Origin of the sequence: Paraburkholderia steynii (genome assembly GCF_900100565.1) — a bacterium.
GTDB classification, from domain to species: domain Bacteria; phylum Pseudomonadota; class Gammaproteobacteria; order Burkholderiales; family Burkholderiaceae; genus Paraburkholderia; species Paraburkholderia terrae.
This window is the reverse complement of the sequence record NZ_FNDI01000027.1, coordinates 55,608-113,278: the sequence shown is the minus strand read 5'-3', so window position 1 is coordinate 113,278 and position 57,671 is coordinate 55,608. Positions and strand designations below refer to the sequence as shown.

Annotated in this window: 53 protein-coding genes and 3 pseudogenes (2 of these 56 cut by a window edge); 42 read left to right on the top strand and 14 right to left on the bottom strand. The window is 60.0% G+C overall.

The window, feature by feature from the left end:
• The 6 genes from BLT65_RS35735 to BLT65_RS35710 all read left to right on the top strand — a co-directional run.
• Positions 1-999: the 3' portion of a polysaccharide biosynthesis tyrosine autokinase gene (locus BLT65_RS35735; RefSeq protein WP_091787146.1), read on the top strand. The gene continues 1,242 nt to the left of window position 1, outside the view; 999 of the gene's 2,241 nt are visible here — the last part of the coding sequence; its start codon lies beyond the left edge, outside the window; the stop codon is at positions 997-999.
• Positions 977-2,029 carry a LamG domain-containing protein gene (locus BLT65_RS35730; protein WP_244186876.1) on the top strand — a complete coding sequence of 351 codons (1,053 nt, stop codon included), beginning with the start codon at positions 977-979 and terminating at the stop codon, positions 2,027-2,029. The genes BLT65_RS35735 and BLT65_RS35730 overlap by 23 nt, the downstream gene beginning before the upstream one ends.
• A gap of 66 nt (positions 2,030-2,095) precedes the next feature.
• A complete protein-coding gene (gene kdsA, locus BLT65_RS35725) occupies positions 2,096-2,965 on the top strand; it encodes a 3-deoxy-8-phosphooctulonate synthase (protein ID WP_244186874.1) in 870 nt (289 codons plus the stop codon).
• Positions 2,962-3,510, top strand: coding sequence for a KdsC family phosphatase (locus tag BLT65_RS35720; protein WP_091787143.1), 549 nt, complete (start codon positions 2,962-2,964; stop codon positions 3,508-3,510). The genes kdsA and BLT65_RS35720 overlap by 4 nt, the downstream gene beginning before the upstream one ends.
• Positions 3,494-4,285 carry a 3-deoxy-manno-octulosonate cytidylyltransferase gene (kdsB, locus tag BLT65_RS35715; RefSeq protein WP_091787140.1) on the top strand — a complete coding sequence of 264 codons (792 nt, stop codon included), beginning with the start codon at positions 3,494-3,496 and terminating at the stop codon, positions 4,283-4,285. Before BLT65_RS35720 ends, kdsB begins: the two co-directional genes overlap by 17 nt.
• Positions 4,282-5,217: a KpsF/GutQ family sugar-phosphate isomerase gene (locus tag BLT65_RS35710; RefSeq protein WP_091787136.1), complete on the top strand. Its 936-nt coding sequence runs from the start codon at positions 4,282-4,284 to the stop codon at positions 5,215-5,217. Before kdsB ends, BLT65_RS35710 begins: the two co-directional genes overlap by 4 nt.
• A gap of 46 nt (positions 5,218-5,263) precedes the next feature.
• Here the strand turns inward: BLT65_RS35710 and BLT65_RS35705 are convergent, their stop codons facing one another.
• A complete protein-coding gene (locus BLT65_RS35705; protein WP_091787132.1) occupies positions 5,264-6,289 on the bottom strand; it encodes a GlxA family transcriptional regulator in 1,026 nt (341 codons plus the stop codon).
• Positions 6,290-6,757: 468 nt separating this feature from the next.
• Between BLT65_RS35705 and BLT65_RS35700 the strand changes: the two genes are divergently transcribed.
• The 5 genes and pseudogenes from BLT65_RS35700 to BLT65_RS47415 all read left to right on the top strand — a co-directional run bounded on the left by BLT65_RS35700 (position 6,758) and on the right by BLT65_RS47415 (position 10,478).
• Positions 6,758-7,819 carry a hypothetical protein gene (locus tag BLT65_RS35700; RefSeq protein WP_244186872.1) on the top strand — a complete coding sequence of 354 codons (1,062 nt, stop codon included), beginning with the start codon at positions 6,758-6,760 and terminating at the stop codon, positions 7,817-7,819.
• 672 nt (positions 7,820-8,491) lie between these two features.
• Positions 8,492-8,767, top strand: a complete 276-nt coding sequence (locus BLT65_RS46750; RefSeq protein WP_143036619.1) for a hypothetical protein — start codon at positions 8,492-8,494, stop codon at positions 8,765-8,767.
• Positions 8,768-9,308: 541 nt separating this feature from the next.
• Positions 9,309-9,567: pseudogene (locus BLT65_RS48830) on the top strand (formimidoylglutamate deiminase); the annotation flags it as partial.
• A 50-nt stretch (positions 9,568-9,617) separates the two neighbouring features.
• The gene (locus tag BLT65_RS46745; protein ID WP_143036618.1) at positions 9,618-9,878 is read left to right on the top strand and encodes a hypothetical protein; all 261 of its coding nucleotides are present in this window, start codon (positions 9,618-9,620) and stop codon (positions 9,876-9,878) included.
• A gap of 192 nt (positions 9,879-10,070) precedes the next feature.
• Positions 10,071-10,478 (top strand): hypothetical protein, encoded by a 408-nt coding sequence (locus BLT65_RS47415; RefSeq protein ID WP_167306602.1) that lies wholly within the window; start codon positions 10,071-10,073, stop codon positions 10,476-10,478.
• Positions 10,479-12,145: 1,667 nt separating this feature from the next.
• Here the strand turns inward: BLT65_RS47415 and BLT65_RS35680 are convergent.
• The 5 genes from BLT65_RS35680 to BLT65_RS35660 form a co-directional block, all read right to left on the bottom strand.
• The gene (locus BLT65_RS35680; protein ID WP_091787117.1) at positions 12,146-12,793 is read right to left on the bottom strand and encodes an RES family NAD+ phosphorylase; all 648 of its coding nucleotides are present in this window, start codon (positions 12,791-12,793) and stop codon (positions 12,146-12,148) included.
• The gene (locus BLT65_RS35675) at positions 12,790-13,440 is read right to left on the bottom strand and encodes a hypothetical protein (protein WP_143036617.1); all 651 of its coding nucleotides are present in this window, start codon (positions 13,438-13,440) and stop codon (positions 12,790-12,792) included. Before BLT65_RS35675 ends, BLT65_RS35680 begins: the two co-directional genes overlap by 4 nt.
• Before the next feature lie 104 nt (positions 13,441-13,544).
• Positions 13,545-13,871, bottom strand: coding sequence for a hypothetical protein (locus BLT65_RS35670; protein ID WP_091787111.1), 327 nt, complete (start codon positions 13,869-13,871; stop codon positions 13,545-13,547).
• Positions 13,872-14,149: 278 nt separating this feature from the next.
• Entirely contained in the window at positions 14,150-15,238 is a 1,089-nt protein-coding gene (locus tag BLT65_RS35665; RefSeq protein WP_091787109.1) for a phospholipase D family protein, read from the bottom strand.
• A 37-nt stretch (positions 15,239-15,275) separates the two neighbouring features.
• Entirely contained in the window at positions 15,276-15,890 is a 615-nt protein-coding gene (locus BLT65_RS35660; protein ID WP_091787106.1) for a hypothetical protein, read from the bottom strand.
• A gap of 164 nt (positions 15,891-16,054) precedes the next feature.
• Between BLT65_RS35660 and imuA the strand changes: the two genes are divergently transcribed.
• Both imuA and BLT65_RS35650 read left to right on the top strand, forming a co-directional pair.
• Entirely contained in the window at positions 16,055-16,762 is a 708-nt protein-coding gene (imuA, locus tag BLT65_RS35655) for a translesion DNA synthesis-associated protein ImuA (RefSeq protein WP_091787103.1), read from the top strand.
• Between the two features lie 25 nt (positions 16,763-16,787).
• The gene (locus tag BLT65_RS35650; protein WP_167306601.1) at positions 16,788-17,051 is read left to right on the top strand and encodes a Y-family DNA polymerase; all 264 of its coding nucleotides are present in this window, start codon (positions 16,788-16,790) and stop codon (positions 17,049-17,051) included.
• A gap of 158 nt (positions 17,052-17,209) precedes the next feature.
• Here the strand turns inward: BLT65_RS35650 and BLT65_RS35645 are convergent, their stop codons facing one another.
• Positions 17,210-17,515, bottom strand: a complete 306-nt coding sequence (locus BLT65_RS35645; protein WP_091787097.1) for a hypothetical protein — start codon at positions 17,513-17,515, stop codon at positions 17,210-17,212.
• A gap of 160 nt (positions 17,516-17,675) precedes the next feature.
• Here BLT65_RS35645 and BLT65_RS48130 point away from each other — a divergent pair.
• Positions 17,676-18,033: pseudogene (locus BLT65_RS48130) on the top strand (FMN-binding negative transcriptional regulator); the annotation flags it as partial.
• 64 nt (positions 18,034-18,097) lie between these two features.
• On the opposite strand, the gene BLT65_RS35640 reads toward BLT65_RS48130, so the two are convergent.
• Positions 18,098-18,697, bottom strand: coding sequence for a lytic transglycosylase domain-containing protein (locus BLT65_RS35640; RefSeq protein WP_042305832.1), 600 nt, complete (start codon positions 18,695-18,697; stop codon positions 18,098-18,100).
• A 1,339-nt stretch (positions 18,698-20,036) separates the two neighbouring features.
• On the opposite strand from BLT65_RS35640, the gene BLT65_RS35635 reads away from it, so the two are divergent.
• From BLT65_RS35635 to BLT65_RS35505, 27 genes are all read left to right on the top strand, one after another.
• Positions 20,037-20,870 carry a phytanoyl-CoA dioxygenase family protein gene (locus BLT65_RS35635; RefSeq protein ID WP_042305831.1) on the top strand — a complete coding sequence of 278 codons (834 nt, stop codon included), beginning with the start codon at positions 20,037-20,039 and terminating at the stop codon, positions 20,868-20,870.
• Between the two features lie 17 nt (positions 20,871-20,887).
• The gene (locus tag BLT65_RS35630; RefSeq protein ID WP_091787094.1) at positions 20,888-21,301 is read left to right on the top strand and encodes a RidA family protein; all 414 of its coding nucleotides are present in this window, start codon (positions 20,888-20,890) and stop codon (positions 21,299-21,301) included.
• 79 nt (positions 21,302-21,380) lie between these two features.
• The gene (locus tag BLT65_RS35625) at positions 21,381-22,739 is read left to right on the top strand and encodes a DUF1329 domain-containing protein (RefSeq protein ID WP_042305829.1); all 1,359 of its coding nucleotides are present in this window, start codon (positions 21,381-21,383) and stop codon (positions 22,737-22,739) included.
• Between the two features lie 75 nt (positions 22,740-22,814).
• Positions 22,815-24,644 carry a DUF1302 domain-containing protein gene (locus BLT65_RS35620; protein ID WP_091787091.1) on the top strand — a complete coding sequence of 610 codons (1,830 nt, stop codon included), beginning with the start codon at positions 22,815-22,817 and terminating at the stop codon, positions 24,642-24,644.
• Between the two features lie 45 nt (positions 24,645-24,689).
• A complete protein-coding gene (locus BLT65_RS35615; protein WP_091787087.1) occupies positions 24,690-27,050 on the top strand; it encodes an efflux RND transporter permease subunit in 2,361 nt (786 codons plus the stop codon).
• Positions 27,051-27,083: 33 nt separating this feature from the next.
• Positions 27,084-28,049 carry a WD40/YVTN/BNR-like repeat-containing protein gene (locus BLT65_RS35610; protein ID WP_091787084.1) on the top strand — a complete coding sequence of 322 codons (966 nt, stop codon included), beginning with the start codon at positions 27,084-27,086 and terminating at the stop codon, positions 28,047-28,049.
• Positions 28,050-28,137: 88 nt separating this feature from the next.
• Entirely contained in the window at positions 28,138-29,625 is a 1,488-nt protein-coding gene (locus tag BLT65_RS35605; RefSeq protein WP_091787235.1) for a flavin monoamine oxidase family protein, read from the top strand.
• Positions 29,626-30,306, top strand: coding sequence for a c-type cytochrome (locus BLT65_RS35600; protein WP_091787081.1), 681 nt, complete (start codon positions 29,626-29,628; stop codon positions 30,304-30,306).
• Between the two features lie 220 nt (positions 30,307-30,526).
• Complete coding sequence (locus BLT65_RS35595) at positions 30,527-31,660, top strand: saccharopine dehydrogenase family protein (protein WP_042305823.1); 1,134 nt, start codon at positions 30,527-30,529, stop codon at positions 31,658-31,660.
• Between the two features lie 58 nt (positions 31,661-31,718).
• Positions 31,719-33,272: an AMP-binding protein gene (locus BLT65_RS35590; RefSeq protein WP_091787078.1), complete on the top strand. Its 1,554-nt coding sequence runs from the start codon at positions 31,719-31,721 to the stop codon at positions 33,270-33,272.
• A 25-nt stretch (positions 33,273-33,297) separates the two neighbouring features.
• Positions 33,298-34,539: a thiolase family protein gene (locus BLT65_RS35585; RefSeq protein WP_091787075.1), complete on the top strand. Its 1,242-nt coding sequence runs from the start codon at positions 33,298-33,300 to the stop codon at positions 34,537-34,539.
• Positions 34,540-34,549: 10 nt separating this feature from the next.
• Entirely contained in the window at positions 34,550-36,061 is a 1,512-nt protein-coding gene (locus BLT65_RS35580) for an NAD(P)/FAD-dependent oxidoreductase (protein ID WP_425273187.1), read from the top strand.
• Between the two features lie 255 nt (positions 36,062-36,316).
• On the top strand, positions 36,317-37,003 hold the full coding sequence (locus tag BLT65_RS35575) for a TetR/AcrR family transcriptional regulator (RefSeq protein WP_042305820.1): 687 nt from the start codon (positions 36,317-36,319) through the stop codon (positions 37,001-37,003).
• Positions 37,004-37,171: 168 nt separating this feature from the next.
• Positions 37,172-38,461 (top strand): acyl-CoA dehydrogenase family protein, encoded by a 1,290-nt coding sequence (locus tag BLT65_RS35570; RefSeq protein WP_042305819.1) that lies wholly within the window; start codon positions 37,172-37,174, stop codon positions 38,459-38,461.
• Between the two features lie 135 nt (positions 38,462-38,596).
• Positions 38,597-39,190 carry a DUF4148 domain-containing protein gene (locus BLT65_RS48125; protein ID WP_244186870.1) on the top strand — a complete coding sequence of 198 codons (594 nt, stop codon included), beginning with the start codon at positions 38,597-38,599 and terminating at the stop codon, positions 39,188-39,190.
• Positions 39,075-39,770, top strand: coding sequence for an electron transfer flavoprotein subunit beta/FixA family protein (locus BLT65_RS35560; RefSeq protein ID WP_244186891.1), 696 nt, complete (start codon positions 39,075-39,077; stop codon positions 39,768-39,770). Before BLT65_RS48125 ends, BLT65_RS35560 begins: the two co-directional genes overlap by 116 nt.
• Before the next feature lie 14 nt (positions 39,771-39,784).
• Positions 39,785-40,726, top strand: coding sequence for an electron transfer flavoprotein subunit alpha/FixB family protein (locus BLT65_RS35555; RefSeq protein WP_091787069.1), 942 nt, complete (start codon positions 39,785-39,787; stop codon positions 40,724-40,726).
• A gap of 404 nt (positions 40,727-41,130) precedes the next feature.
• Positions 41,131-42,618, top strand: a complete 1,488-nt coding sequence (locus tag BLT65_RS35550) for a flavin monoamine oxidase family protein (RefSeq protein ID WP_091787066.1) — start codon at positions 41,131-41,133, stop codon at positions 42,616-42,618.
• A gap of 10 nt (positions 42,619-42,628) precedes the next feature.
• A complete protein-coding gene (locus tag BLT65_RS35545) occupies positions 42,629-43,285 on the top strand; it encodes a c-type cytochrome (RefSeq protein ID WP_091787063.1) in 657 nt (218 codons plus the stop codon).
• Positions 43,286-43,319: 34 nt separating this feature from the next.
• The gene (locus BLT65_RS35540; RefSeq protein ID WP_091787060.1) at positions 43,320-43,997 is read left to right on the top strand and encodes a hypothetical protein; all 678 of its coding nucleotides are present in this window, start codon (positions 43,320-43,322) and stop codon (positions 43,995-43,997) included.
• A 15-nt stretch (positions 43,998-44,012) separates the two neighbouring features.
• On the top strand, positions 44,013-44,747 hold the full coding sequence (locus BLT65_RS35535; RefSeq protein ID WP_042305814.1) for a hypothetical protein: 735 nt from the start codon (positions 44,013-44,015) through the stop codon (positions 44,745-44,747).
• A 36-nt stretch (positions 44,748-44,783) separates the two neighbouring features.
• Positions 44,784-45,080, top strand: a complete 297-nt coding sequence (locus BLT65_RS35530) for an EthD family reductase (protein ID WP_042305813.1) — start codon at positions 44,784-44,786, stop codon at positions 45,078-45,080.
• 90 nt (positions 45,081-45,170) lie between these two features.
• Positions 45,171-46,763, top strand: coding sequence for a Re/Si-specific NAD(P)(+) transhydrogenase subunit alpha (locus BLT65_RS35525; protein WP_091787057.1), 1,593 nt, complete (start codon positions 45,171-45,173; stop codon positions 46,761-46,763).
• A gap of 13 nt (positions 46,764-46,776) precedes the next feature.
• Positions 46,777-48,189 carry a Re/Si-specific NAD(P)(+) transhydrogenase subunit beta gene (gene pntB, locus BLT65_RS35520; protein ID WP_042305811.1) on the top strand — a complete coding sequence of 471 codons (1,413 nt, stop codon included), beginning with the start codon at positions 46,777-46,779 and terminating at the stop codon, positions 48,187-48,189.
• Positions 48,190-48,291: 102 nt separating this feature from the next.
• Positions 48,292-48,603: a high-potential iron-sulfur protein gene (locus BLT65_RS35515; protein ID WP_091787054.1), complete on the top strand. Its 312-nt coding sequence runs from the start codon at positions 48,292-48,294 to the stop codon at positions 48,601-48,603.
• 112 nt (positions 48,604-48,715) lie between these two features.
• Entirely contained in the window at positions 48,716-50,284 is a 1,569-nt protein-coding gene (locus BLT65_RS35510) for a methyl-accepting chemotaxis protein (protein WP_091787051.1), read from the top strand.
• A gap of 61 nt (positions 50,285-50,345) precedes the next feature.
• Entirely contained in the window at positions 50,346-50,642 is a 297-nt protein-coding gene (locus BLT65_RS35505) for a hypothetical protein (protein ID WP_208545856.1), read from the top strand.
• Between the two features lie 264 nt (positions 50,643-50,906).
• Here BLT65_RS35505 and BLT65_RS35500 read toward each other — a convergent pair whose 3' ends face one another.
• From BLT65_RS35500 to BLT65_RS35490, 3 genes are all read right to left on the bottom strand, one after another.
• A complete protein-coding gene (locus tag BLT65_RS35500) occupies positions 50,907-51,857 on the bottom strand; it encodes a nucleotidyl transferase AbiEii/AbiGii toxin family protein (RefSeq protein ID WP_091787048.1) in 951 nt (316 codons plus the stop codon).
• Positions 51,854-52,342, bottom strand: coding sequence for a helix-turn-helix transcriptional regulator (locus BLT65_RS35495; protein WP_086909097.1), 489 nt, complete (start codon positions 52,340-52,342; stop codon positions 51,854-51,856). The genes BLT65_RS35500 and BLT65_RS35495 overlap by 4 nt, the downstream gene beginning before the upstream one ends.
• Before the next feature lie 448 nt (positions 52,343-52,790).
• Positions 52,791-53,261: a universal stress protein gene (locus BLT65_RS35490; protein ID WP_091787045.1), complete on the bottom strand. Its 471-nt coding sequence runs from the start codon at positions 53,259-53,261 to the stop codon at positions 52,791-52,793.
• A 230-nt stretch (positions 53,262-53,491) separates the two neighbouring features.
• Here BLT65_RS35490 and BLT65_RS35485 point away from each other — a divergent pair, with 230 nt between their 5' ends.
• Positions 53,492-53,677 (top strand): hypothetical protein, encoded by a 186-nt coding sequence (locus tag BLT65_RS35485; protein ID WP_091787042.1) that lies wholly within the window; start codon positions 53,492-53,494, stop codon positions 53,675-53,677.
• A gap of 230 nt (positions 53,678-53,907) precedes the next feature.
• Here BLT65_RS35485 and BLT65_RS35480 read toward each other — a convergent pair.
• The 3 genes and pseudogenes from BLT65_RS35480 to ligD all read right to left on the bottom strand — a co-directional run.
• Positions 53,908-54,713, bottom strand: a pseudogene (locus BLT65_RS35480) (tetratricopeptide repeat protein).
• A gap of 53 nt (positions 54,714-54,766) precedes the next feature.
• The gene (ku, locus tag BLT65_RS35475; RefSeq protein WP_091787039.1) at positions 54,767-55,702 is read right to left on the bottom strand and encodes a non-homologous end joining protein Ku; all 936 of its coding nucleotides are present in this window, start codon (positions 55,700-55,702) and stop codon (positions 54,767-54,769) included.
• 91 nt (positions 55,703-55,793) lie between these two features.
• On the bottom strand, positions 55,794-57,671 hold the 3' portion of the coding sequence (gene ligD / locus BLT65_RS35470) for a DNA ligase D (protein WP_091787036.1). 642 nt of this gene lie beyond the right edge of the window; only the last 1,878 of its 2,520 coding nucleotides appear in the window; the start codon falls outside the window, past its right edge; the stop codon is at positions 55,794-55,796.

The following is a 57,671-nucleotide window of genomic DNA, read 5'->3' as shown; positions in this document are numbered from 1 at the left end:
TTCCAGCAGTTGCAACTGGTGAAGGCGGGCAAGACCGGCAATGTGCGGCTCGTGGATCAGGCGGACATCCCTGAAGACCCTGTCAAGCCGAAGCGGGTACTCGTCATTGCTGGGGCAGCGCTGGTCGGCCTGTTTCTCGGCGTGGTCGTTGCCTTCGTGAGGAACATGCTGTTTCGCGGCATCAGCGATCCCAACGAAATCGAGCGACGCAGCGGACTTCACGTCTATTCGACCATCCCGCTCAGCGAATTGCAGGCCGATCTCTATCGGCGTATACGGGCCAAGGAAGCCGGCGTTAAGCTGCTGGCAGTTGATGCACCCGACGACCCGACCATCGAGAGCTTCAGAAGCCTGCGCACCGCGCTTCAGTTCACGATGTTCAATGCAAGGAACAACGTCGTGCTGATTACGGGGCCCGCGCCGTCGGTGGGCAAGTCGTTCGTCTCGGCGAACTTTTCGGCCGTGCTGACGACGGCAGGCAAGCGGGTTCTTCTAATCGACGCCGACTTGCGCAAAGGTTACCTGCACCAATATTTCGGCTTCGAGCGGGGCGTTGGTCTCTCCGAGATCATCTCGGGGCAACATACGCTCGAAGCGGCACTGCATAGAGATGTCGTGCCGAATCTGGACCTCATCACGACGGGCGCGCAGCCGCGCAACCCCGCCGAACTCTTGCTTAGCGAGCGCCTGACGACGCTGATCCGCGAGGTGTCCGCTACGTACGACATCGTCGTGATCGATACGGCGCCCGTGCTTGCTGCCGCGGACGCCGGCATCCTCGCACCGGCCGCGGGAACGGTGTTCTTCGTCGCGCGAGCGACGGTGACGAAGATGGGCGAATTGACGGAATCGATGAAACGTCTCAGCCAGAATGGCGTTGCAGTGACTGGCGTGCTCTTCAACGGCCTGAATCTGAAGCATGCGAAATATGGATATGGCTCGAAGTACGGGGCCTATCGTTACGCGGCCTATGCGTATGAAAGCGACACGAAAAAGTAACGGCGAGCGCTCCGCGATGGCGCGCAGCTGGGTGACGCGCATTGTGCTGGCATGCTTGCTCGCGTTGCCCGGGGTTGGCGCTGCGCAATCGGCCAACGTCCGTGAAGACGTCGTACCCACGCCTGCAAGAAGCGCAGGCTACGTGGTCCACACGTTTGGCAGCCGCTTCATGGCGGGAGCCGTGGACTGGCAGGACGAGCGTACCGCGAATTTTCAATGGTTTCGCGGGCGCTTCTTCGGTTATCCACCCCTTGACCGCTCGGCCGTATCACAGGCAGAGCGGGAAGAGGGTGTCGTGCTGGGCGACAGCCGCCGCGCCAATTACGGCATCGCGACAGCTGCCCCGGCAAAGGACGGCGAAGGTTGGGTCGGGGTTGCGTTTGGTGGAGGCGCGTATATCGAAGCGCAACTCAGGTTCGATCCCGCTGCTTCGCGCGACGCGCCGCAGAAAGGCTGGCCGGCGTTCTGGGGAATGGCGATCGAGCATCTGGCCGCGCTCCCGGCCGAGCAATGGCCCGGCCAGCCGCAGGGCTATCAACGCTTTATCGAAGTGGACATTTTCGAGTACGACCTCACTCGCTTTGGTCTTCCGGAGGCGTGGTATGGCAGTGCGCTGCACGACTGGTACGGACACTATCAGCACACGTGTACGACGGGCTATTGCCATCACTCGACTGCGATGCCGGACGTGCGCATGAAACCGGCACCAGCAACCGACTTTAACCGCTTTCACAAATACGGCTTCCTGTGGATTCCGGCGACGGCGCACACACCGGGCCGTGCGCAGTTCTTCTTTGACGGCAAGCCCATCGGCAAGCCAGCCAGTTGGGACCATCTCACCGATCGCATGCCTGAACTCGAGATGCGGTCCGCGGGGTTTAGCGTGCTGGACAGAAATCATCTCGTGCTGATTCTCGGCAGCGGCCGCGCTCAGCCGATGACTGTGCGCGCTGTCGACGTATGGCAGGCATCGGACGCGGCCAATCTGGTTTGCGGCGCGGCTGCCTCTAAGGGCTGCGGGAAAAACTGAATCATCCGTCCGGGCTTCCATGTGGGGGAGCGGACTGAATCACGCGTTTGATACGGGAGATACAACATGACGACTGCTAGTCAGGCAAAGATCGTAATCGCGAACACCGTGACGGTGTCCAATCAGGACCCATTCGTACTGTTCGGGGGCATCAACGTCCTCGAAGACCTGGATTCGACCCTCGCCGCGTGCGCGCAGTATGTGGATGTCACGCGGCGTCTGAACATCCCGTTTGTGTTCAAGGCTTCATTTGACAAGGCCAATCGCTCATCGATTCACTCTTATCGTGGAGTCGGGCTTGACGAAGGGCTTCGGATCTTCGAGGCACTTAAGCGCGAATTCGGTGTTCCCGTGCTGACGGACGTTCATGAGATCGGACAGGCAAAGCCTGTCGCAGAGATTGTCGATGTATTGCAGGTGCCCGCGTTTCTCGCGCGCCAGACCGACCTCGTTGTTGCAATTGCGCAGACGGGGCGAGTCGTCAACATCAAGAAGCCGCAGTTCATGAGTCCCGCGCAGATCAGGAACGTGGTGAACAAGTGTCACGAAGCGGGCAACGGGAACGTAATTCTTTGCGAGCGTGGCAGCTCGTTCGGCTATGACAATCTCGTCGTCGACATGCTGGGTTTTCGGACCATGCGTGAAGTGTCCGACAACTGCCCCGTGATTTTCGACGTCACGCACAGCCTGCAATGCCGCGATCCATTCGGCGACGCATCCGGGGGACGTCGCAAACAGGTATTCGAACTCGCACGTGCCGGTATCGCGGCGGGTGTCGCGGGATTGTTCCTCGAGTCACATGAGGATCCCGATCAGGCTCGTTGCGACGGACCGAGCGCGTTGCCGCTCGACCTGCTCGAAACGTTCCTGACGCAAATGAAGGCATTGGACGATCTCGTGAAGTCCTTTGTCGCTGTCGAAGAAGACCGGCTGTGAGTCCGCAATATCGCGGGGCAATCCGGCTGGTGCTGTTCGACGTGGACGGCGTGTTGACGGACGGTTCGATCTATCTGGACGGCGAAGGCGAATGTATGAAGCAGTTCAACGTGAAGGACGGCATCGCGGTTGCGCTGCTACGCTCGCACGGCATTGCGACAGGGATCCTGTCGGCGAAGTCGAGCCCCGCGTTGACGCTGCGGGCCAGTCAACTGAAGTTTGACGTCGTTGTGACCGGGTGCGATCGCAAGCTGGTGGCATACGAGCAAATTAAGATCGAGCGGGGCCTGCAGGATACACAGATCGCATTCGTCGGGGACGACGTTATCGACCTTGCCGTGATGCGCGTTGCCGGATACGCGTGCGCACCGGCCGACGCGCATCCGCTCGTACTGCGCGCGGCAGCGTATGTCGCGCAATGCAGTGGTGGCCACGGTGTCGCGCGCGACGTCGCCGAGCATCTGCTCGTCAAAGGAGGGCTTTCGCGCGACGCCGCCTATGCCCCTCTCATCGAATCATGGAGCCGACATGACGTCACCCAATAACGCGTCACGCTTGCATGTCGTGATACCTGCGCGATACGGATCGACGCGTCTGCCCGCAAAGCCGCTCATTGAACTGGCCGGCGTGCCAATGATCGTTCGTGTGTATCGGCGCGTCAGGGAAGCGTTGGGTGCCGACGCGCAGATCATCGTCGCGACCGACGACAGCCGTATCGCGACTGTGCTCGCCGACAGAGGGATTCCAACGCTCATCACCGATGTGCAACATCAGTCGGGCACCGACCGGACCGCAGAAGTCGCACGGCGGCTCGGCTGGCACCCGAACGACATCGTCATCAACGTTCAGGGCGACGAGCCGCTTATTCCACCGGCTTTGCTGAAAGAGTTCGTTACTTTCTGCGTCGCCGATCCCGCGTTGCGCATGGGTACCATCGCTGCATACGTCACGGAGCGTGCGCATCTGCATGATCCAAATGTCGTGAAGGTTGTCCTCAATTCACGTGGCGATGCCGCACTTTTCTCCCGATCAGCAGTCCCTCACTTTCGCGATCTGACTCCCGACCAATGGCCTTTGTCAGGCTTTCTGCGCCATATCGGCATCTACGCGTATCGACGCGATGTCATCGACACATTGACGCGGGCACCTGTGTGCGTGCTCGAACGGTCGGAAAAGCTCGAGCAATTGCGTGCGATCTGGCTCGGAATTCCGATCAGGGTCATGACATGGCCTGAAGCGCCGCCACATGGCGTCGACACCTGGGACGACGTGCAACGCGTAACCGATCATCTACTTGCGAATAGCGGAGGTTCGTCATGAACAATCCATGGTTTGTTGCGTCGGCGGCGCGCGTCTTTGAGGTCGAGGCGCGTGCCGTCGCTGCGCTGGCGGCGCGGCTCGACGACAATTATTCGAAGGCTGTGCGGACGATTATCGACTCGACTGGCCGGGTGATCGTGTGCGGAATGGGCAAGTCTGGCATCGTCGGACGCAAGATTGCGGCGACCCTGTCGAGCACGGGCACGCCGGCGTTCTTTATGCATCCCGCGGAGGCGTATCACGGCGACCTGGGCATGGTACAACGGAGCGACGTTTTTATTGCTATCTCGAACTCGGGCGAAACCAATGAGGTGATTCAGCTCCTACCGTTTCTCAGGCAGAACGGCAACAAGATGATCGCTTTTACAGGCAACCCGTATTCAACGTTGGCGAAAGCTGCCCACTGCCATCTGGACATAGGCGTGGAGACCGAAGCATGTCCGTTACAGCTCGCGCCCACCGCTTCGACGACAGCCGCGCTTGCAATGGGCGACGCGCTTGCCGTGACGCTAATGGAGGCCCGCGATTTCAAGCCCGAGAACTTCGCCCGGTTTCACCCCGGAGGCTCACTTGGCCGTCGACTGCTGCGCATGGTCGAAGACGAGATGGTCAGCAACAATCTGCCCTTTGTTGATGGGGCGGCCAAGGTCATGGAAGTCCTGTCAGTGATGACGAAGAGCAAGCTTGGTCTCGCGATCGTCAGAAATGAGGTGGGTGACGGGCTCATTACCGATGGCGACGTCCGCCGCCTGCTTGAAGAGCACGAAGAGACCGCGTTCGAGAAGTCTGCAACGGAGTTCATGTCCCGCGATCCCGTCGTGGTGCAAGTCGGCACGAGGGTGGAAGACGCGCTTGTGCTGCTGGAGCGACATAGGATCACGTCGCTACTGGTTGTCGATCACTCGGGGATCGTCGGAATATTCAAGAAGTAACGCTGGGAAGTGGGCCCGCGGTCGCCGCGGTGCCACCCCCCGTCGCTCATTCATTGTCGAACTCGGTTCGCGCGAAAGCGCGGTAGTCGCTCGCCGAGACTGCCAGGCGGCGTTTGAAAATCTTCGCGAGGCGAATACCATTGCCCATGCCGCATCGCCTTGCGATCTTGTCGATCGGCAAGGTGGTGGTAATGAGAAGCCTGCATGCGATGTCCAGCCGTACGCGCAGCAGATACTCCGAAGGCGGCATTCCTATTTCTGCCTTGAAATGTCGCAGGAACGTCCGATCGCCCATAGAAACGCTGCGTGCCATGTCGTGCGCGGTAATGGGACGTGCACAGTTCTCCTCGATCCAGCGCGCAGCTTCCTTCATGGTCGATGCGATGTTTGCGTTAGGCGCATCCCCGAGAAGCGGTGCAAGCCAACGGCCAGAGAAGGGCATGAGTTGCTCTGCAATGCCTTCTGCCGTTTCATAGTCGAAGTCCGTTTTTACAAGCGAGAGCGCGGTAAGCATCAACGAGCCGGCGTTGATATCGAGCTGGAGATTGTTCTCCGAAACGGTGTTCAGGCGGGTGCCCGCGGGTCTGATCGGGACGATCATGCCACGTGCGCTTGGAAGTTGCGCTCCTTTCAGAAGTAGCGCTCCATTTCCCGAGGCCTGCACGACCTTGACCGTCTGGAATACTCGCTTCAGCCAGTCTGTGGTCCGTTTATCGTCGGCTGCCGCTGATGCCCCTTCTCCGTCAGCAATGAAAAGCACGTCATATGAAGCAGGTTCCGTCGCGTCCAATGATTCGGTTTCGACGGTGATCGAGTTTGTGCAACGAATCTGGCCGCCCCTGCTTGACAGCAACGACACGGCATACGGGTGAGCCGTTTGCTCGTGCCAGGCCACCGCCACAGAATTGGCAAGGCTGAAAATTTCAACGACCAGTCCGATGTCCAGGAATGAGCAGTTCTCGAACAGCAAAAGCCCTATGCGCTTGTCCCGCTTTTTCGCTGTGCGGAAGCCGGTTTGCGGGATCGAGACCGCGCGCGACTGAAATACCCCGGAGTGTGCTTCTTGGTTCATTATTGTTCTCATTGAAGGTGCATTGCAGCAATTCTATCCAGGTGAAAAAAGAATCAATCCATACATGACGACAAAGGGCATGACTTTGTCTGAAATAGATAAACGAATCTCCATATAATTTGTTGTACACGAATTCACTTGCTTGACATGTTGACGGTTCCGGAAATTTGAAGAAAGCTGATGATTAAACGATTTCATCGTAATTAAAATTAATGAAAATATGTGATCGAGGGAGTCGCTTTTCAAGCTGGACACAGGGACAATCGGAAAGACGTTAGGTTACCGCCTGGTCGGGTAATTCCTTTGTTTCGTGTCGCAAACGTTCTCCCGTTAATAAATGCGATCCGCATTGATCAAATACGGTGCGTCATGCATGAAAAGCAATATGACTGTTTCGACGACGGGTAAAACAATACTCTGGGACATCGAATGCTTCGACGACGATTAATAGACGGTAACGAGGGAAAATTGGCATCGGAGTTATTTTTTGTAGTCCCTGTCGTCCGGCGCGACACCCTTGAACTGGTGATGGACGGGGTGAAAGGGATTCGCTCGCTTTCTGGAGTTGCGATTAAAATCATCACGCCGTTCAACGAGGAATTCTTCCGATGCTATTCGCCGGCTGAGGGTCTTGAGGCGGTCGCTCTGGTCGACGTTGAGAACGTCGAGTGCAATACATTCAGGTCCAACGCTGCGAACACTCCGTTGCTTGCGGCGTTGACGTGCGCAGCGGCCGTCGCCGAGGTGGGCGGTCCACATGTACTTATATTTGTCGGGCTCGAATCATGCGCCGACACCCTCGCTGACTATGAGTTTTTGCTGAGGCGGCGCCTCGCCCCGGCACGTGTATTCGTGCTCGATACCCAGCCGATGACATCACCGAGTTTGCGCACCACTGACATGGCGAATGGGAGCTCCCTGCATACGTCGTCAACGATCAGGCTTTTGCCACCTCAACAAAAACGCGTCGAACGTCAGGCGCGAGAAGGAGCGAGGGCTGCGTTCGGTCTGACGAAGACGGACTTCGCCGTCCTTATTCCGGACGACGAGAGCGTTCGTGAAGAATCGAGTCGCAATGCCCGGTTCGTCCGTGCATTGTCGAAAGCACAGAATACGCATTTTCTGGCCGGTACAAACCTGCTGCAATCAGGGGCGCCTTCGGTCGGCGTGCCGCTTTTGGATGCAGGCATCGAAACGCCCGTCTTGGCTAACGCGATCGACGCAGCGGACATGGTTATAAGTTTCCGGGGCAAGAAGAGTATATCGGGTTGCTCCTTTGATGCGGCCGCTGGAAATTTCCTCGCCGTCCGCAACGATCACACTGAGAAGTTTGCTCTTCTCGCAGACAGCGACGCGTGCGACGCGATCGACGATTTCATTGAAGCAATTGACATATTGCCGCGCAACGCAGATCGATCGGCCGAAATGTTGCGGTACGCGCTCGTTAGGAATCTTCAGGCTCGAGCGAGTCTTGCCTTCGGGAGAAGCTTGTTTCGCGTGATAACGCAAAATCACGGAGCGCAGGCTTGACTCGCGGACGAGTGCAATGGATCAGTGATTCATTTCGTGGCTTTGTTCCGTGTCGAGGTCCTGAAGCTCACGAAAGGTTTGCTCAGTCAAGCTCATCGACCTGTGTATCCGCGTTTCACATACCGGCGTTTATCCCAAAGCCGCGTCTACGAAAGTCCGGCGCGACAAACTACCACGTAAGATCACAGAATTATCTCCTTTTCGTCCGAAGCGCGTCGATTGGTCATGGAATCGGACTTGTTCGACAGAGCCGACAACCACGGACGTCATCGGATACCTTTCGGTCCCCGTCAAACTAGCTCCTTTTCCGTGCGAAAGGATATGAAAGTAACTGGAGGGACTTGTAAAGGTTCGTTGATAGGTCAACCTAGCCCGGTCGGCGACAAAGCTGAGTGACAAGAGAGTTCTATATGGGGAAAACCTGTCGATTCAGTATCTAAGCGCAATCGCCGCGCTACTGGTCGCCGCCTTTCCGATGGAAGGGAGAACGCACCTCGAGGGAGGGTAAGCGGCGGCAAAACTCAACTGACCGCACGTTTCCGAGGACCGGAATGGATGAAGCATACGGCCATGGTTTGCTCGCGGAAGACAGAATGTTTGCGATATCCGTCGACTGAAATTATTCGAGTTGGATAGACGTTACACTGCGTCACGCTTTCACCTGGAGGTGTGATGATCGACGTGGTTCTCGCTCTCTGCATGATCGGTATCTCAGCGCTATTTGCATTTGCCAGTCACATAGATCCCGCCACTGGCCGCTTTTCTCCGGTGACCTTCTGGTGTGATATCCACGCAGCATCGGTTGATTTAGATAAAATTTGGATGACCCGATGCGTTCGGGAAGGATGGCGAGCAAATGAAAAGGAAGCCATACCGAGCTTTCTGATGCGGCGGGGCCTGAATGCCTCCGCTTTTGTTTCAGTAACCAATCGACTTCGTGACCATTAGTCAAGGAAGACTGCACCGAGATATCTCAGCGAAATGTCAGGACCAACTAGACCAATTGTTCCGGGCCGGAGCAAGCGATCTCCAGCTCATTGCGCTTTCCTTTTTTGCCGAAACATTTGCCGCGCGCGCCTGTATGCCGTCGCACACATACGCCCGCACGTTAAGGTTTTCCGACCATCCACGCGATGGAGCTGCACGCGGCAGTTTGATCGCATCGATTCGCTCGAGAGGAACTCACCCGATGTCTTCGGCACCCACGGACGGTCGTGTGGCGCGCCGTATGGGTGGATTGCGATATCGTGCAGCTCGGCAACGGTAAACCTTAGCGCGGATGGCTGAGCCTGCGTCTCGTCCGATAGACTTGTTCGCCGACCTCGGCCTGCGGGTTCACCATCCTTCAAGTGTGTGTCCTTGGGCTCACAGATCAGCGACGGTACGAGAACAAACCGATCAGATCGTGTGCCAATTCGGCCCGTCCTCGTCAGTCATCGCGAAAACCGGGCAACAGTCGCGGCTTGTCTTATTTAGAGGAAGAGGGGTGCGCATCACGCCCAACGATCTCACCGCGATCGAGGCTGGCTTTGCGTCGAATCGTCAAAGGCTGACTAGAAGTCGGTTTGCGAATTCCACTACGTGCTTCACGCGCAGGTCGGCCGGCGTTATACGAACTCCGCCGAACTGGCCCAGCGCGTGGTCAAAGCGGCAGAGGTCACCGGCATCCGAATGACGACGCTGCCGGTGCTCTAGCGCCTCCGCGAGACGACCAGCGGCGCTTCATCAACACGCTCGACCAGTTGGTCGCCGTCGTTGATTTCGTCGTCGTCCGGATAGTCCACAGGAGCTTCCTCTCGTGAAAAGAATCGATATTCCAACTGCGTCGACCGGCCCAGGAGGCAGCACGAAGCGCGTCAGCCTTCGTCCGTTGCGCGGCCGTCTCGCACTAGCGCGCCGGGAAAGGGTTTGCCGCTCTCAGCAAGGCATCTCGAAAGGCGTTTGGAAGAGGCTCATCGTCGCCGTATTCGAGCACTCGTTTGAGATTAGCTCGAACGCGCGCGCCGACCAGATGCGGCTTTTCGTGGCACACGGCAAAAGCATGAGCACCAGCATCTGAGACAACGTTTCCACTGCAAGCCAGCGATCGCATCTTGCACCCTCGACCCTGCATTCACTGCGTGCGAGGCGTTCGTTAATCGATTTTTCGTCCATCGGGCTTCCTCTTATGAAGTCTGACAGGTGTAAGTCAGAACCGCGCATAGATGCGCTTCATCGGAAGGGCTTCGCGTCTGTATCCCGGGCGAACCGAATGAAAGCGAGTTCCGGTTTCGCAGAGGTGCGAAATCTCATCGGTTCGGATCACTTTCCAGCTAAACAGGTGCGCGCGTTCGCTGCCGCCAGCGATCTGGTAGGCACGCAGCACGTGATGACCACGGTAGTCGATTCCGTACGTGTGTGGCTCGACTACGCGAAGAAATCCTTCGTAGTAGATCTGCAGTTCTCGGCGTCCGCTGGTGGCATTTATGAGTTGTTGATGGAAACGCATGGTGTTTTTTACGAGACTGCATCCGTGACCTCGTCCGAGTTCTGGCGCATGGGGCGACGCCACCGCAACAAGTGCTCAGCGCATTTCGCGCGTGCGGACACCGTTCGCGAAATGGCGTCTAAGCAAATTCGCTTCGCGGCGCGCAGATATCACCCAAGGATCAAGGCGTGATGAGCCCGGAGCAGATTCAAGGACGGCTTCGAACTCGCTTTCAAAAAGCGCTAGAGCTGATGATGGATCGGCGTGCGTGCGCACGAGCGCATGTATCGCGACGGACATCACAGCTAGTTGGCCAATGAGGTTCTGACATGCGATCTCGATGCTCAGAACGCGCTCGTGCAAATCGTCAGGAACTTTATCAATCACTGAGGTTTTCCTTGATGAACCTTGTTTGTCTATGCGCCGATGCTGATCGAATAACACATGGGGCAACGGATGTAGTACCGACAAAGTGCAGATTCGCGATTGCCTTTGAGAAGGGCAAAACCACAGCGCGAGCATCCATAGGTGGTATCGCAGTTTCCGGACGCCGAAGCACTGTCTCCGGACAAAAGCGGTTTAAAGCCGAGCCGTGTCAGACGGCCGGCAGGTTTGAGCTTGATACGTCGCATTCGAACTTCCTTTTCTGAAAGCCACTGATTCCGGCGTCTTAGACCACCGTAAAGGCTGACACAGAAGGGCGCTCGATGCGCTCCAAAACCTTGTCGCTATACGTCATGGTGCGGGCAAAACACTGTCTTTGTGCGCCACGCGCCGCCGGAAGAGCAGCGACGCTCTGGTTCACCACATCCGGTAGTCATTGTAAGGATTATTCGTAAGCGTTCTTTTGAGGACGTCTTGCGAGGTCTTCTTATGCTATGGGAAGTTCCATTTCGTTATAAACGAAATGAGTTCGTCCTTCCGTTGCGCTCGTTTTCTCGCCGACCGACATCTGTAGAAAGCCGCACTTCCGGTAGCAGGCAATTGCACGGAGATTGATTGTTCTGGTATTCAAACAATCGTCGTCCGGGCTTGTGATGAGCGCAACGTTGCCACGATCGCCGTGATCGTCCGCTCACTGATATCGCCAACGAACATGTATGGTACGCCAATGAGTATCCCGAGAACACTCACCTCGGACTTGTCAGGTTTAGACTCTGACCAGACCGTTCCGATGTCGACGGCATCGACGACACGTAGATTTGAGCGAGGTCAGTTTTCGTCGATGGCTGCAAGTACAGATTCATAGTCAATGAATCTACATGGTTCTTTTAGTATGGCGGCCTGGTCGATTTACGAAAATGGGAGCGCGGTAAGCAAAAAAAGTGGCCGCACCGAGACATCTGGTGCGGCTCCGCCGAATGGAACCCCCGTTCGGTTCCAATTTACCGCTTCCGAGATCATGAAAAAGACCGCGCCAGCATGGGCCGGCGCGGCACAACAACGATCTAGACCAGTTGTTCCACGGGGTTGGAACGGGATAATTCTAGGGGATCGATGCCGACGGCTTTCGTCAGAATATTTCCCGGATACGCCAATTTTGCCCAATACCGGTTAGCGGGGATCTGGGTAGCATTGTCCGCGTACGAAAGTCGCCCACCAACACACCCTGGGTGAGGTAGATCGTTTGAATTCGCCGTCATGGATGCATCAAGGGCCGATTAGAACGATTGCGATCAAATGAACGGGATCGTGAGCATCAAAGGATAACAAATCGACAACGCGAGGGCGTCTGTGGTGGGAGAGTCGGCTTGCTCGTAACGCGGAGGGCAGGACGGCTTTATACCGTCGAAGGCAACCCTCAGAACATGTACGGTTCAAAAATCAAATGCGCAACTCCTCGTCGTTGTACTGGCTGTTCAGACCATTCCAATCTTCAAACTTGTAGCGAGTTTGACTACCTTGCTGCGCGCAGGAAGTTCAGCGAGCGAGACGTGTTCGATGACATTGAATGGTTTGTCCGGATAGCCGGGTATGCGCTGGCCAAAGAGCATGATGCAACGACCAGCGTCATGGCGACGGGAACCGTAAGCAATACCTTGAGCGTCGGGTCTTTGGTCAAATGCTGCCTGTGCCCACTGTCGGGTCTGCGGGTAAAAGGCTGGCAGACTTTCGATCAACCGATGTCGCTCCAGTCCCAGTGCAGGAAGATACGGACTATGAAAGCTCACACACTGGATCGGATCATCGAATGCGATGCGAGCAATCTGATAGCTGTCCAGCCTGTCGAGATCGAAGCTGCCTGCCGGGTTAAGGGGGATGTCGTGAAAAACCGACTCCATGATTGCGCAGTTAAACGTGCTGGCTGCGTAGTAAGTGTGGACGGGCGTTGCGTCCGGTTGTTTGAGCGGTGCGAACCGGGTGTCGCCCCAGCCCTTGGCAAAACTGGACGCCGTGTTGGGATGAGGATCCACTGAATAGACGTGATACCATTCTGGCACGTCTTCTCGGGTTATTTCCTCCAGTACGAACTCTTCGCTCTCGCGCGGAGCGGGGATCCAGATCACGCGCTGTAGCTCCCATGATGCCGACGAGCCGCTGCCAGGACATCATCCGGACGGTCTAGCGCATCCCTGGGGGCCACTGGCCGTGGATCTCCCGGGCCCTGCGTCGCGATCCAGCCGTTTGGAGCATGAAACCATGCAGCGATCTTCCACGTATCGGCAACGGGTCCGAGCGCAGCAAGGATCTCGCGAATGATGGGCAAGGGCTGGCACAGAGCATCGAACTGATATGCCGCAAAGTATTCCCGGCCATTCACGTTCACGCTATAAATCCGGCCGCGGCGTTTCCAGTCGCTGGCCGGCTGGGACTTGCTGCCCGGCGGCGTCTGCTGCAGAGCATTTATCTGCTCGGACGTCAGCCAGTCGCCGGACTCGAAAACAGCGCGCATTGTCGCCATTCGCTGCTGCCGCTCAAACAGCAACTCGTCGGATGGCTCGACGAGACGGGTCACCAGACGCACAATTTCGTCTGCCCGCTCGATGACGCCTTGACTCGCATCTGGAGTTGAGAACATCAGTCTTGCAGCCCGCTCAAAGCTTGCCTGGAAGGATTCCGCAACCGCCGGGTTGACCCCTGCCGGCAGCGGGACACTGAACTGGACGTACCGACCTTCGGAGCCTTCGACCTTCGCGTGGTCATCGAGAATCATTGCGACCTCCGTCAATGCCAACATTGCCAACATATTAACACTTCTCGGCAATGTCGGCACAGGTTAGGTCGATATGGAAAGCAATATATTTGACATGTTTTTTATCAACATTTTGGGGCCAGATCATCCAGTGCCTGCAGACCGCCCTCGGCCCAACTGAGAAACGCCTGCACCTCGCGTCGCACGTCCTCAAGTCTGGCGGGCTCGTGGACCGCCGTCATGTCGCCCAGCATGACCTTCCACGCCTTGCCCGTCGTCGCGAATCCCTCCAGCAGCCGGCGGCGGTTCGCCATGAAATGAATCTTGAACTCGTCGGCGATGGGAATTTCCATGTCGAGCGATTTGCGCCACATCTCCATCGACACGAGCATGAAGTCGGGATCGAACTCCACAACCATCGGCTTCTGCCGCTTTGCTGCGTCTTCCGTCATTTGGACCCATTCATCCAGGTTGTGCGATGCTGGCGGAACTGCGCGTGAGTCGGGTCGTTCAAGACCTCGATGCCAGTTTTGTTTTGAGCCCCGCAGCGTTGCTTTGGCACACATACACTCTGAAAGGAGTTGAAGGCCGCGCGGTCAGTTGCCAGTGACTTGCGAGAGGCTCGCAACGAGCGCGGCCAATCGAAGGCCGAAGGCGCGGCGCATGCTGCCGCCAAGCAAGGCACCAAAAGCGCGCGAGTAATCCGAAGTAGTTGGTTCCTGTTTCCCGATCAATCGCGCAATCTATCCACTCCGGCGATCGTCAGCGCTTCGTGCAGCGATATGTAGCCCTTACGGTCGTGCTTCGCGAGAATGCTCTCAGACGCCCCCTCAAGCGCACTGGCCAGAAGTTTTGCGTCAGCCGGTCCGTACTTCCACTCGAGTACTTTCCGGACACGTGAAGCGAAGAACACGTTGTGGCGTTGACCGCGGTGGCTGTAACTGGTATCGAGTTCGCTTATGTACTTCCACGCGCCTTCGCTCACCAGCGAGCCGTTTGCGCGGATGCGGAAGCAAAGCAGCGGGCCGTCAGAGGGGAGGCTCGACCATCCGTCGAAGATTTCGTATGGCGAGACGCTGGGCACAACCGAGCCACTTCGCTCAATGTCGGACAGTTTCGTGGAGGCCGCTTTGACGGCTCGCTCTGACGCGTCATCGCTATAAATGCACATGTAGATCGGCACGCCGTCGACTTGTTGGCGGTGCACATCGGCAAAGCGGGCCCCACTGCGACCACTGCTGACGAATGCCGCAGTATTCTGGTCCCCCCACATTGCCTCCGCCTGCTTGAGGTCATCGTCCGTAACTTGCAACGCGGCAGCCCACAGTTTTTGGTACCACGCGTCCATATCGCGAAGGCTGTCTCGGTCATTTACGAGCCAACCTGCCTCGTGCCACCCGGAGCCCATATCCGGGTTTGTAGTCAGCCCGTTTTCGGACAGATTCGCTGAACCGATGATCGCACTGGTATCGCCAATAATAACCTTTGCGTGAAGGTTTCGGAGATGACGAATCTCGATGCCTCGATACGCTTTTAGGGCTTGGATTGCTCTGGGGTTCGTACCACCAGACAGTAAATTGCAAAGCAAGCGTACAGAAGCGGTGGATCTTCCGAGGATCTCGTCGCAGCCTTGGCCGACGAATGCGACGGCTGCCGAAACTGGCTCGCCGGAATCGACCAGCTTGAGAACTTGGTCGTGGTAAGTAGCTGCAGTTATGAACACGTTTTCTTCTCTCGTTGGGTAGCGACGACACCCCGCAATTTCATTTCCGCGGTCGCCTATTCGAAAAGGTCGTTCAGGCGAGCCGCCGCCGTCCATTCGCCAATTTGTTCGGCACGCTTACACTTCGCGGTAGTTAATTGGCCGCCTGCCAACCGTCACTCGTCAGCGAAACCGGTTGGGTCGCTTGGCCCTTCCCCGCCACGTCAGCAGCGAGATCGGGATAAGCGGCCTTCAACTGCTCGTTCTCGGCCCACTTCGGGACATCATCGATCGCGTACGAGTAATAGACCGTCGTGGTCGTCACGTTCCCCACGGTTACCGGTGCATCCCATTTCACTACCTTCGTCAATTTGGCCTTTCCATAACAGAAGCGACCGGTTTCCTGTTTCGGGTATGGCTGCAACTCCTCGCGTACCAGGATCTTCTTGCCTTCATCGGTCAAACTGAAAATCGCTTTCTTGCGGAAGTTGGTCGACGCGCTTGGACCCTCCTCTTTCACTGTCGCTAGTCCTGCATTAACGAATCCGATGCCTGCGTCGTAAAACGCGTATGGATTGCCGTGATCCGATGGCTCTGAGGAGGCCGGCCATGACGCTGCGGGGAGACAGTGTTCGGGGCTCGCGGCCAGCTTTTGATTGACGGCGGCCGCGAAGTTCTCTTCGTTTGGCGTCGACTTGTTCGAGCAGGCGGCCAACAAGACAGCGGTAGCGACGGCCGCCGTGAGACGAAGCGAGAAAGTGTTGTGCATGTCGACGAGCGCGCAATCGTAATAAGAATGTTCGCAAATCTATCACGCAACTCGAAGACGATGCACCGGTGCAATAAACCGATTGTTCGCCGGGAGAACCGGTTTCAACCTCTTTACGCATCCAGGCTATACTGTATATATATACAGCTTTTTAAGGGGGAGCGATGAGCGCCGTATCGCTACCGGAGGCCATCCATCCGGATCTCTGGAAAGGCAACCAGCTTGCCCGAGCCGCCTCTAGGGTCGTCCCTTGCGGTGACGAAATCCTCGCAGCAGAACTGCCTGGCGGCGGCTGGCCTCGCGGCGCGCTCACCGATCTGCTTGTCCAGCAGACCGGCTGCGGCGAACTGCGTCTGCTACGGCCCGCCCTTGAGCGCCTGGGATCGAAACCGATCGTGCTCCTCCAGCCACCGCACAACGTCCAGCCGACCGCATTCGCGTGGTGGGGCCTCGATCCGTCGAATCTGCTGATCGTGAAAGCACTGAAGACGGCAGACGCGTTGTGGGCGGCCGAGCAGATTCTGCGCGCGGGCACCTGCGGCGCGCTCGTGTTCTGGCAGCAGCACGTGCGGCCCGAGGCGGTGCGGCGGCTGCACTTGGCCGCGCAGACGTCGGAGTCGCTCTTTTTCATGGTGCGACCGCTCGCAACGACCCGCGACGCCTCGCCCGCTCCGCTGCGCCTCGCGATTCGCGCTGCGAAAGGTGGCGTCGATGTCCAGTTTCTGAAGCGCCGTGGCCCTGCCCGCGATGAACCGCTGTTCGTCTCTCTGACGCCCTCTCCAATCCTGAACGTAAAACGCAATGCAGCTGTGGATAGGCGTCCATCTCCCGTTGTTGTGCCTCGAAGTGTTCCGGCCGAAGTGGTCGCGTGAACCCGATGACGGCGCAGGCCTCGCAGTGCTCGAGAAGGAGCGCGTCATTGCGGCCGACCCGTCCGCACGCGCGGACGGTGTCTGCATTGGCATGCGGCGCGGCGGCGTCTTGACGCTCGCACCTGCCACCATCATGCAGGAGCGCGACGGCTCTGCGGAGGTCAACGCGGTGCGAGAAATCGCGACAGGGCTGCTGAACCTCTCGCCGCAGGTTGCGATTGCCGAGGAAAGCACGGTGCTGGTCGACGTGTCAGGTGTGGCCTTGATTTTCGCGCAGGTTTCCCGTTAGGGCGCCCTTGCCTGGCAGCGCATTGCCTTGCGTCCCCAAATATTTTTATATAAAAATCAGCTAGTTGCTGCCTACCTGTGTTGGGTACACATATAGGCGGCGGTGTATGCACTCAAAATGACCGTCGCTATCGACCCTTCATCGAGCTGGGCGAGCGGTCAGTCTCCGCCAACTTGCCCGTGGCGCGTGCAAGTCGCAAGCTTGCCGGGGATTGATGACGGCCGCCGAGTTTCGGGAAGCTTGCGGTGCGCAGGTAAAAGACGTCTCCCGGCCCCCTTCGCCTCCATGACGATTAGCGCGACGTGGTGACCTGCAAGCTTCTCAAGCATCGAGTCAAAGCTGACATGATCATTCGGAAGATTCAACGGAGTGGATGTCACACCAACTGCTATGTCCAAAGTGGCTTTCGCCACGTCGATGCCAGCAATGACCAGCGTCGGATTCGGAACTGGCAAGCTCGTCATTACCCCTCCTTGGACATGCGAATTCGCTACAGACAACTGTTCGGGCTTTCGATGAGCAGTTCGGCACTGCGCCTTAATGATTGGAGACGGGCTTCAATCCCATGGAAGTTCTGGCTGCACGAGCCTCGCTAAACTTGCATCTACACCAGCCTGTGATCGCATTGCCCAACATCCGTTTGGCACGTTAGTCGCGCATGGGAAAAGCGGACTCGACGCCAACACATTCCTTTCGAACTAGCGATGGGAGAGGGAGGTCAAGGCGTACTGCGCGTGCGCCACGCGGGCGAGCCACGTATGGCAGGAAGTCGCGAATGGCGACGAGGTGCTTGTGGTCTTTCATGCCGGGGCGAAGCCTGCCTGTCGCCGGTATCCGGGCAAGCATGAACTGCACGAGCGGGGGTGCCGACCTGAAATTACATGATTGTCCATGCTCACGGACGCATCGCGATCATCGACGAAAGCGTTATGCGCGCAGTGTCATCGATCGCTTGACGCGCGCGCACGAAGCCTCGCAGCCATAACCTGGAACAGGGTCGATGCGTCCATGTACTACCTCACAATCGAATCCAAACAAGGCTGCGTCTACAAGCCAAATGCCGTTTTCATCATGCTCAAGCGATCGGCAACCCGTCGTGCATAGCCCTTGGCGCCCCCGCTATAGCGACATAGCGCGCCCTCGAGGTCTCCGCCTGACGCCCTTATGTAGTCTCGGAGAATCGCGGACCCAATACGGACGTTGGTGCGCGGATCGGTCAAATCGGACGTGCGAAGGACACGGTCTCTGTGTTGAGATGGAAGTACTTGCATGAGTCCCTTGGCGCCAACAACACTTATCGCAAATCGGTCGAAACTAGATTCGACTGCGATCACTGCAAGCAATAACAACGGCGAGATTGCGTAACGCCTTGCCGCAGTTAGCACCGCGTGACCGATTCCCAAGGCGTCGTGTAATCCTATATGAAAGCGCGAACTCACAACAGCTGCGATTTCCTCTGCTGTGGGTGCTTCCTCTAGCGGCAGTTCGACCGCTTCAGCCGACGTCGGCAAAGCCGGTGCAGCAGCGCCATAACACAGCCCCGTTAGCGAGCAGAAAACCACAATAGCCGAGAGGACGATGTCGCGCAGGCGGCGAGCAAGAGGGTGTAGCCACCCAATTGAATCTTCCCTCAGGTTCGTGAACATGGTCTATGTTCCTCAATATTCCATGGTCACGACCGGTTCAATCGTCTTCCATGGAACGACACGACGACGGATAGATGAAAAAACAAAGTAGAAAATCGAAGTGTCGGGTACTGTCCAATTCAGTCTTTAAGAAATCAAACAATCTGCCCAGCACCTTCCGCAGCGGAAACAGCAGAGTCGTCAAGCCAGACGCTCGAGCGCCCGATCAATGCAAGCTGCGCACGTTTCGCTCGCAACCAACTCGCGAACGCTATTGGCATAGCGTCGGTGCGCTACGGGCACCTGTCCACGCTCTTGCATTCTTCACGTTTGATTTGTTCATCCAGCTCGACCCGCCATGCCCGGCTCGCCCGAAGTCTTTTCGATACCCATCACAATTCTCCTTCACCGCAAATTAGCATTACAGTAAGCATACCTTACTAAAATCTACAGTCCGTCGGTAGACGTTCCTGTTCAGCCAAGGCACGAACGTGTATTCGTCGTATGCATTGCTGCCCACATAAATCCAGTTGCTGAGAATGTTGGACATCATCGTCTCCTACTCTTTCCACCATTAATGGGCGCCGGTTTTGCGACAAAGGCCGCTCCATGCCGGCTTTCATGTCCTCCGATGCCAAGGCGCTGGGTTGTTAACTCGCTCGCCTGCGGCACATCAGTACCTATATGTAGTACATGAAGCATAAGATAGGTAAACATACCAACGAGGTCAAGAAAAATTTTGATGGCGTGTCCCACTGGCTTCGCGGCTGAAAAGGCGGTCTCGAGCGCTCAAGCTGCTTGCGGGTGCCGGAACCGCTTCCCGGGAGTTGTCATGGGGCTGGCAGGCTAGTGCGTAACCCTGGGGAGACCGGGATACCCTCTCTTTTTCCTCTTGCACAATGTTTTTCTTTGTGACCTAATTTTGGTGCCATTACCTAGGATGATTCTGGAAGCGATTGCAACCGAAGCACCGAACGACAGCGAACAACCGGTCGAACCGCAACTGCCCGACCAGGTCGCCCGGGCGGCCTTCGCGAACGGATTTGCGTTTCGGCCGTGAGCCTTGTGCGCCGGGCCAGCTACTGCTCGCCAGGAAGATCTATGGCCCGACGGCATCTTCCTCGTCGAACGCCTCGCGTGCCTTCATCGATCGTTGAACCCGTGAAACGTGGTCTGGCAGGATCTGGGGCACGTTTGATACTTCGCCATTGGCCGTAACCCGCAGAACACAGGGAATTCCCCGTCTTTTCTTCTTTTTTCTATTTTTGTATTATGACCTAACTTTGGTAGTATTTTCTACGAAGGCGCCGCAGGAAGCGTTTGCAACCTGGTCGCCTTTTGACAATTCAGGAGTTCAGCTATGGATGAAGCCACGCGCAAGGCGTTCGCGGAGGACGGCGCCGTTCCGGTCAAGGGCCTTCTCAACGAGCAACAGTTGGCCCGGTGCCGACAGGTCTTCGACTGGGGTATAGAGAACCCAGGGCCTATGGCCTGCAGCCTCTTCGACGGCACAGTGCACAAGACGCGCAACGACAACGCCAATCCGTATGCGAAGGGACGTCTGGACGAGCTCGTTGGAGAGCTGCCGTTCGGCCGACTGTTCGCGGATCTCTGGGGCTCAGACAACGTCTGGTATTTCGCAGAGGAACTGTTTCTCAAGAGCGGGGGCAATAGCGGCCGCTCGCCTTGGCATCAGGACACGTCCTACCTGCCATGGAAGGGGATGCACTTTGGCAATGCCTGGATCAGTTTCGAGGCCGTGCCCAAACAAAATGCGCTTGAGGTCGTGCGCGGGTCGCATCAAGGCCCCCGTCACGACGGCACGACCTTTCAAAATGCTGAAGATCCGACTGATCCCTTGCATGGCGGCGATGTCTGGCCGCGCCTGCCGAATATCGAAGTAGGGCGCCGCGCTAACCCGGCTGCCTACGACATCCTTTCGTGGGCGACCGAGCCGGGTGACGTCTTGCTGATGCATCCGGGCGTACTGCACGGTGGCGGCGCGGTGGACCCAGCGTTTCCGGATCGCCACACGCTCGTACTGCGCTTTTTCGGCGACGACGCGGTTTTCAGCCCACTTCCGCAACCGAGTATCTCGGGCTTCACCGCGGCTGGGGTCTTGTTCCTCGAAGAACTTGCTGCGTTGAAAGACGGGGATCCGTTTCGCGCAACGTGTTTCCGTCAACTCGTCTGACCAAAGGAACCACCATCATGGCAACGCCCACTTCGCGGCAACCGATCATCCCGAAGCCGTTCCAAGCGTTCTACGACGCCTATCACTTTTCTCCCGCGACCCGCGTGGGGGACACGATCTGGGTCTCCGGTCAGGTCGGCATCGGCCCCGACATGAAGGCCGGCGAGGGCATGCAGGCTCAAGCCCGCATCGCCTTCGAGTCCCTGAAGGCCGTCCTCGAGACGGCGGGCGCGAGCCTATCCGATGTGGTGGAATTGACCACTTTTCACACTAACCTTCGCGACGAGATGAAGGACTTTTCGGCAGTCAAGGACGCGTACTTCCCGGCGTGCTATCCGTCGTGGACGGCGGTTGGTGTAACGCAACTGGCGCTTCCGGAGTTGTGCATCGAGATTCGGGCGGTGGCCGTGGCAGGGTGCGGCGACGGCTGAGCGGTTTGGTCCAGGGGCATTGGGTTTGAATCAATCCATATGTAGTGCGAATGAATGTAGGATAGGACGGAGAGTCGAGATGAGAAAGCACACAATCGGAGCCGTATCCGCCATCGCGGCATTGTTGCTCATGACCGGAGTGGCCGTCGCCGAGGACCTTACGCCGGTCGGCGGCGAGCGCGCGGCCAGCAAGGACGGGCTCGTGCCAGCGTTTGCCGGCAGGGAAGCCACGCCCGGAGGATGGGAATGGGGCAAGGTTCGCGGTGACTTCTGGAAGTACAAGAATGAAAAACCGGTGTACACGATCGACGCATCGAACGTCGACAAATATGCCGACAAGCTTTCGCCGGGGCAGACCCAACTCGTCAAGCAACTGAAGGGCTATCGCATGGACGTCTATCCGTCACATCGCGAATGCCAGTTGCCGGAATTCGCCGAGCAGAATTCGAAGGCAAACCTCACGACGGCGAAACTTGCTTCGGATGGCGAAACGGTGCAGGCCGCAGTGCTCCCGGGGGTCGCCTTCCCGCAGCCGAAAAACGGCGCCGAAGCGATTCTGAACTACGAGACGCGCTATCGCGGCGAAGGGATCGAGTGGTCGCCCGTTGTAACGTCCATTTCCCCGCGCCCCGGCAGTAGTGACTGGATCGACGCAGTCGGTCCGCAGGCGTTCTATTTCCCTGCAGGCAAGGAAGGCAAGACCACACCGCAGGACGTCGACCAGTTTAACCTCGGCGCGTATTTCTCGGTCGATTCGCCCGCGGCGCTGGCTGGTCAGGCTTTCGTGCAGCGCCAGTACTTCGACAAGGACTCGGAAACGTACTACTACTTTCCCGGCCAGCGTCGCGTCAGGCGCATGCCGGCATACACGCATGATGCGCCGCTGATCGGCTTCGAAAATCAGTATCTGATCGACGAATCCAACATGTTCAATGGCTCCATTGACCGGTTCAACTGGAAGCTCGTGGGCAAGAAGGAAATGATCGTCCCGTATGACGATTTCGGCATGTACGCCTTCAGGGACAAGCTCCACGACGTCGCTACGCCCAACGGCATTTCCTCCGATCATCGTCGTTATGAAATGCATCGCGTCTGGGTGGTCGAGGCAACGCTTAAGCCCACGGCGCGGCACGTCGCTTCGAAAAAGGTCGTATATCTGGACGAGGACAGCTGGCTCGCGCTCGTAGGCGAGGACTATGACGCGCAGGGCAAACTCTGGAAGGTGCGCGAGAGCTACCCGATTCCGGTGTGGGAGCTGGGCGGTGCATGCGATAACGAGCCGTTCGTGCAGTATGACCTCAACGACGGACGCTACGTGCTTGATGCTTCGTCGATCGGCCAGGGCAAGGATCTTCACTGGTATGAGCATGTCGACAACCCGCGCTTCAAGGTTGACTTCTTTACGGCGGAGTCGCTGAGGTCGGTAAGCGAGCGCTGACGCTCACTGGAAGGTCGGGGTCCGGCGCACGCGAATCGCGTGCGCCGGCTTGGAGGAGGACGGCAGGATAGAACCATGAAAACGAAGATCATCGGCAGATATGTTGCGGTATCGCTGGCCATGTTCGGAGCGGCAGCGTCGAGCGCGTACGGTTACGAGTTTACGACAGGAATCAACGATCTCACGGGCTCGTGGGTGACCAACCTGACGGCAGGCGCGGGGATCCGGACCAAGAACCCGAGTTGCTCGCTTACGGGCGATCCCAATTCCGAGGGTTGCGGCGCGGCGGCCAACACCAATCAATGGGGATTCGGCGACAACGGCGACCTGAATTACCGTAAAGGACAGGCCTTCAGTACCTACGTGAGCGCGACCAGCGAGCTGCTGATGAAGATGCCGAGCGCCGGTCTCAAGTTCATGATCCGCGGCACAGGGATGTACGACTTCCTCGCGAAAGACACTGCGAGAACGCCACTGTCGAGCACCGCATCGGCGCAGGTCGTCTACGATGCGCAACTGCTTGATCTGTGGGGCCAGAAGGATTTCGCGATCGGCGGGCGGTCCGCTCACGTGCGACTGGGCAACCAGGTGATCAACTGGGGCGAGAGCCTGTTCGCACAGGGCGGCATCAATGCCACGAACTCGCTCGATATCCAGAAGCTGCTGGTACCGGGTTCGCAACTCAAGCAGGCGCTGCTTCCCGCACCGATGGTGAGCTTCGCCGTCGATCTTTCGCATGGATTCAGTACTGAGGACTACTACCAGTTCAATTGGAATGGCAATCGCTATCCGCCCGTCGGATCTTACTGGTCAACGACGAACAGCCTGGGCCGCGGAACGCAGCCGCTCACGATCAGCACGACCAACCTCAACGTGGCGGGTCCCAGTGCGGGGACGATTGCCGGTTCGAATAGCGGCAACCAGAATGTGCTCGACGGAATCAACAACGGTCTCGTCAATGGCGGATTCGCCGGGCCGCCCTTCTTCGATATCGGTCTTCCGGTCAACTGGCAGGCGCCGTCGAAGTACAAGCCGCAGTTCGGCTTCAAGTTCAACTATGCGCCGCGCTCCTTCGGTGCGAACTTCGCGTTCTACTACATCAACTATACCGACAAGTCCCCTGTGCTTTCGTCACTGGCCAACGGGACGGAGCAGTGGTCGTATCTGCAGAACCGGCAACTGTTCGGTGTGAGCGCGAATTTCGGGCTGGGCGACTGGGCGATCGGCACGGAGCTGTCGTACCGGCCTCATGACGCCGTGGCGCTGTCGAGCTGCTATGGCGCTGGTGGTGCGCCCGATCTGAACACCAATGGTGTGCCAGGCATCAACTGCCAGCAGTGGGCCGACATGAAGAAGTTTCAGTACGACATCAACGGCATCCTCGCCCTCACGCGCAGCGAGTACCCGTTTCTCAAGCTGATCGGCGCGGATTCGGCGACGCTGAGCGCGGAGCTGACGTGGATCTACTACCCGGGCCTGAGTTCGAGCGGCATCACGCGCACGATCAACGGACAGGCGGTAACGCAGTTGCCGCAGGCGGGCTACCTTCCCTGGCTGAACAACAACTCGAGTCTCGGCTATCCGATCGGGATGGCGCAAGGCACGTCGAGCTCCGTGGGTGCAACAGTTGATTTCAACTGGACCTATGACGGCACGCTGATTCACGGCTGGCAGGTGACGCCAGGTATCACCTTCGCCGGTGGACTCTACGGCTATACGCCGACACTCAACGCGAACTATCTGCAGGGCGCGAAGTCGCTGAACCTCTACGTGCTGTTCAACCAGAACCCGACCACCTGGCAGGCGGGCATCAACTACACGCTGTTCTGGGGAGGCCACAACACGGTCGGCCAGCCATATGCGGACCGGAACTTCGTCGGGATGTTCGTCACCCGGAACTTCTGATGGCCCGATGCCGTGGGCCTTTGAATCACCTGAGGGAAGAATACCGTGTTAAATCGCCTGGTTAATAGTCTGGAAAGGGTGTGCTTCGGCCACCGGATCGCCGTGCTCGTGACGATCGGTGTGTTTACTGCCGTCATGGCCGTGTTCGCGGTGCAGCTGCGCATGGACGCTGGTTTCGAGAAACAGATGCCGATCGGCCACGAATACATCCAGACCTTCCAGAAGTACCGCTCCGACCTGCTCGGTGCGAACCGGATCACCTTCGTCGTGCGGGCCCGCAAGGGTTCGATCTGGACGAAGGAGGGGCTTACGCGCCTGTACCAGGTAACCCAGGCCGTCACGTATCTGCCGAACGTGGACCGCATCGGCGTGCAGTCGCTCTGGACGCCGAACGCCTACGTGAACGAAATCACCGACGAAGGCTTCCGCGCCGAGCCGATCATCTCCGGCAGGATCACGCCTGCCCAGCTCACGCCCGACGTCGTCGCGGCGATCCGCCGCGCGACCACGTTGGGTGGCTACGTCGGCACGCTTGTCTCGCACAACGAGGACAGCGCGATGATCACGGCCGAGATCAACGAGCGGGATCGCAACGGCAAGGTGCTCGACTACGTGGCATTCAACCATCAGCTCGAAGCACAGATCCGCAAGCCGTTCGAGGATGCGGGCTATGAAATCCAGAGCATCGGCTTCGCCAAGCAGATCGGCGATATCGCCGATGGCGCGACGGCAGTGCTCGGCTTCTGCGGTATCGCGCTCCTGCTCACTGCGCTCGCCGTCTACTGGTATTGCCATTCGGTCCGCTTCACGGTGCTGCTGATTTCGTGCTCGCTGACGTCGCTCGTCTGGCAGTTCGGCACGCTCAGGCTGCTGGGCTTCGGTCTCGATCCGCTGGCCGTGCTGGTCCCGTTCCTGGTGTTTGCGATCGGCGTCTCGCATGGCGTGCAGCAGGTCAACTTCATCGTGCGCGAGATTGCGCACGGCAACAGCTCGTTCGATGCGGCCCGTCACAGCTTCAGCGGTCTCCTGATTCCCGGTGTGCTGGCGCTCGTCACCGCGTTCGTTTCGTTCATCACGCTACTGCTAATACCGATTCCGATGGTGCGTGAGCTGGCGATCACGGCATCGCTCGGTGTCGGCTACAAGATTGTGACGAACCTCGTGCTGCTGCCCGTCGCGGCTTCGTGCTTCAACTTCACGAAGGCCTATGCCGACAATGCGCTTAAGCGCAGCGAACGGCGCTCATCGTGGCTGCGCGGGCTGGCGCGGATCGCCCAGCCGAGGTATGCGGGTGTAACCGTGGCGTTGACACTGGCAGTGTTCGCACTCGCTGCATGGCAAAGCCGCGACCGCGTGATCGGCACGCTCCAGCCGGGCGCGCCCGAACTGCGTGCGGACGCGCGCTTCAACCGCGATGCTACCTCGATCGCCAACAGCTATGACATCGGTCTCGACTGGCTCACGGTCGCAATCGAGTCGGACGGCAAGGCCTGCGACAACCCGGCCGCCGGACTGTATGAAGACGACCTGACGAGCGCGATGCGCAGCGAGCCGGGCGTCGTGTCGGTGCAGTCGTATTCGGCGATGCTGCGCCGCTACAACCAGGGTTACAACGAAGACTACCCGAGGATGAATGTCGTGCCGATCGACCCTGAAAACTACGGCGCGGTCTCGGTCGACGCCGGCCGGGTAAAGGGATTCATGAAAGGCAACTGTGGGATGACGGCAGTGCACCTGTTTCTGACCGATCACAAGGCCACGACGATCAGCCGGATTCTCAATGACGTGAAGCAGTACCGCGTATCCCACGTCTTTCCTGGTATCAACGTGCGTCTCGCGGCGGGCAATGCGGGCGTGCTTGCCGCGACCAACGAAGAGGTGGCGCGCAGTGAGTTGCCCATGATGCTTTACGTCTACGCGGCCATCCTGATCCTCGTGTTCCTGGCCTACCGCGACTGGCGCGCAATGCTGGCCTGCTGTCTGCCGCTGACGGTTGCCACCTTTATCGGTTATTGGTTCATGAAGGAACTGAAGATCGGCCTGACGGTCGCCACTCTGCCCGTCATGGTGCTGGCCGTCGGTATTGGCGTGGATTACGCGTTCTACATCTACAACCGGCTGCAGGTGCATCTGGCTCACTGCCAGGACATTGTGAAGGCCGTTCAGCACGCGATGCTGGAAGTGGGCGTCGCAACGATCTTCACGGCGATCACGCTGGCCATTGGCGTGGCAACGTGGAGTTTCTCGGCGCTGAAGTTCCAGGCGGACATGGGCAAGCTGCTGGCGTTCATGTTCCTCGTGAATCTGCTGATGGCGATGACCGCGCTTCCCGCACTGGCATCGGTACTGGAGCGCTGGTTCCCGCGTCGCAAGCCGGCACGCGCGGCCGGTCTGTTCAGCCACTGATGCCCGCGAGTACCCAATAACTGAGGCCCAGCCATGATCAAGACGCTTGTTGCCTGTACCGCGCTCTGCGCGTCCATCACCGCGTTCGCACAACCGCCGGGAACGGTCGCAACGTGGGCCGCGATGCCGGCTCATTCCTGGACCGCTCCGTCACACATGATGCTGATGGACGCCACGCGCGCCGGCAGTCGCATGGTCGCCGTGGGCGAGCACGGCGTGATTCTTCTTTCGGACGATGACGGACACAGCTGGCGGCAGGCGCGTCAGGTGCCGGTGTCGGCGACCCTCTCGGCCGTCACCTTCATCGATGCCGAACACGGCTGGGCCGTCGGGCAATGGGGCGTGATCCTCGCGACCCGAAACGGCGGCGAAACCTGGGAGAAGCAGCGCATCGACATTTCGGTCGACCAGCCGCTGTTTTCCGTGCTCTTCACCAATGAGCAGGACGGGATAGCGGTGGGTCTGTGGTCACTGATGCTCACGACCCATGACGGCGGCAGGACGTGGGCCCGAACGACCTTGCCGAAGCCGCCGGGAGGCGGGAAAGCGGACCGCAATCTGTACCACGTCTTTGCCGACCGCAAGGGCGGGCTTTATATCTCCGCTGAACAGGGGACGGTGCTCAAATCGAGCGACGGCGGCGCGAATTGGACCTACCTTCCGACGGGTGGCAAGGGCACGCTGTGGACGGGTGTGGCGCTACCTGACGGGCGGCTCGTCGTTGGTGGCTTGCTCGGCAGTCTGTTCGAAAGCCGCGATGGCGGGTCGACGTGGGCGGCGCTGAACTCGGGCACGAAGAGTTCAATCACCGATATCGTGGCGACGCGAAGCGGATTCTTGGGTGTCGGACTCGATGGCCTTGTGTTCCGGCAACACGAGGGGAGCGCGTCGTTCGAGGTTCATCAGCGCGACGATCGCGCTACGCTCACCGCCGCATTGATCGATGGCGCCGGCAAACCCGTGTTGTTTTCGCAGGACGGGGTGCTGACGGTCCGTTGAGAAACGCCAGTCGCTACCTTGTTATATCGTTCTCCTTAAGATCGGGGAATTAAAAGGAGAAGCAATGAAACTGAATTGGGCATCAAAGATGGATCGGAAGCGTAAGCCGGATACACAGACCCGGCGCCAGCTTCTACGCATCACGGCGATCAGCGCGGCGTCACTTGCGACCGGCGGTGTGTCGCTGGCACAGACCGCCGCAACGACCGCAACGAAGCCTATGAACGGCGACATTCTGGACGTCGCAATCATCGGCGCGGGTCTTGCCGGATTGACCGCGGGCCGTGACCTCAAACTGGCCGGATGCGATTCGTTCGTCGTGCTCGAGGCGCGCGACCGCGTCGGCGGACGTACGTATAACCATGACCTCGGACACGGCGTCGTTTCCGAAGCCGGAGGGCAGTGGATCGGTCCCGGCCAGACCGCGATCTTCGATCTGGCACGTCAACTTGAGATCGATACGTTTCCGAGCTGGTACGCGGGCAAGACCGTCGTGATGGCGCAGGGCGCTACGGTGACCCAGGATTTTCAAGGGGGCACTGGGGGTGACGACACGATCGGTAACCGGCTTGCCGAACTGTCGCGCGGCGTGCCGTCCGGGGCGCCGTGGAAAGCGCCGCATCTGGCGGAACTGGACAAGCTCTCTTACGGCGAGTGGCTGTTGCAGCAGGGCGTGAAATACGAGGACGGCTACTTTCTCGCGCTAGCCGCGAAGCTGACCACGGGCGGTGCGCCAGCGCAACTGGGTCTGCTGCACTACCTATCGATGATCAACAGTGCAAGCTGCAACTACACGCAACTCGAAGCGTTCAAGGGCGGCGCGCAGGAAACGCGCATCGTCGGCGGCTCGCAGCGTCTGAGTATCAAGATGGCCGAACAAGTCGGCGACAAGGTCAGGCTGTCCTCGCCGGTGCGCAAGATCGCCGGCTGGGATCGCGAGGTTGTCGAACTGCATACCGATCAGGGCGTGGTCAAGGCGCGCCGCGTGATCGTTGCGATAAATCCTGCCCTGTGCAATCAGGTGGTTTTCGATCCGCCGTTGCCCGGCGGCCGGGCGCAACTACAGCAGAACTGGCCCACAAACGCCCCCATGCGCAAGACGGTACACGTCTACGACAAACCGTTCTGGCGCGACGCCGGTTACTGCGGAACGATCTTCCAGGTCGGTGGCCCGGTTTTCATGGCGTACGACAACTCGCCCCCCGATGCGTCGCTCGGCGTGATCGCCGCATTCGTCGCGCCGGGGATGTTGCCCAACGATCCCACGACGGCTGAAAGAACGCTTTCGGCCACGTTTGCGAAGGCATTCGGCGACCGCGCGCTGCATCCGACGCAATTCCACGACTACGACTGGGGCCGGGTCGATCCATGGACCCTGCATTGCATCAATCCCATGCCACCGGGCTTCTGGTCGAAGTGGGGCAAGTATCTGCATCCCGAAGTGGGCCGCCTGATCTGGTCAGGGACCGAAACCGCCGACATCTGGGCCGGCGCGATGGATGGCGCCGTGCGTTCGGGTCACCGCGCAGCCTTGCAGGCGCTGGCCGGTTTCACTCAACGCGGCGAGGTGGCGTGAATGAAACGGGCATGGATCGTAAGCGCAGCCGTCGTGCTGGCAGGCGTCGTGGGTGTAGGAGCGCTCTACGGGCGCGAATACCTCGACGGCATGCATTTCGAAAAATCGATGAGCGAAATCGACAAGACGGAAGTGGTCAACGGCGGCCCCTGGCCGCAGCCGCAGGAGACCTGTGTCTTCTGCCACGGTGCGCACGGCCAGTCCGTCAACGCCTGGTATCCGGCGCTGTCCGGACAACCCGAGGCTTATCTCGTTGCCCAGTTGAACGCGTTTGCCGGAGGGCAACGACCCAACCCCTACATGGGGGCGATTGCGAGGGGGCTTACGGACGAGCAGATCAAGTCGCTGGCTGCTTATTTCGCGCGGCAGACGCCGTCCCAAAGCGAAGCGGTGCATGTCCAGACAGCGCTCGCAAAGCAGGGCATGGCGCTCGTAGCGGCGAAAAGCTGCCAGGCCTGCCACGGGGCTTCGTTCATGGGCCAGGGTGCCGTGCCGCGTCTGGCAGGCCAGGGCGAAGCTTATCTCGCGACGCAGCTTGCTGCGTTCAAGGCGGGCGAACGTCGTGACCCGAGCGGCGCAATGAACGGGATGGCGGCCGCATTGTCCGGCGAAGACATCCACGCGGTAGCCAGCTACCTCGCGGGCCTGAGGCCTGGGGGCAGCCCCGCAGGCGTGCAATAGCCGCATTGGCGTAGGGCGGCAGGAGTCGGGAAGAGACAGGAAATACCCTGTCTTTTTAGCTTTACGTATTTTGTACCATGAACTAAGTTTTGTATTGTGTTCTATAAAATGGACATGCATTATCGCAGTATCGTCCGACGGCGGGGTTCGCCAGCCGCCGAAGACAATCCAGGCATTTAGCCGACTCGACATTCGACCAATCAAGCTTCAGGAGACAAGCATGGCAAAGCATCCCGTCGTCGTTTATGGCGCAAGCGGTTATACCGGCATGTTGATCATGGACTGGCTCATCGACCAGGACATTCCCTTTACGGCGGTCGCACGTAATGCGAAGCGCACGCAGGACATGATGGCGCAGCGTGTCGTGCGCCTCGAATCGGCGAACTACGAAGTCATCGAAGCCGAGCACACCGTGGATTCGCTCGTGAATGCCTTTCGCGGTGCCAAGGTCGTGTGCAACACGGTCGGGCCGTTCTTCAACTTCGGCCTCACCGCTGTGGAAGCGGCGCTCAAGGCTGGCTGCCACTACCTCGACACTACTGGCGAGCAGCACTTTATCCGCCAGGTTCGCGAGCAGTTTGGCGAGCAGTTCCGGCAGGCCGGGCTGCTGGTGTCGCCCTCGAATGCCTACATGTACACATTCGCCGAAATCGCCGCCGAACTGGCACTCGAAACGCCCGGTATAGACGCGCTGGAGACGGCCACGCTCACGCGCGGCCCGCGCGGCGCCGGCGCTGGTGTGAGCGTGGGCTCCACTGCGACCATCTTCGAAGGCTATCGCCAGGAGTCGTCCTATCTGTGGGAAAAGAGGCTGGTGCCGCATGACAGGCACGCATCGTTCAGTGTTGCCTCCCCCGATTTCCTGCAGCCTGTGTTCGCGTTGCCGTGGGGCGGTACGTCGCTGCCGGTGTATTTCGAGCACGATCCGCGCGTGCGCAGCTGCGTTTCCTGCGTAGGCTTCTACGACAACAACGCGATGCAGATGGTGCATGCGCTCGGACAGAAGTGGGATGCCGAGTACGCGCACCTGCCGCGCGAGCAGCAGGATGTGGTGCTCAAGCAGCTCGTCGATTCGACCACGCCGGCCATGCCGCCACGCGAACGCACGTCGCTTCATCGCACGGTTGACTTCGCGATCGGCCGCGGCCAGCTCTCGGCCGTTCGCGCGACCGTGCATGGCATCACGCCATACATCGCGACCGGCGCTATCCAGACGGCCGCAGCCATCAAGCTGCTCGACGGCGAGGCCGCGAAGGTGGGCTTTGCCTCGGGCTCGAAAGCATTCGGGCATCGCTATCTGCTCGGGTTCCTCGAGCAGCGCGGGCTCGCGCGCGCCACTGTCACGCAGCTGTAAGCGCCGCGAGCGCGCAGTTTCGGTACAGATTCAGGACAGATTCAAGGAAACATGGGACATGGCAATCATTGACTTCTTCGACCGCGGTTGGCGCCTCAACCCCAACGGCGTGGCCTACATCCAGGACGAGCGCAGCTATTCGTTCGATGAGGTGCGCACGCTGTCGTGTCGCGTCGCCAACGGCCTGCTCGCCGCCGGCTTCGAAAAGGAAGCGAAGGCAGCGGTCTGGGCCGATAACGACGTCACCGCTTGGACCTGCACGCTGGCGCTGTGGCGCGCGGGCGTGGTATGGATCCCGGTGAACGGGCGCAGCGCACCGCAAGAGAACCAGTACCTCCTCGACGCGTTCGATTGCGAAGCGCTGTTCTTCCATCTGGCGTTCGCGCCGGCGATTGAAGCGCTGCGTCCGAGCCTCCCGAAGGTCAGGCTCTGGATCTGTATCGATGCCGACCTGCCATGGGCGCCGTCGCTCGAGACATGGAGCGCGGCGCAACCAGTGACCGAGCCGCGTGTCGATTACGACATGGACGACATCGTGACACTGTCAGGGACGGGCGGCACGACGGGCTTGCCCAAGGGGGTGATGAACACGCATCGCGCGTTTCAGACCTACTTCGCGCAATTCATGATGGCGTTTCCGTATGGTGTGGAGCGGCCGGTGAATCTTGCCGCGGCGCCCATGACCCATACCGCGGGGATGCTCTCGCTGCCATGCACCGCGCGCGGCGGCACCGTGGTCGTGCTGCCCAAGCCGGAGCCGGGCCTGCTTCTCGCGGCGATCGCGAAGCATCGGGTCACGGAGTTCTTCCTTCCGCCGACGGTCATCTATCGCCTGCTCGATATTCCCGGCATCGCGGCCCAGGATTTTTCGTCACTCAAGTGCTTTTTGTATGGCGCTGCACCGATGTCGGTGGAGAAACTCAAGCGCGCGATCGAGGTGTTCGGGCCCGTCATGGCGGGCGGCTACGGTCAGACGGAAGCTCCAGCGTCGATCTCCTATCTCACTCCGGCCGAGCACTTCGTGGACGGCAAGCTTGCGCCGCAAGAACGGCTCTCCTCGGTTGGCCGCCCCAATCCGCTCGTACGCGTTGAAATCATGAACGATCGCGGGGAGATTCTGCCTCGAGGCTTGACCGGTGAAATCTGCGTGCGCGGCGACCTCGTGATGAAGGGCTACTACAACGCGCCCGACAAGACAGCGGAGACCGTCGTCGATGGATGGCTGCATACGGGCGATATCGGTCATCTCGACTCTGAAGGGTACCTGCACATTACCGACCGCAAGAAGGACATGATCATCAGCGGCGGCTTCAACGTCTATCCGAGCGAGGTCGAGCAGGTCATCTGGGCGCATCCAGCAGTGCAGGATTGCGCGGTGATCGGCGTACCCGACGAAAAGTGGGGCGAAGCCGTGAAGGCAGTGGTGGAGCTCAACGCCGGTCAGAGCGTCAGTGCTGAGGAGCTCGTGGCGTTGTGCAAGGAAAAGCTCGGGTCGGTCAAAGCACCGAAGAGCGTGGACTTCATCCGCGCGTTGCCGCGCAGCCAAGCCGGCAAAGTGCTGAAGAAGGACCTGCGGGAGGAGTACTGGAAAGGCGTAAGCCGCCGGATCTGAGTCAGCCACGCAGGAACAAAACACCATGAGCGATATTTACATTGCCGGCATTGCAATGACCGTGTTCGGCAGGCACTTTGAACGCAACATTGACGATCTCGCGGGCGAAGCACTGCGCGGAGCGTTGAAGGATGCAGGTTGCGACGCCGCGGCGATCGGCGCGGCTTTCTATGCCGGCATCACCAACGGGCCGCTGCAGGGCCAGCTGTCAATTCCGGGGCAGGTCGTGTTCAGCAAGATCGGGATTGACGGCATTCCTGTCTACAACGTGGAAAACGCCTGCGCATCTGGCAGCACAGCGGTGCATCTCGCGGCTCAGTCGCTCAGGTCGGGCGCCTGCGATGTCGCGCTCGCGCTCGGCGCGGAAAAGATGAACGTGCCGGACAAGGCGAAGTCATTCGCCCTGTTCGAGGCGGGCTGGGACGTGTCACGCGTCGACGAGAACTTCGCCAGCCTGATGAAGCTTGGCGAAGGCGTCGAGCCACCGCCCGGATCGGAGTCCGATCGGCCCTATAGCCGCTTCATGTCGGTCTATGCCGCGCTGTGCCGGTATCACATGAAGACATACGGCACCACGCAACGACAGATCGCAGCCGTGTCGTCGAAGAACCATCTGCATTCGGTGCATAACCCATATTCGCAGTTTCGCCAGGCGTTCACGATCGAGGAGGTCCTTGCGGCGCCGCCGATCACCTATCCGATCACGCTGCCCATGTGCGCGCCGGTTTCAGACGGTGCGGCGGCGGCGATCCTGTGTACCGGGGAGGGCTTGCGGCGCATCGGCGCCGACCGCAGCCGCTGCATCCGGGTTGCAGCGAGCGTCGTGCGCAGCTTCACACATCGACGCGTCGACGAGCCGGAGAAGAACATCGGCCGCCTTGCGGCGCTGCAGGCCTACGACCAGGCGAGCGTCGGCCCCGAGGACATGGATGTCGCCGAAGTGCACGACGCGTCGGCGATGGGGGAAATCATCCAGGCCGAAAACCTGCAACTGGTCCCGCCCGGTCAGGGCGGTCCCGCTGCCGAGCGCGGCGAGTTCACCCTCGGCGGGCGCATTCCCATCAATACATCGGGCGGCCTCGAATCGAAGGGGCATCCGCTGGGTGCAACAGGGATCGGTCAGCTCTACGAACTGGTTGCTCAACTGCGTGGAGAAGCGGGCGCGCGCCAGGTGCCGGGTGCGCACCACGCGATTCAGGAAAACGGCGGCGGTTTTCAGGGCATCGAAGAGGCGGTGCTTGCCGTCCACATTCTGAGCAAGACTTGATGGAGCATGCATGAGCGAGACAACGGAAGCACAAGCAGGACAACAGGACGGCTCGCGTTCCGGAGTGAGCCGCCGCACCTTCATCAAGGGTGCGGCGGCAGCGGCCGTGGTGGTGCCGGCGGTGGCGGCTACGCAATGCTCGCGCGTCGAATCGCCCGGCCCTGTGGAGGAGGCCAAAATGTCTGCTGACCTGGAGAAGTACCGTACGCTCGGCGGTTGGGTAGAAAGACCGGGCGACATGCAGCCTGAACTCGCGGACGACGTGAGTGCGGATGTGGTCATCGTCGGCGCCGGCTTTGCGGGGCTTTCGGCTGCACTGGAACTGGTCAGGCACGGAGCGAAAGTGGTCGTGCTCGAGCGCGAATTTGCCGGCTTTGGTGCAAGTGGACGCAACGCGGGCTATCTGGCTGGCGCGCTCGCGCTCGAATACGATCTTTTTCTCAAGAGCGTAGGTAACGAGAAAGGGAAGGAGATCGTCCGCTACTACGAGGACGCCGTTCCCTTCGTAGAGGGGAAGCTCAGAGAGTACGAGATCGACTGCGACTACAACCAGACTGGCATTATCCGTGCGGGCATTGATCCCGCACAGGAGGAGAAGGTGCGCGAGGACATGCGAACCGGCGCCGGGTTGGGCTTTCAGTCGGAGTTTCTCGACCACGCCGAGATGCGTGCGCGTGGCATTCCGCCGGCGTTTTTATTCGGCAATTACGTGCCGCGCGGCGGCACGCTCCACCCCGGCAAATACGTGATGGGGCTCAGGCGCACGGCGTTGCGAGCAGGCGTGAAGATCTACGAGAACACGCCGCTGCTGTCTTACACCGAGGGGCCGGTCATCAAGGTGCAAACCCCGCGCGGCAGCGCGAGCGCGCCGGCGCTGATGCTGGCCACCAACGCCTATACGCCGCAGCTCGGCCTGCTCGCGGACAAGGTTGTACCGCTACGTGTCTCGGCGATCGAGACCGAACCGCTCTCCGACACCCAGCGCAAGGCGTTGGGTTGGCCGCGACGCGAAGGCATCGTGACGGCACACTGGACCATGGAGAGCCATCGCCTGACCGTCAATAACACGCTCGTGGTGACGACGAAGCGTATCCATTACCCATACGGCTCCAAGACGCCGAACGTGCCCGACTATGAGTCGTATCGCGAGCTGCGCACGGCCCTGCATGACCGCTTCCCGTCCCTCAAGGGCATCGCGCTGCGGGCATGCTGGAGTGGCTATATCAGCCTGGCCAATGACGCGCTGCCGGTTGTTGGAGCCACGGGGGCGCATCGGAACATCTTCTACAGTGCCGGGTGCTCCGGACATGGCGTGGCCGCGCAGTCCATGGTGGGCAACATGATTGCCGGGCGGATTCGTGGCATCGAAAATCCGCTCCTTTCGGCGCTCGATCACAAGACGCCATCTACGCTGCCCGAACCGCTGCGATGGTGCGTCGTAAATGCGGCGTTAGGCGTGGTGAACGCGCTCGACGACCGCGTGAACAGCAAGGCGCGCGCCGCGCAAGCGCTGCGAGCGTAACGCGCATCAAGGTATGGGACGGCTCCGGCGAACGTGCCTCGACCATGCAAAATCGGGGCATTGTGCGAGCGGCTCGGTGATCGGCTACTGCGGTTGTAGGTGATGAAGAGCGGGTGCGAACGCTGCAGCAGGCCCGGCCATGCGGATGGAGTTTCAGCCTAGTGTAAGGTATAGTCATGTTTACCTAGGAAGCGGTTCGTGTGACCGCATTGCCTCTACCCGGCGAGGCATCTACCTCACTCAAGGCGGAAAGCGATGACAGTGCCAAAAGAGCCAAGCACCCGTAAGCGGCGCACGTCGAGCGCAGCACCTTCCACGGGAACCGCTCCCGACGGCCTGCGGGCCCAGGGCGTACGTACACGCAATGCCATTATTCGTGTGGCGAGGAAGCTCCTGCTCGAGAATGGTCCCATGGACTTCTCGCTGCGTGCCGTCGCGCTGAAAGCGGGAATCAGTGTCAGCAACCTCCAATACTACTTCCCGACGCGGCCTGACGTCGTGCGGGCGGTGATGGCGCCGGTGATCAACACGTATCTCGATGTTCTGAAACAGGCGCTCCAGAACAACGCCTCGCCGCGTGCGACGATCGAAGCCATTCTCGACCAGTCGGTGCAGGACGCGAAAGACTCGAAGAATATCCCGTTGTGGTGGCATTTCTTTTCTTTTGCGTCTACCGATCCGGAGTGCGCGCAGATGCGGGATGAATGGTACGAAACCTTGACGAACGAACTTACCAAGCTCATTCGCGCTGCGAATCCGGAGCGTGGGGCGGCCGAGAGTACACATATCGCTGTGCTGCTCATTTCGATGGTGGACGGCATGACCATTCATCTGGGCACCGCGCGCAGCAAGCGCGCGTACATGCGAGGGTTTGAGACGATGTTCCTTGAGACCGCGCGTAACCTGGTATGGGGGAAGACGGTGGACGCCGAAACGGCCTAGCAGCCACGGCACTGTGCCGACGAAGAAAAAGGACAGGGGGAATACCCTGTCTTTTTTTTTCACCTCATGTTTTGTATTGTTACCTATGTTTGGTAGTGTGATCTATTAATGAGGCGGCTGGGTTGCTGGGCAGTCCGGTCGACATATGTCCAAGATAGGAGTACTGAAATGATTCGACTGCACAAGTCCGTGGGGTTGCCTCTGGCAGGCTTGACTGGTTTCGAAACGCCGATGGGGGAGGAGGAACGTGCGATCCAGGAGACGGTTCACCGTTTCGCACGCGACGTGCTGAAGCCCGTCGGTCGCGAACTGGACCGCATGACGCCGGAGGAAGTGATCGCGCCTGGCTCGCCGTACTGGGGCGCCATGATGGAGAGTGCAAAGCTGGGCCTCGATCCGCAACTGCTTGCGCAACTTCCGCCAGACATGGCGGTGCGCATCGAATCGCTGATCGGCGAAGAGCTCGGCTGGGGTGATGCGGGGCTTGCCGTTTCGATCGGCGTGGCGCCCGCTCCGTTGATGATGGCACAGTCGATCGGTAATCAGGAACTGATCGACATGTGCACCGGCAAAATTGGTTGCTGGATGAATACGCAGCCCGACCGCGGCACCGATGCCGCGATTCTCTACCGCGATGAGATCAGCGCGGGCGGCAAACAGCCGGTGGGTAATCTCACGGCGAAGGTGGGCACAGACGAAATCGTCATCAACGGGCAGAGTTCGGCGTGGATCTCGAACGGCTCGGTCGCGCAGGTGGCGCTCGCGTACATGGCGGCGGACTATGGCGATGGCTTTTATGGCACCGGGGAACGAAGTTCGTTTGCGAACGGCATCGGGATGATCGTTCCGCTCGATCTGCCGGGTGTCTCGCGCGGCAAGCCGCTCGACAAGATTGGCCAGCGCTCGCTTCCACAGGGCGAGATCTACTTCGACAACGTGAAGGTGCCCAAGCGTTTTGCCATTGCGCTAGAGGACGATTATCTCGGCAATCTGGCATCGACCTGGTCGTTCGCGGGCACACACATGTGCCAGGTGTTCGTGGGCGTAGCCCGCGCTGCGTTCGAACTCGCGCTGGGTTATTGCCACGAGCGCAAGCAAGGCGGGGCGCTGTTGATCGATCACCAGATGACGCAACTGCGCGTGGGCGATATGTTGCGGCGGCTGGAGATGGCGCGTGCGATTGCGCGACGCAGCCTCGCATTCTCACGTCTGTCTCCAAAGAGCCATCCATACGCTACGGCACAGGCCAAGGTCAGCGTAACTGAAGAAGCGATGAAGATCACGCACGAGGCGTTCCAGCTCTTCGGCGGCAACGGTACCACCCGCGAATTCCCGATCGAGAAGCTGTTCCGTGATGTGCGCTCCGCACTGATCGAAGACGGCGAGAACTATCACCTCACGTTGCGTTTGGGCGTGCTGGCAGGGAAGCTCTATCAGAACGGGTGGACGAAAGAGTAACCAGCCCGTCGACGCCGATATATTGGCCTGGCGTTGGGGCTCCATGGTACCCGAAGGAAGCAGTCGAATAGCAGCTACTGTGCGTGCAGTGCCGCTAATCTGGGTTCGAATCCATTTGTCTATCAGGAGTGCGACATGAAAGCTGCTGCGATATCGAACCTTTCGGCACTCGCGGTTGTGCTGACGTCCATCGCCGTTTCTGCTCACACGGGCGGCGGCGGCATTCGCCCGCAGGAACAATCGACTCCGCAATTCGTGTCCGTTTCAAGTGGAGTGCCCGACGATTCGAGTGCGCAGACCGATGCGGCTCGTGCAGACGGGCGCCCGGGCACGGAAGTCAGCCCGGCGCTGGGTAAGACCCGGGCACAAGTCCGGGCCGAACTCGTGCAGGCCGGGGAGGAGGGCATGCTTCCGCCACGCTGGGTTGATTATCCGCCCAGTGCGGCAACGAGCGCGCGCAATCGGGAAACTTTATCCGCGTGGAACAAGTGGGGAAGGCGAAAGCGATCATTCCGCCGACGAGCGCAAATAGCACAAATGGATCGAACGAGGAGCAGCAATGAAATTGTTGGTCGCTGTAAAGCGGGTCGTGGATGCCAACGTCAAGGTCAGTGTGAAATCCGATGGAGCGGGCGTCGATATCGCCAACGTGAAGATGTCGATAAATCCGTTCGACGAGATCGCCGTGGAGGAATCGGTGCGGTTGAAGGAGGCAGGCGTGGTCACTGAGGTGATCGCAGTTTCGTGTGGCGTTCCGCAGGCGCAGGAAACGTTGCGTACTGCGCTCGCGATCGGCGCAGATCGCGCGGTGCTCGTGGAGTCCGCAGTTGAGTTACAGCCTTTGGCTGTCGCGAAGCTCCTGAAGGCGCTGGTCGACAAGGAACAGCCGCAGCTCGTGATCCTCGGCAAGCAGGCCATCGACGACGATTCGAACCAGACCGGCCAGATGCTCGCCGCGCTGGCGAACCTGCCGCAAGCGACGTTTGCCTCGAAGGTTGTGGTCGCGGACGGCAAGGCTACCGTGTCGCGTGAAGTGGACGGCGGCGCGGAAACGCTGTCGCTGACGCTGCCTGCCGTGGTCACGACGGACTTGCGCCTGAACGAGCCGCGCTACGTCACGCTGCCGAACATCATGAAGGCGAAGAAGAAGCCGCTCGAAACCGTGAAGCCGGAAGACCTGGGCGTTGACGTCACGCCGCGTCTGAAGACGCTGAAGGTCGCCGAGCCGCCCAAGCGTTCGGCAGGCGTGAAGGTGCCGGACGTGAAGACGCTGGTCGAGAAGCTGAAGACGAAAGCCAGGGTGCTGTAAGGAGCGAGACGAAAATGACAAATCCGGTGAATCTGGTAATTGCTGAACACGACAATCACTCGATCAAGGCCGCGACGCTAAACACGGTCGCTGCAGCACAGAAAATTGGCGGCGACGTTCACGTGCTGGTCGCGGGCCACAACGCCCAGGCCGCAGCGGACGCAGCAGCAAAGATCGCCGGCGTTGCGAAGGTGCTGCTCGCCGACGCGCCGCAACTCGAACAGGGTCTTGCAGAGAACGTTGAAGCGACGGTGCTGAGCATCGCGAAGAACTATTCGCACATCCTGGCTGCGGCAACGGCAGCGGGCAGAAACGTCACGCCGCGCATTGCCGCGAAGCTCGACGTTGCACAGATCAGCGACATTACCGCCGTGGATGCGCCCGATACGTTCGAGCGTCCGATCTACGCCGGCAATGTGATCGCAACGGTTCAGTCGTCCGATCCGGTCAAGGTCATCACAGTCCGCACGACCGCTTTCGACGCCGTAGCAGCCGAAGGCGCCAGCGCAGCGGTCGAGAAGCTCGAAGCGGCAGCAGACAGCGGCCTCACGCAGTTCGTCGGCCGTGAAGTGACGAAGCTCGACCGTCCGGAACTCACGAGCGCGAAGATCATCGTCTCGGGTGGCCGGGGTCTGGGCAGCGGCGAGAACTACACGAAGGTGCTGGAGCCGCTCGCCGACAAGCTCAATGCCGCGCTCGGCGCCTCGCGCGCAGCAGTCGACGCTGGCTACGTGCCGAACGACTACCAGGTCGGTCAGACCGGCAAGATCGTCGCGCCGCAACTGTATGTGGCAGTCGGCATCTCGGGCGCGATCCAGCATCTGGCCGGCATGAAGGACTCGAAGGTCATCGTCGCGATCAACAAGGACGAAGATGCACCGATCTTCAGCGTGGCCGACTACGGCCTCGTGGGCGACCTGTTTACTGTCGTGCCGGAACTGGCGTCGTCAATCTGAACGCATAACCTGGAGTTGCGCCTGTGATGTCCGGGCGGATGCCGGGCTAATCCTGCTCACTTGGGCGGATCGTCAGAATCCCTACATGGCGTGGCGCTTTGGCGCTCAGCCAGGCGTCGGAAAGTGGAATGTCGCGGCATCTTTTGAGATACAGGGGAATACCCTGCATTTTTTTCGATCACTATATTGGTATGTTGACCTATCTTTGTCTATATGAACTAATACGGGGTCGCTGAAACATCGGATCGCACGGGTCTCGGGCCTGGCGCGCGAACGATTCTTAAGGGATTTCAAAGAAGTTGCACAGCACGGTGTATCGACCGGATATGGAGACTGGCGCCTGAGCGCAGCGGTTTCGGTGACCCGCTCAGAGCGGGAGCCTTCATCAAGTAGACAGAGGCACTATGGCAAAAAAATCTTCCCCAGACGGCGCTGCAAACCTGCAGCGCAGGCAATGGCTCAAATATGCCGGTGCCTCGGCAGCTGCCGTGGGTACGCTCGCCATGAGCACCCAACGGGCGTATGCCGCAGTCACCAAGGCCGCGCCAGGCGCGGACGGCATTCTCGACGTCGCTATCGTAGGAGCGGGGCTGGCCGGACTGACCGCCGCGCGCGACCTGCGCCACGCGGGCTGCGAGTCCTTTCTGGTGCTTGAGGCCCGGGACCGCGTGGGTGGGCGAACGTTCAACTACAACATCCCCGGCGGGTACGTTTCGGAAGTCGGCGGGCAATGGATCGGGCCCGGCCAGACCGCCGTTGCGGATCTCGCGCGCGAGCTGGGCGTCGGGACTTTCCCGACCTACTACGACGGGAGTACGGTCATTCTGGGCGGCAACGGCCGCGTGGCAGTCGATCTGAAGGGCACGTTCGGCACTGACGAGGCGATTGGCGCCAAACTCAGCAGACTCTCGCGCGACGTGCCTTGTGGCGCACCGTGGACGTCCCCGAAGGTCGCTGAACTGGACAAGCTCTCGGTCGGTGACTGGCTGGAAAAGCAGAATATCAAGCCTGAAGATCAGGTCGCATGGAATGGCAGCATCACGCTTTCGGGCGGCGCGGCGCCGGCGAAGATGGGGTTGCTGCACTTCCTTTCGATGGTCAATTCGGCGGATTGCGATTATTCGCAACTCGACAGCATCAAGCACAGCGCCCAGGAAACCCGCTTCATCGGCGGCTCGCAAATCCTCAGCATCAAGATGGCCCAGCAACTGGGCGATAAGGTCCGCCTGTCTTCTCCAGTCCGCCAGATTTCCGGATGGGACGGCGACGTCGTCACCCTGCATACCGACCATGAAGAAGTGCGGGCACGGACCGTCATCATGGCCATCCATCCGGCATTGTGTCATCAGGTGCAGTTCGATCCGCCACTGCCGGAAAAGCGTGCGGCCCTGCAGCGCGCCTGGCCCGCGAATTCCCCGGCACGGAAGACGGCCATGGTCTATCGCCGTCCGTTCTGGCGCGACAAGGGCATGAACGGGAGCATCTTCCAGGTCAATGGTCCCATTCTCTGGGCCTACGACAATTCTCCGCCCGCTGGGGAGATCGGGGTTATCAACGCATTCATCGAGAATGCAATGGTCCCGTCTGAGCGGGACGCGGCAATGGCCATGCATAAGCAATTCTATGCGCAGGCATGGGGCGATGAAGCGCTGTCTCCCATCTCTTATCACGATCAGGACTGGGGACGGGTCGATCGCTGGACCTTGACCTGCGTTTCCGCCATTCCGCCCGGCTTCTGGAGCGCTCACGGCGAGGCGCTGCGCCCCTCGTGCGGCAAGCTGATCTGGTCGGGGACGGAGACTGCGAATATCTGGGCCGGGTACATGGATGGCGCCGTGCGCTCCGGCCATCAGGGCGCGCTTCAGGCGCTCAATGCGCTGCACCGGGCGTAGGAGGGTTACGATGAAGAAAACACTATTGATTGGCATTCCTCTGGTTATTGCCCTGCTGCTGGCCATTTTCGGTTCCGATCTGCTGGGTCTTTATCGGCTTCAGCAGTATCTCACGGCATCGACCACGGCTTACCTTGCTGACGGCGGCCCCTGGCCGCACGTGACCGACGTCTGCATGGGCTGCCACGGCGTCAAGGGCAATTCACTCCATCAGGGGTATCCGAGTCTCGCCGGGCAGCCGGCACCCTATCTGGAGACCCAGCTCCACAATTTCGCGAGTGAGGCGCGCCGTAATCCGAACATGAGGCCCCTCGCGATGACGATGAGCGATCCGCAGATCAAATCGCTGGCTGAATATTTTGCCAGTGTGACCCCGGTCGCGAATCACTACTTCAAGCCGGATGGGCAATTGCGCGAGAAGGGACAGCGTCTGGTGGCAGCGAGCAACTGTGTCGCCTGTCACGGTGCCCAATTGATGGGCCACGACCAGTTTCCGCGTTTGGCGGGGCAGGGATACGACTATCTGCTCGCGCAGTTCGACGAGTTCGCATCCGGCACTCGCAGCGAACCCACAGGCGTCATGAAAAACCTTGCGACCGGTTTTTCGCCCGAAGACCGCAAGGCTATTGCCACCTATCTGGCAAACCTTGACCCGAAGAGAAATTGATCAATCAGATGCAACCGGAGTTGGGAGTTTAGTCATGGACCTCAGATCTGTAGTTCTTATGCTTTCCAGTACCTTGCTGGCATTAAGCTCATTTTTCTACGGCTGGAAGGTCGTCAGGAAACGAAATTATCTTCTCGGCCTGGAGATGTGGATCGTCGGCGCATCGGCAACGAACGCCATCGGATTTTTTGCTACCGGAAATGCCGTTTCCTATGAAGTAGCGCACTTCTTCGATGCATTTTCTCGAGGATTCGGCATACCCATCATCGCCGTCGCGGGTCTGATGGCGATTACGCACGGCTACAAGCCGTCGATTCGCCAAGACGTCGCGGTATTCGTCGTCGCGTTTGCGCTTACGTTCGCTCTCGTGGGAGCGGAATTCATCGCTGGGGTTTTGCCTTACTTCTATCTGACGATGTGGATTCTGCTGTCGATCTATCTCGTGTACTTCATCAAAAGACTTCTGGAAATTGGCGAGATGCTCCGTGCGCTGGCCGTGGGGGTGGCTCTGGTAACGTCACTGGGCATTGCGGTCATTTACGATTCTTACAAAATACCGGGCGAAGAAACAAACGTTTTTTTCAACTTCTACACGCTTGCCTTGTGCTCATGGGCCTACTTCATGCCGGCGATCTATTACGGCTATTGCGCTCTGGAGCGCGCAAAAAATGGCAGAGTCGTGCTGAACTCGCCCACGCCTTACCGAACCTGACCTTCCTGGAGATCAATGATGAATCAAACCTCGCATAGGGTCATGCGCTTCACGGCCTGGAGCGCCATCATCGGCGGCGTTCTGGCGTACGCAAATGTGGGCTTGTCATTTGTGGTAACGGGCCAGGATGCGGATATGGTGCTGCACGGTGCATCGATGCTCGCGTTGTCGCCCGATACCCGCGACGTGTTTCGCTGGTGCATGGTTGCAGACACGTTCGGGTTCTATCTGCCCTTCCTCGTCATTGGCGGATACTTTGTGCACGTATTTCGCGAAGAGCTGGGTGCGCTCGGCAACATGGTGGCGATGGCCGTCGTGTTGTACGTCATGGTTGGCATGACCGGCGCTGTCGTGCAGTTTGCGATCCTTCATCCGCTGGCCCATCTCTACGCGGGCGGCGACGATGCCACGAGAAACGCCGCGGCGGCAGTATGGACTGCGATAGCCAACGGGACGCAAAACGGCCTCTGGTGGATTGAGGGCCCGCTCGTGCTCTTCTGGACGCCGATTGCCGCCAACGTGCTCAAGAAGGAGGGCTGGAAGGGATCGATTCTGCTGAAGATCGTCGGATGGGCTTTCGGGGTCTTCTTCCTGTTCGGCTTGTTTCCGGATCTCGACGCGTTTTCGAATGCCAGCGAGATGGTCGTCGTGCTGGTTCTGCCGCTATGGATGTTGTTGTTCGGATGGCAGATGCTGCGGCGCGCGCGAGCGTTGCCGGCACCATTGCAAGGCGCCGGCGCATCCACGTAACGCAACTCTCAAACGCATCTCAACACGGGACTGAATATGACTACCCTTATCGTGAGTTACCCAAGCACAGAAGGCGGGATGTTTGACCGCGAGTACTACCTTTCGACTCACGCTCCACTTGTCCGCTCAGCGTGGAGTGAGTTTGGTCTGCAATCAGCCGAAGTCCTGTTCCCATCACCAGATCCGCAACCCTTCGCATGCATAGCGATACTGCGTTTCAGCGATCAGGTCGGGATCAATATGGCCCTTTCGTCGGCGAAAACTGCTGAGGTCATTGGCGACGTGAAGAACTTCACCAATATCACACCGACGATGTTCTGCGCGGACGACTGACTGATTGCGCGGCTGGCGTGACTTCGCCATTGCCGTCAGGCCTGCAATCCTTGCGACAACCGATACCAGTGTGACGAATCAACTTGCCCTATGACATTACTGATTGGCATTCCTCTGGAACTTGCCACCGGCGAGCGGCGCGTAGCGACCGTACCCGAGGTGGTCGAGAAACTGATCAAGCTCGGATTCATGGTGGCCGTGCAAAGCAGCGCAGGCGCCGCGGCGAACTTTGACGATGACGCCTACCGTGCGGCCGGTGCCGAGGTCATGGCATCGGCTTCCGAACTCTGGGCTTGCAGCGACATCGTCCTCAAGGTTCGCGCTCCGAGCAGCGACGAAGTCGCGTCGATGCGCGAGGGCGGCATGCTGATTGGCTTTGTTTGGCCTGCCCAGAACCCCGAGCTGATGCAGCAACTGGCCGCGAAACGGGCCACGGTACTGGCCATCGACGCGCTGCCGCGCACGCTCTCTCGCGCGCAGAAGATGGACGCGCTCACCTCGATGGCCGGCATCAGCGGCTATCGCGCGGTGATCGAGGCCGCGCATGCGTTCGGCCGCTTCCTGAACGGTCAGGTCACCGCCGCCGGCAAGGTCCCGCCTGCGAAGGTCTTCGTCGCCGGCGCGGGCGTAGCGGGCCTGGCCGCGATCGGCACCGCGGCTAGTCTCGGCGCGAGCGTGCGCGCCAACGACACGCGCGCCGAGGTGGCCGACCAGGTCAAGTCCCTGGGGAGCGAATTCGTCAAGGTGGACTACGACGAGGAAGGCTCGGGCGGCGGCGGCTACGCCAGGGTCATGAGCGAGGGCTTCCAGCAGGCGCAGCGGGCGATGTACGCGCAGGAGGCGAGAGACGCGGACATCATCATCACCACGGCGCTGATTCCCGGCAAGCCGGCTCCGAAGCTCATCACGGCCGAAATGGTGCGGTCGATGAAGCCTGGCAGCGTCATCGTGGATATGGCGGCCGAGCAAGGCGGCAACTGCGAGTTGACCGTGCCCGGAGAAGCGGTGGTGCGCGACGGCGTGACCATCGTCGGCTACATCGAACTTGCTTCGCGTCTGGCGCGGCAGTCGTCCATGTTGTATGGCAACAACCTGCTGCGCGTGGTCGAGGAACTGTGCAAGACCAAGGACGGCACGATCAACGTCGATTTCGATGACGACGCCATCCGCGGTCTCACGGTCATCAAGGAAGGCAGCATTACCTGGCCGCCGCCGCCGCTCAGGCAGCCGGCCGTAGCACCCGCACCCCAGCCCGCCGCTGCTGCGGCGGCAGTCGCTCCGAGGAAGGGCCACGGCAGCAGCGAGCCGATGTCGGCGAAGTCGCTGGCCTTCGCCTTCGGCATCGGGGCGCTGGCCTTCCTGATGGTGGGGCTGTACGCGCCGGCCACGTTCCTCTCGCACTTCACGGTGTTCGTGCTGGCCTGCTTCGTGGGCTACATGGTGATCTGGAACGTCACACCGTCGCTGCACACGCCGCTGATGAGCGTGACCAACGCGATCTCGTCAATCATCGTCATCGGTGCGCTGGTGCAGGTCGCGCCGCCGCTGGGCGGCTCCGCGGCGGGTGACCGGCCATCGGGGCTGATCCTGGGCCTCGCCGTGGGCGCGTTGGCACTCACGGCCGTCAACATGTTCGGCGGCTTCGCAGTGACGCGGCGCATGCTGGCGATGTTCCGCAAATAAGGGGATGACAACAATGACTTCCAACCTGACTACCGTCTCCTATATCGGCGCGGCGATGCTCTTCATCCTTAGCCTTGGCGGCCTCGCTAATCCTGAGACCGCGCGCCGCGGCAATCTGCTCGGCATGGTCGGTATGACTGTTGCCGTGCTGGCGACCGTACTCGGGCCGCGCGTTTCATTTGGGGGCATTCCGTATATCGTCGGCGCGCTGGTCGTTGGCGGCGCTGTCGGGATTGTCGCTGCGAGAAAGGTACAGATGACGCAGATGCCTGAGCTCGTGGCGCTGATGCACAGCCTGGTCGGAATGGCGGCCTGCTTCGTGGGCTTTGCAAGCTACGTCGACACCTCGGTCCACTTCACCGGGTCCGAGAAGGCCCTCCACGAAGTCGAAATTTACATCGGCATTCTGATCGGTGCGGTGACATTCGCGGGCTCGATCATCGCGTTCGGCAAGCTCTCGGGCAAGGTCGGCGGCAAGCCGCTGTTGCTGCCGGCGCGGCACTGGCTCAACCTGGCAGCACTGTTGGTGGTGATCGTGTCCGGCCGGGCATTCCTTCATGCGGGCAGCATCCAGGATGGCATGACGCCGCTCGTCGTGATGACAGCGATCTCACTGCTGTTCGGCGTGCACATGGTGATGGCCATCGGTGGTGCCGATATGCCCGTGGTGGTGTCGATGCTCAACAGCTACTCGGGCTGGGCGGCGGCGGCCACCGGCTTCATGCTCGGCAACGACCTGCTGATCGTGATCGGCGCGCTGGTGGGCTCGTCGGGCGCGATTCTCTCGTACATCATGTGCCGCGCGATGAACCGCAACTTCATTAACGTGATCGCCGGCGGATTCGGTACCGCCAGCGGCGCGCACGCAGCGGTCGGCGGCGGCGCGCAGCCGGCCGGTGAGGTAGTGGCGGTGAACTCCGCCGAAACCGCCGAGCTGCTGCGCGACGCGAAGAGCGTGATCATCGTGCCCGGCTACGGCATGGCCGTGGCGCAGGCCCAGCACACGGTGTACGAACTCACCAGTGTGCTGCGCGAAAAGGGCGTAGACGTGCGCTTCGCGATTCACCCGGTGGCCGGCCGCATGCCGGGCCATATGAACGTGCTGTTGGCCGAAGCGAAGGTGCCCTACAACATCGTGCTGGAGATGGACGAAATCAACGCCGATTTCGCCGAGGCGGACGTTTCGATGGTCATCGGCGCGAACGACATTGTGAACCCCGCGGCGCAGGAGGATCCGGCGAGCCCGATCGCCGGTATGCCGGTACTGGAGGTCTGGAAGGCGAAGACGTCGATCGTGATGAAGCGCAGCATGGCCTCCGGATATGCTGGCGTGGAAAACCCGCTCTTCTACAGGGACAACAACCGCATGTTGTTCGGCGATGCGAAGGCGATGTTGCGCGAGATCTTTGCGGCGCTGAAAGCCTGAACACGGTGACGCGCTCGACAACTACGGTTACTTCATAAGCCATTCGTATTTATATTACTCTGCCTTACCGGCACGCCAATCCCACAAAAAAGGATTACTTATATGCAAAAGTCCCGCCGTATATTTATGATCGCGACCGCCGGTGTGGCTTCGAGTCTGGCGCTCACGCGTCTTGCATTCGCCGATTCTCCGAAAGAGTCCGACACCGACGCTACGGCGCAGGCACTCGGCTACAAATCCGATGCAACCAAAGTTGACAAAGCGAAATACGCGAAGTATGCCGCTGGCCAGGTTTGCGGCAACTGCACGTTCTATCAGGGCAAGCCAGGCGACGCGTTCGCGCCTTGCCCGATGTTCGGGGGAAAGCAGGTCGCAGGCAAGGGCTGGTGCAGCGCGTATAGCAAGAAAGCCTGAAGCAATGGCGCGTGTCGACGATATCTGAAGCATCAGTGAGCGACCGGCGGTCAAAAGCGGGCAGCCGATAAGACATTATATTTCGCAATCCAAATATAAGAAGGCTGGCTGTATGGGAGCTTTTGCGGGGACGATCCAGTTCAAGGTCATGCTGACGCTTGGTGTCTGCGTCGCGCTGATGGTGGCGATCGGCATGATGGGCCTTCGCGGTCTGGCGAGGCTCAGCACCGATATGGGCAGCATGTACTCGGCGAGTACCGTGCCGATCGAGGATCTCGCCGCGATGCAGGCGGCGGCGCTGAAGATCCGTCTGCAGATGCGCTACATCCAGGCGCTGCATGAACAGGACAAGGCCGAGGAACTCGTAGCCGCTATCGGCAAACAGCAAACGAAGCTCGATGCGGCCTGGCACGACTACTATCCCGCGAAGATCGCGACGGTGGATGAGCGCCGACTGGCCGACCGGGTAGCGACGGTATTGGCCGCCTTCCGGACGCAATCGGCTGATATCGCCGCGGTGCTTCGTTCCGGCAATCTGGACATGGCGGCCTATTCGATTGACGAGCTGACGGAAACCGGCGATGCATTGTCCGACGCAATCGGCCGCGACGTTGCATTGAGCGCCATGCAGGCGCGGCAATTGGCGGAGCGCGGCAACGCGACGTTCGATGCGTTGCGATGGACCGTGCTAGGTGCAATCGGCCTTGGCATCGTCGTAGCCACGGCTGCTTCGGCCTGGCTGCTCTGGGCGATTACGACGCCGCTCAAGGCTGCCCTCGACGTTGCACGGCAAATCGCCGAAGGTCGTTTGGGCAACGCCGAGGGCTTGAGCCTGCATGGAGAGTTCGCCCAGTTGCTCGATGCGCTGCAAACGATGGACCGGCACCTCGCAGGGACGGTGCATACGATCAAGAGATCGAGTGATGCGATCCAGTACGCGTCGATCCAGATAGCCGAAGGCAGCGCGGATTTGTCCTCCGGCGCGAGGCGACAAGCCGAGTCTCTAGAAGAGACTGCGGCGAGCCTGAGCGAGCTGATCCTGTCGGTTCAACGCAATGCGGATCACGTTCGCCAGGCCGCGGAGTTTGCCAATGCGACGTCGCTCGCGGCCGATACGAGCGTGGCGGCCGTCGAGCAGATGCGCGGCACGATGGGCGTGATTTCCGCCAGCTCGGCGAAAATCGTGGAAATCACAGCGCTGATCGAGGGGATCGCGTTTCAGACCAATATCCTCGCGCTGAATGCCGCCGTCGAGGCGGCGCGTGCTGGCGAGCACGGCCGCGGGTTTGCCGTCGTCGCCGGAGAGGTGCGCTGCCTCGCGCAGCGGGCGGCCAGCGCGGCGAAGGAAATCAAGGTGCTGGTGCGCGACTCGGTGGAGTCCATTTCGGGTGGATCCACACATGCCGACCAGGTGGCGCATGCCATGGGGGACGTGCGGCTTGCGATCCAGCGCGTGGTCGTAATCAACGAGAGCATCTTCGAAGATTCGGAAACGCAGCGCCGCGGGATCGGGCAGGTCAACGAGGCGGTGAGCCGCATGGATCAGGCGATCCGCCGCAATGCTGCCGTCGTCGAGCAGGCAGCGCAAGCAGCGTTCTCGCTGGGGGAGCAGGTCGCCGCCCAGCGGCACGCGATTGCGGTCTTCGAGGTCCATTCTCCCGCAAGCGCGACAACGAACTGAGCGGCGACGGTCACCGTTGGACCGCCGGGACACAAAATAGATACGGGGAGAAGACTTCGCCATGCTAGGCATGTATCCGACGTTTTACTTTCCGGGAATCGGCGCGGCATGGGTGATGGGCATCATTGGCGTGATTCACGTCGTGGCGTCGCACGCATCGGTTGGTGTGTCGTTCCTTTTTGCACTACCCGAAATGCGAGCCTATCGCGAGAACAAGCGGGAGATGAAGGCATTCATCGAGCGCTACGGTGCGTTTCTGCTGGTGTTTTCGTACATCATCGGCTCCATCAGGGGACCCGGCATCTGGTACGCGATCGACGTGGGCCAGTCCACGCGGCGTGAGCAGCCTGATCCATAACTTCGTCCGGGTCTGGGCCAGCGAGTGGGTGTACTTCACCGTCAAAGCCGAATGGCTCGCGCGCCTGCCGGTCTTGATATAGATCCCTGACTCACACCTTGATTTGACATAAGCCTAATTATCGTTTTTTGCATAGGATTCCTATATATATGGTTCGGATAGATTTGACATCGATTAATAGCCATTTTCAGCACGAGACCGGCGATTTTCCCGGTTAGCAGCGGTCTATTCAAAACGACGTGATGCTGGTGCGGGGCCAGTCGCTTACTTATGCTTGGTCCTGGCGGGTTTCTGAGCGGGCGTGACGGCCGCTCGCCCATTCCGGTAGCGTATCCGGAGCAACCCGTCGCCCGGTTGAACATCGCGATCCAATTGCTCAACGTCGTGCACGAGCGCCCGATGGCGTCCGATGTCCTGTACCGCGTGCCGCTCGGTGAGATGGATAATCGGGCCGCCGTATTCACCCTGAGTCGTATCGATTTGCTGGCAGGTAAGGTTATGGGCCGACACGAACGCCTCGGCCTCACTGGCGGACCTCTGTCGAATCGCGCGTAGTTCCGCAAAATACGTCCGGACGACGCCTACTGCCTGATCGAACGTTGGGGAGTAGTTCAACATTTCGATTGAGGCGAAGCGCTCTTTCATCGCGAGGGGAGGCCCGTCGAGAGCATCAGCAAGTGCGTCCAGATGCCGGTACATGAACGGTCGCACATGTTGCAGCGCGTCGGGTTCCCGCTCCACGACCATCGACAGGTCGAACAGGTCGCGGGCGGTTCCCTGGTTTCCCCGGTGATACATCTTCTTCGCGACAATCTCCGCAGCGGTCTCGACGCGAATGGGCCGCTGGAAAAGCTCCCACGTTTCGAAGGCATGTTCGTCAGGCAGCAGGTTAGGGGAGGCAACGAAGTCGATCTCGCCCTCATCCAGATGCAATTTCACGAAGTTGGACGCCTCTGTATATTGTGAGTCGCATAAAGCATCGGCGACATCGCTGAGGCGTGGCGTTACGTATCCAAGCGCCTGAGGATCAGGCACAAAGAAATCAATGTCTTTGCTGATGCGATGCCCGTGCCGCAGCATCAGGACTGTGCCGCCCCCAAACGTAAAAAACGGATTGGATACGCCTCCGTGCTTCGAAATCTCATCGACAAGCGTCAGTGCTTGTTGGAGCAAAGACTCCCACGGGCCCGCCGGAAGTTCTTTCGGCTGGGTCATGCCCACAGATCCTTGCGGTTAATGGAGTGCCGCTGCGCGAGGCGCGCAACGTTCGCCCATATCTCAGAGGGCGCGCGGTGCTCCAGTTGGGCGGCTTCCTCAACCGCCATGACCACGTAATCGAGTGGTGACTCGTCGAGGAAGTGGCCAACATGTGCTTCGAAGCCCGGTGGCACCTCGGCCGTCGCGAGCGCCCGTTCCAGCATGTCCGACGACAATTCTCCGCGATAGCTGACGCTGGCGTTTTTCGCTGCCATCCACAGGCCGCGCTTACGCTTGCGCGCGTCCACGCTCGGAGAAAACGATAGTCCGAGGACGCCCAGAGTCCGAGTGACCCGTTCAAAGCCTAGATCTTGCAGGGTGCCGGCTTCCAGCGCCTGAATGGTGCGACGGGACAGGCCGGCCATTTTCGCCAGACGCTCTTGCGTCAGGCCAAGTGCCCGGCGCCGTTCGCTGATAGTCTTGCCGAGTGTGCGGATGTCCATGATTGCGTAGCCTCCGGTGCCAGTATAAGACGAAGGGCTGAAAGGCGCAAAATATTGCGCCTTAGCCGCGCGTGCGGCGACACGGCGACCAGTACGACTTTACATAACTAAAGTTATCAACAAAATGGGGTCGAAACATATTTGTTGATGCACGGTCCGCGAACTGAAGCCCGTTGATTGAATGTGTGCCGCCTGTTCGTCACGTATGCAGTCGGCATTGTCTGACGCAATCGATGTTACGCGGATCGCTCGCCAACGAGATTGAGCGACCGGGGCTCGAGATGTTCGAGTTTGGCGGATTTGCGATCGCATCGTCGCAGCCGTGCTAGTGCGGCAGACCAGTCATAAGGAGGCGACAGGTCTCGAGCGATCAGAACCCGTAGACGAAGGATGTCCAGTATCTTTAGGCACCCGAGAGGGTCTTTACTGTAGGTCCGCAGCGGCGCGGCTACCCCGGCGCCCCTGTCGGTGCGTCATAACTCACCGCTGGTCCCATAGTTACGAGTACGCTGCATGTGACCCGGTCGAGTAACAGTCCGTCTGTCTTGCCAGCCCACCACCGCGCGAGCCCGCTGGTCCGACGATGGCCTACCACGACCAGATCTACATTCAGGTTCTTGGCAAAAAATGGAATCTTGTCCAGCGGATCACCGACTGCGAAGTGCCCCGTCGCGTTTATTCCTCGCATTGCGAGCTTCTGCAAACCTTCCTCGAGCACTTCTTTGACCGAGTCGCTAACGATATCGACCGGTACCGCAGACATGACTTCCGCCCCCTGCACCCACGCGGCGTCACTGATCACAGAAAGGACATGCAACTGTGCGCCGAGCTCTTGCGCCAACCGGGCGCCGTCTGCGAGCGCGTGCTGCCCTTCACGGGATCCGTCGTAACAGAGAAGTATGCAGTTGAAGGCTGACACGGCGCTCTCCCTACATTCGTTGCGTCCGCAGATCCGGTACTCGCCGCCGCATCGATCACGCAAGCGAATTCGGTGTTTGGCATTTTGCAATCTACACTGAGACGTCGCGTCGACCAGGACAGCCGGGCTGTTCGTATTTTACATATATCACGTTGTGATATATAGTGCAATTGAGCATGCGTCCGTCCATAAGGATGCAGGGTCCGATCGCGTGCTACACGGGAGGAAAAATGATTATTGGCAACGATTTTGAGATCGGCTTTCTGCTGGTTATCTTTGCGCTGCTCGGTATCATTCTGATCGGCGCTCTGCTGGATACGCTTCATCTGCAAAGGCTGCACCCGCGACTTATCGGCGCGATGATCGGAGTGCTTGTCGGCTTCGCGCTCATCGAAGCGGTGCCAACGCTCACCTGAACATAGGGGAACGCGCGCAAACCACCGCCAGATGGATGCGGGGCATTTGTGGTCACCTCCTAACGGTTGGCAATCGCCGGCACAGTTTGTTTGCGCTAGTGAGCATCGCACCATGATCAAGCCGATCATCGCGGCCAGCGTGCAGAGCCGCACGCGCTGAAGATACCGTGGTCAAGGTGAGGCCACGATGCGTGGGCGAAGGTTTGGAAGGAACCCAATTGACTCATCTATCAAGTAGTCAGCCGCCGATAGGCGTTCAAATGTCTCAGAAGGCCCTGAGGGTCTCCGCGTTTCTCGAGCAGGATCGCAAGATTGTGATGCGCATCAGCGTGCGTTGGGTCGATTTCCAGACTGCGTTGATAGCTTTGCTCTGCATCTTCAAAACGATCCAGATCCTCCAGAGCGATCGCACGGTTAAAGTGCAGCGCGGCATCGTCCGGAAAGTGAGTCAGCGCCTCCTCGAATACGTTGAGCGCGTCCTTGCAGCGCGCTTCGAGTTCGCATAGGAGCACGCCAAGATCCACATACCCCGCATAGTAAGGTCGCGGGGATAGCTCGATTGCTTTCCGGTAAGCCTGCTCCGCTCCATTGACGTCAGACGCTCTAAGCTGCTCCGCGAGGTCGTACCACTCCTCTGCCTGTCGCTCGCTCTTGCGCCGCGCAGGCGCGGTGTCGAGGAAAACGACGTCACCCTTGATCTCGGCAACTTCGAAGTCGAGCAGCAACTGGCCCGTGACGGGTCCCACTGCGACGGACCCGTCCGCACTGCGACTTCGTTACCCACTGCTGACACCCGAATGCCCGTGAGCGGCAACTCATCGGGCAGCGCCTCTCTGAGTCGTGAGAGCGCTGCTATGATCTTGCGCGGCGGTATGCGCGCGGCCCGTAACTGCATGGCCGTGCGGAGCAGAACGGCATCCTGGAACGTGAAGCGCCAGGCGTTGCGCGGTCCGCGGGTTGGGGATACGAAACCCGCAGCAACCAGCCCCGACAGAACGCTGCGCGAAACACCGAGCATGCCTTGCAGTTCGCGCATCGACACCTCGCGTGCCGGGGCGCTTGAGGTCACTTCTGCCATCATTTCCGTCGTCACTTGCGCGCCCGGACCTTCGCCGGTGTCTCTGCGGGCGCCTTCGCTGCGCGTGTGGCAGGCTTGCGCGTGCGCGGCGCCACGGGAAGCTCGGTGACAGGCTCTGCGCTCTTGCGCTTAGGCGCGGCGGGTGTAGCTGCGGCGGCCGCCTTCGGTTTTCCACCCTTCAGGCTTGCGCGCAGTGCATCCATCAGGTCGATGACCTGCCCTCCACTGCCCGTCGCCTCCGCCGGCTCATTCGCGATGATCTGCTTGCCTTCGATCTTCTCGTCGATCGCGGCGAGAATGCGCTGCTTCTCTTCGTCGACATAGGCCGTCGGGTCGTAGTTGTCTTCCGTGCCCTGCTCGATGATCTGCAGGGCAAGCTTCAGCTCGCTATCGGACACCTGGACGTGTTCGATATGCAGATCACTCAGCGAACGGACTTCATCCGCGTAGAGCAGTTGCTGGAAAACCAGTCCGTCTTCCTCCGGACGGACCTGCACAATCCGTGTCCTGCCCCGAAACGCCCATTTCGCCAATGCACAGCGGCCGCTCTCGGCGAGCGCCTGCTGCAGCAGACTGTACGGTTTGCCGCCGCGCTTGTCGGGCGCGATGTAGTACGCTTTGTCGTAGAAGACCGGGTTGACTGCCTTCTCCGGTATGAACGCCATGATCTCGACGACGTGACTTGCGCCATCCTCCAGCGCCTTCAGTTCGTCAGCGGTGAACACGACGAACCTGTCCCGTTCGAACTCATATCCCTTGTTCATGCTGGATCGTTCGACGACGGCCCCGGTTTTCTCCGAGACGTACTGCTGCTTGACGCGCGAACCGTCGGGCGCCAGCAGGTTGAAGCGCACGTCAGACGAACTCTCCGTCGCAGCATAGAGCTTCACCGGGATCGAAACGAGCCCGAAGGAGAGGGACAGCGAGGCAATTGAGCGGGCGGCCATGGACATCTCCTACGGATAGCGCGTTCAGAACCCACATGGGCAAGGCACGTGCCACCGCTGTGTCGACGGTCGGCAGGCTGAAGCGCCCACATTATTCTAGGCGCCTGATCGCCGATGCAAGTGACTGGGTGGTGGTCCAGAATGCCCCCCAAGGGTCCTCGGTCTGGAAACTGAGATATTCCCGCGCGGTCAGGACTGTCCACTGAGCGCCGCTCTTCAGTTCGGACAGCTGCTCCCACGCCACCGGCACCGACACGCCCATCCCGCGGCGCGCCCGCGCGGAGAATGCGGCGACCGTGGTCTGTGCCATCCCGTTGCGCAGGTAATCGACATACACCTTGCCAATGCGGTTCGATGCGCCCGATGTTGCGGAAAACCGATCGGGAATCGTCTTCGCCAGATGCCGGACGAATGCCTTCGAGAAGGCCTTCACCGCGTCGTAGTCAAGCCTCGGCGTGAGCGGGACGACGACGTGCAGCCCCTTGCCGCCACTCGTCTTCAGCCACGCCTGCAGTCCCAGCTCATGCAGCAGCGTCTGGACGAGCAGCGCCGCTTCCTGAACATGTGCCCATTTCACGCCCTCACCCGGATCCAGGTCGAAGATGACCCGGTCGGGCTTGTCAATCCGGCCGACGGTGGAATTCCACGTGTGAAACTCCACAGCGTTCATCTGGGCAGCCGACATCAGCGCGTCGGTGGTGTCGATGGTTAGCAGCGGTGGGTGATTCGGCCAGAGCTTGCGGTCGTGTGTCTTGATTCCTGGCATGCCTGTGCGCTCGACGTGTTTCTGAAAGAACTGCTCGCCCTCGATGCCGTCCGGCGCGCGAACCATGGCCACGGGCCGGTCCTTCAGGTGTGGCAACATCCACGTGGCGACGCTCTCGTAGTACCGCGCGAGATCGAGCTTCGTCACATCGCTTGACGGGTCGACGATCCGCTCCGGGTGCGTGACCTTGATCCGGGATACTTCAGGCGCATGCGCGAGCGTCTGACCGTCCTCGCGGACGACCCGGCGCGCCGGCTTGTCGACCCGCAACCCCTTGAACGACGCCTGCCGCACGACGCCGTCTGCTGTCCATTCGGCAAATTCAATCTCAGCGACCAGTTCGGGGCGCACCCAGCGCTCGCTCCCGGCCGCGCGCCGCGACCAGCGCCGGAATTTCGTGAGGGCGACATTGAATGGTGCCGAATCTGTTTCGAGCGGCGCAAGGCGCTTCCACAGATCGCGGCCGGTTCGGGCATCCCACCCTGTGCCCACACTGCCTGCATCGTGAAACCTGCTGCCTTTGCTGCCCTCGTAGTAGCCAAGCAGCAGGCTGCCGACTTCACCCTCCTTGCCACCGCGCGCGGTGAAGCCACAGATGACCAGTTCCTGCCGCAGCCGGCATTTGGCCTTCAGCCACGTCTGGGTCCGTCCCGATTCATACCGCGCGTCGCGGCGCTTGAGCATCAGGCCTTCCAGACCCAGCCCGGCGGCAGCCTCGAATACCTGGGCAGGTGGCGCCTCGAAATCCTGACTGAACCGGATGCGCTCCCTGGCGCCTTCGAGTAACCCCGCGAGCAGCACCCGCCGCGTCCACAGCGGGACGTTACGCAGATCCTGGCCGTCGAGGTACGGCATGTCGAACAGGAAAAAGACGATCTCCTGGCTTGCGGCGCCGTCGATCGCCTCCTGCAGCGCACCGAAATCCGGCAGGCCGTCTTTGAGCGCCACGATTTCGCCGTCCAGCCATCCACTCGACACGGGAAGGCTTTCGACCTCCGCCACGAGACTCGCGAGTTTTCTCGTCCAGTCATGCCCGCCGCTCGTGAACAGTCTTACGCGGCCATTGTCGACCCGCGCGAGCATCCGGTAGCCGTCCAGCTTCGCCTCGGTGATCCAGTCGCCCCCCGAGGGCAGCGACGAAGCCAGCGTCGCGCGTTGCGGCTCGAGCTTTGTGGGCAGCGGAGCCGCGATCGCAGCAGAGAG

Bases quoted from the DNA above. Each gene is read 5' to 3' on its own strand.
- BLT65_RS35730 (WP_244186876.1), top strand. From the start codon at position 977: ATGAAAGCGACACGAAAAAGTAACGGCGAGCGCTCCGCGATGGCGCGC.
- kdsA (WP_244186874.1), top strand. From the start codon at position 2,096: ATGACGACTGCTAGTCAGGCAAAGATCGTAATCGCGAACACCGTGACG.
- kdsB (WP_091787140.1), top strand. From the start codon at position 3,494: ATGACGTCACCCAATAACGCGTCACGCTTGCATGTCGTGATACCTGCG.
- BLT65_RS35710 (WP_091787136.1), top strand. From the start codon at position 4,282: ATGAACAATCCATGGTTTGTTGCGTCGGCGGCGCGCGTCTTTGAGGTC.
- BLT65_RS35705 (WP_091787132.1), bottom strand. From the start codon at position 6,289: ATGAACCAAGAAGCACACTCCGGGGTATTTCAGTCGCGCGCGGTCTCG.
- BLT65_RS46750 (WP_143036619.1), top strand. From the start codon at position 8,492: ATGATCGACGTGGTTCTCGCTCTCTGCATGATCGGTATCTCAGCGCTA.
- BLT65_RS47415 (WP_167306602.1), top strand. From the start codon at position 10,071: ATGAAAGCGAGTTCCGGTTTCGCAGAGGTGCGAAATCTCATCGGTTCG.
- BLT65_RS35675 (WP_143036617.1), bottom strand. From the start codon at position 13,440: ATGATTCTCGATGACCACGCGAAGGTCGAAGGCTCCGAAGGTCGGTAC.
- BLT65_RS35670 (WP_091787111.1), bottom strand. From the start codon at position 13,871: ATGACGGAAGACGCAGCAAAGCGGCAGAAGCCGATGGTTGTGGAGTTC.
- BLT65_RS35665 (WP_091787109.1), bottom strand. From the start codon at position 15,238: ATGGACGGCGGCGGCTCGCCTGAACGACCTTTTCGAATAGGCGACCGC.
- BLT65_RS35660 (WP_091787106.1), bottom strand. From the start codon at position 15,890: ATGCACAACACTTTCTCGCTTCGTCTCACGGCGGCCGTCGCTACCGCT.
- imuA (WP_091787103.1), top strand. From the start codon at position 16,055: ATGAGCGCCGTATCGCTACCGGAGGCCATCCATCCGGATCTCTGGAAA.
- BLT65_RS35645 (WP_091787097.1), bottom strand. From the start codon at position 17,515: ATGACGAGCTTGCCAGTTCCGAATCCGACGCTGGTCATTGCTGGCATC.
- BLT65_RS35640 (WP_042305832.1), bottom strand. From the start codon at position 18,697: ATGTTCACGAACCTGAGGGAAGATTCAATTGGGTGGCTACACCCTCTT.
- BLT65_RS35635 (WP_042305831.1), top strand. From the start codon at position 20,037: ATGGATGAAGCCACGCGCAAGGCGTTCGCGGAGGACGGCGCCGTTCCG.
- BLT65_RS35630 (WP_091787094.1), top strand. From the start codon at position 20,888: ATGGCAACGCCCACTTCGCGGCAACCGATCATCCCGAAGCCGTTCCAA.
- BLT65_RS35625 (WP_042305829.1), top strand. From the start codon at position 21,381: ATGAGAAAGCACACAATCGGAGCCGTATCCGCCATCGCGGCATTGTTG.
- BLT65_RS35620 (WP_091787091.1), top strand. From the start codon at position 22,815: ATGAAAACGAAGATCATCGGCAGATATGTTGCGGTATCGCTGGCCATG.
- BLT65_RS35610 (WP_091787084.1), top strand. From the start codon at position 27,084: ATGATCAAGACGCTTGTTGCCTGTACCGCGCTCTGCGCGTCCATCACC.
- BLT65_RS35605 (WP_091787235.1), top strand. From the start codon at position 28,138: ATGGATCGGAAGCGTAAGCCGGATACACAGACCCGGCGCCAGCTTCTA.
- BLT65_RS35600 (WP_091787081.1), top strand. From the start codon at position 29,626: ATGAAACGGGCATGGATCGTAAGCGCAGCCGTCGTGCTGGCAGGCGTC.
- BLT65_RS35595 (WP_042305823.1), top strand. From the start codon at position 30,527: ATGGCAAAGCATCCCGTCGTCGTTTATGGCGCAAGCGGTTATACCGGC.
- BLT65_RS35590 (WP_091787078.1), top strand. From the start codon at position 31,719: ATGGCAATCATTGACTTCTTCGACCGCGGTTGGCGCCTCAACCCCAAC.
- BLT65_RS35585 (WP_091787075.1), top strand. From the start codon at position 33,298: ATGAGCGATATTTACATTGCCGGCATTGCAATGACCGTGTTCGGCAGG.
- BLT65_RS35580 (WP_425273187.1), top strand. From the start codon at position 34,550: ATGAGCGAGACAACGGAAGCACAAGCAGGACAACAGGACGGCTCGCGT.
- BLT65_RS35575 (WP_042305820.1), top strand. From the start codon at position 36,317: ATGACAGTGCCAAAAGAGCCAAGCACCCGTAAGCGGCGCACGTCGAGC.
- BLT65_RS35570 (WP_042305819.1), top strand. From the start codon at position 37,172: ATGATTCGACTGCACAAGTCCGTGGGGTTGCCTCTGGCAGGCTTGACT.
- BLT65_RS48125 (WP_244186870.1), top strand. From the start codon at position 38,597: ATGAAAGCTGCTGCGATATCGAACCTTTCGGCACTCGCGGTTGTGCTG.
- BLT65_RS35555 (WP_091787069.1), top strand. From the start codon at position 39,785: ATGACAAATCCGGTGAATCTGGTAATTGCTGAACACGACAATCACTCG.
- BLT65_RS35550 (WP_091787066.1), top strand. From the start codon at position 41,131: ATGGCAAAAAAATCTTCCCCAGACGGCGCTGCAAACCTGCAGCGCAGG.
- BLT65_RS35545 (WP_091787063.1), top strand. From the start codon at position 42,629: ATGAAGAAAACACTATTGATTGGCATTCCTCTGGTTATTGCCCTGCTG.
- BLT65_RS35540 (WP_091787060.1), top strand. From the start codon at position 43,320: ATGGACCTCAGATCTGTAGTTCTTATGCTTTCCAGTACCTTGCTGGCA.
- BLT65_RS35535 (WP_042305814.1), top strand. From the start codon at position 44,013: ATGATGAATCAAACCTCGCATAGGGTCATGCGCTTCACGGCCTGGAGC.
- BLT65_RS35530 (WP_042305813.1), top strand. From the start codon at position 44,784: ATGACTACCCTTATCGTGAGTTACCCAAGCACAGAAGGCGGGATGTTT.
- BLT65_RS35525 (WP_091787057.1), top strand. From the start codon at position 45,171: ATGACATTACTGATTGGCATTCCTCTGGAACTTGCCACCGGCGAGCGG.
- pntB (WP_042305811.1), top strand. From the start codon at position 46,777: ATGACTTCCAACCTGACTACCGTCTCCTATATCGGCGCGGCGATGCTC.
- BLT65_RS35515 (WP_091787054.1), top strand. From the start codon at position 48,292: ATGCAAAAGTCCCGCCGTATATTTATGATCGCGACCGCCGGTGTGGCT.
- BLT65_RS35510 (WP_091787051.1), top strand. From the start codon at position 48,716: ATGGGAGCTTTTGCGGGGACGATCCAGTTCAAGGTCATGCTGACGCTT.
- BLT65_RS35505 (WP_208545856.1), top strand. From the start codon at position 50,346: ATGCTAGGCATGTATCCGACGTTTTACTTTCCGGGAATCGGCGCGGCA.
- BLT65_RS35500 (WP_091787048.1), bottom strand. From the start codon at position 51,857: ATGACCCAGCCGAAAGAACTTCCGGCGGGCCCGTGGGAGTCTTTGCTC.
- BLT65_RS35495 (WP_086909097.1), bottom strand. From the start codon at position 52,342: ATGGACATCCGCACACTCGGCAAGACTATCAGCGAACGGCGCCGGGCA.
- BLT65_RS35485 (WP_091787042.1), top strand. From the start codon at position 53,492: ATGATTATTGGCAACGATTTTGAGATCGGCTTTCTGCTGGTTATCTTT.
- ku (WP_091787039.1), bottom strand. From the start codon at position 55,702: ATGGCCGCCCGCTCAATTGCCTCGCTGTCCCTCTCCTTCGGGCTCGTT.